General features: G+C 39.5%; 46 protein-coding genes, 1 tRNA gene and 1 riboswitch (1 of these 48 running past the window's edge). Of the genes, 38 read left to right on the top strand and 9 right to left on the bottom strand.

All coding sequences use genetic code 11. The features are described from left to right. Positions 1-99 precede the first annotated feature (99 nt). The 7 genes from HMPREF9455_RS21980 to dusB all read left to right on the top strand — a co-directional run bounded on the left by HMPREF9455_RS21980 (position 100) and on the right by dusB (position 6,274). The gene (locus tag HMPREF9455_RS21980) at positions 100-444 is read left to right on the top strand and encodes a transposase (protein WP_044215310.1); all 345 of its coding nucleotides are present in this window, start codon (positions 100-102) and stop codon (positions 442-444) included. Between the two features lie 655 nt (positions 445-1,099). After that, positions 1,100-1,837 (top strand): polyprenol monophosphomannose synthase, encoded by a 738-nt coding sequence (locus HMPREF9455_RS19290; RefSeq protein ID WP_006801438.1) that lies wholly within the window; start codon positions 1,100-1,102, stop codon positions 1,835-1,837. A gap of 133 nt (positions 1,838-1,970) precedes the next feature. Further along, a complete protein-coding gene (locus tag HMPREF9455_RS19295; protein WP_006801439.1) occupies positions 1,971-2,597 on the top strand; it encodes a fumarylacetoacetate hydrolase family protein in 627 nt (208 codons plus the stop codon). Between the two features lie 134 nt (positions 2,598-2,731). Continuing rightward, a complete protein-coding gene (gene porV, locus HMPREF9455_RS19300) occupies positions 2,732-3,895 on the top strand; it encodes a type IX secretion system outer membrane channel protein PorV (RefSeq protein ID WP_006801440.1) in 1,164 nt (387 codons plus the stop codon). Between the two features lie 136 nt (positions 3,896-4,031). Next, complete coding sequence (gene ispF / locus HMPREF9455_RS19305) at positions 4,032-4,511, top strand: 2-C-methyl-D-erythritol 2,4-cyclodiphosphate synthase (protein ID WP_006801441.1); 480 nt, start codon at positions 4,032-4,034, stop codon at positions 4,509-4,511. Positions 4,512-4,530: 19 nt separating this feature from the next. Continuing rightward, positions 4,531-5,208 carry a tRNA (5-methylaminomethyl-2-thiouridine)(34)-methyltransferase MnmC2 gene (mnmC2, locus tag HMPREF9455_RS19310; RefSeq protein WP_006801442.1) on the top strand — a complete coding sequence of 226 codons (678 nt, stop codon included), beginning with the start codon at positions 4,531-4,533 and terminating at the stop codon, positions 5,206-5,208. Between the two features lie 73 nt (positions 5,209-5,281). Then, positions 5,282-6,274, top strand: coding sequence for a tRNA dihydrouridine synthase DusB (gene dusB, locus HMPREF9455_RS19315; RefSeq protein ID WP_006801443.1), 993 nt, complete (start codon positions 5,282-5,284; stop codon positions 6,272-6,274). On the opposite strand, the gene HMPREF9455_RS19320 is transcribed toward dusB, so the two are convergent. Both HMPREF9455_RS19320 and HMPREF9455_RS19325 read right to left on the bottom strand, forming a co-directional pair. Next, the gene (locus HMPREF9455_RS19320) at positions 6,264-7,199 is read right to left on the bottom strand and encodes a helix-turn-helix transcriptional regulator (RefSeq protein ID WP_006801444.1); all 936 of its coding nucleotides are present in this window, start codon (positions 7,197-7,199) and stop codon (positions 6,264-6,266) included. The two genes, dusB and HMPREF9455_RS19320, sit on opposite strands and share 11 nt — an antisense overlap. Before the next feature lie 90 nt (positions 7,200-7,289). Next, the gene (locus HMPREF9455_RS19325) at positions 7,290-7,709 is read right to left on the bottom strand and encodes a VOC family protein (protein ID WP_006801445.1); all 420 of its coding nucleotides are present in this window, start codon (positions 7,707-7,709) and stop codon (positions 7,290-7,292) included. A 186-nt stretch (positions 7,710-7,895) separates the two neighbouring features. On the opposite strand from HMPREF9455_RS19325, the gene cysS reads away from it, so the two are divergent. The 11 genes from cysS to HMPREF9455_RS19380 all read left to right on the top strand — a co-directional run bounded on the left by cysS (position 7,896) and on the right by HMPREF9455_RS19380 (position 20,975). Then, on the top strand, positions 7,896-9,365 hold the full coding sequence (cysS, locus tag HMPREF9455_RS19330) for a cysteine--tRNA ligase (RefSeq protein WP_006801446.1): 1,470 nt from the start codon (positions 7,896-7,898) through the stop codon (positions 9,363-9,365). 1 nt (position 9,366) lies between these two features. After that, positions 9,367-10,548: a glycerophosphodiester phosphodiesterase gene (locus HMPREF9455_RS19335; protein WP_006801447.1), complete on the top strand. Its 1,182-nt coding sequence runs from the start codon at positions 9,367-9,369 to the stop codon at positions 10,546-10,548. A 64-nt stretch (positions 10,549-10,612) separates the two neighbouring features. Continuing rightward, positions 10,613-11,374, top strand: coding sequence for a peroxide stress protein YaaA (yaaA, locus tag HMPREF9455_RS19340; protein ID WP_006801448.1), 762 nt, complete (start codon positions 10,613-10,615; stop codon positions 11,372-11,374). A 127-nt stretch (positions 11,375-11,501) separates the two neighbouring features. Further along, on the top strand, positions 11,502-12,248 hold the full coding sequence (gpmA, locus tag HMPREF9455_RS19345; RefSeq protein ID WP_006801449.1) for a 2,3-diphosphoglycerate-dependent phosphoglycerate mutase: 747 nt from the start codon (positions 11,502-11,504) through the stop codon (positions 12,246-12,248). Positions 12,249-12,427: 179 nt separating this feature from the next. Then, complete coding sequence (locus HMPREF9455_RS19350) at positions 12,428-13,009, top strand: 50S ribosomal protein L25/general stress protein Ctc (RefSeq protein WP_006801450.1); 582 nt, start codon at positions 12,428-12,430, stop codon at positions 13,007-13,009. A gap of 27 nt (positions 13,010-13,036) precedes the next feature. Next, positions 13,037-13,600 (top strand): aminoacyl-tRNA hydrolase, encoded by a 564-nt coding sequence (gene pth, locus HMPREF9455_RS19355; protein ID WP_006801451.1) that lies wholly within the window; start codon positions 13,037-13,039, stop codon positions 13,598-13,600. A gap of 3 nt (positions 13,601-13,603) precedes the next feature. Beyond that, entirely contained in the window at positions 13,604-14,029 is a 426-nt protein-coding gene (locus tag HMPREF9455_RS19360) for an RNA-binding S4 domain-containing protein (protein ID WP_006801452.1), read from the top strand. 102 nt (positions 14,030-14,131) lie between these two features. Continuing rightward, positions 14,132-14,332: riboswitch (cobalamin riboswitch) on the top strand. A 183-nt stretch (positions 14,333-14,515) separates the two neighbouring features. Continuing rightward, positions 14,516-14,737 (top strand): cysteine-rich CWC family protein, encoded by a 222-nt coding sequence (locus HMPREF9455_RS19365; RefSeq protein ID WP_006801453.1) that lies wholly within the window; start codon positions 14,516-14,518, stop codon positions 14,735-14,737. 259 nt (positions 14,738-14,996) lie between these two features. Further along, complete coding sequence (locus HMPREF9455_RS19370) at positions 14,997-16,727, top strand: phosphoenolpyruvate carboxykinase (ATP) (protein WP_006801454.1); 1,731 nt, start codon at positions 14,997-14,999, stop codon at positions 16,725-16,727. A gap of 248 nt (positions 16,728-16,975) precedes the next feature. After that, positions 16,976-19,615, top strand: a complete 2,640-nt coding sequence (ppc, locus tag HMPREF9455_RS19375; protein WP_006801455.1) for a phosphoenolpyruvate carboxylase — start codon at positions 16,976-16,978, stop codon at positions 19,613-19,615. 139 nt (positions 19,616-19,754) lie between these two features. Next, positions 19,755-20,975: a 3-phosphoshikimate 1-carboxyvinyltransferase gene (locus HMPREF9455_RS19380; protein ID WP_006801456.1), complete on the top strand. Its 1,221-nt coding sequence runs from the start codon at positions 19,755-19,757 to the stop codon at positions 20,973-20,975. A gap of 8 nt (positions 20,976-20,983) precedes the next feature. Here HMPREF9455_RS19380 and era read toward each other — a convergent pair whose 3' ends face one another. Next, positions 20,984-21,865: a GTPase Era gene (era, locus tag HMPREF9455_RS19385; RefSeq protein ID WP_006801457.1), complete on the bottom strand. Its 882-nt coding sequence runs from the start codon at positions 21,863-21,865 to the stop codon at positions 20,984-20,986. 102 nt (positions 21,866-21,967) lie between these two features. On the opposite strand from era, the gene HMPREF9455_RS19390 reads away from it, so the two are divergent. Beyond that, positions 21,968-22,867 carry a PfkB family carbohydrate kinase gene (locus HMPREF9455_RS19390; protein ID WP_006801458.1) on the top strand — a complete coding sequence of 300 codons (900 nt, stop codon included), beginning with the start codon at positions 21,968-21,970 and terminating at the stop codon, positions 22,865-22,867. Positions 22,868-23,525: 658 nt separating this feature from the next. Here HMPREF9455_RS19390 and HMPREF9455_RS19400 read toward each other — a convergent pair. Then, a complete protein-coding gene (locus tag HMPREF9455_RS19400) occupies positions 23,526-24,737 on the bottom strand; it encodes an MFS transporter (RefSeq protein ID WP_006801459.1) in 1,212 nt (403 codons plus the stop codon). Between the two features lie 735 nt (positions 24,738-25,472). Here HMPREF9455_RS19400 and HMPREF9455_RS19405 point away from each other — a divergent pair. Continuing rightward, on the top strand, positions 25,473-26,852 hold the full coding sequence (locus tag HMPREF9455_RS19405) for a C1 family peptidase (RefSeq protein WP_006801460.1): 1,380 nt from the start codon (positions 25,473-25,475) through the stop codon (positions 26,850-26,852). A 303-nt stretch (positions 26,853-27,155) separates the two neighbouring features. On the opposite strand, the gene prmA is transcribed toward HMPREF9455_RS19405, so the two are convergent. Further along, on the bottom strand, positions 27,156-27,998 hold the full coding sequence (gene prmA, locus HMPREF9455_RS19410) for a 50S ribosomal protein L11 methyltransferase (RefSeq protein WP_006801461.1): 843 nt from the start codon (positions 27,996-27,998) through the stop codon (positions 27,156-27,158). Between the two features lie 188 nt (positions 27,999-28,186). Between prmA and HMPREF9455_RS19415 the strand changes: the two genes are divergently transcribed. Next, entirely contained in the window at positions 28,187-29,011 is an 825-nt protein-coding gene (locus tag HMPREF9455_RS19415; protein ID WP_006801462.1) for a hypothetical protein, read from the top strand. Positions 29,012-29,160: 149 nt separating this feature from the next. Then, positions 29,161-29,853, top strand: coding sequence for a DUF554 domain-containing protein (locus HMPREF9455_RS19420; protein ID WP_006801463.1), 693 nt, complete (start codon positions 29,161-29,163; stop codon positions 29,851-29,853). 60 nt (positions 29,854-29,913) lie between these two features. On the opposite strand, the gene HMPREF9455_RS19425 is transcribed toward HMPREF9455_RS19420, so the two are convergent. After that, a tRNA-His gene (locus HMPREF9455_RS19425) sits at positions 29,914-29,989 on the bottom strand. Positions 29,990-30,220: 231 nt separating this feature from the next. Between HMPREF9455_RS19425 and HMPREF9455_RS19430 the strand changes: the two genes are divergently transcribed. The 13 genes from HMPREF9455_RS19430 to HMPREF9455_RS19490 all read left to right on the top strand — a co-directional run bounded on the left by HMPREF9455_RS19430 (position 30,221) and on the right by HMPREF9455_RS19490 (position 43,658). Then, positions 30,221-31,495 (top strand): dicarboxylate/amino acid:cation symporter, encoded by a 1,275-nt coding sequence (locus HMPREF9455_RS19430; protein ID WP_006801464.1) that lies wholly within the window; start codon positions 30,221-30,223, stop codon positions 31,493-31,495. Positions 31,496-31,537: 42 nt separating this feature from the next. Then, positions 31,538-33,379, top strand: a complete 1,842-nt coding sequence (locus HMPREF9455_RS19435) for a gamma-glutamyl-gamma-aminobutyrate hydrolase family protein (protein WP_044216846.1) — start codon at positions 31,538-31,540, stop codon at positions 33,377-33,379. Between the two features lie 127 nt (positions 33,380-33,506). Beyond that, complete coding sequence (locus HMPREF9455_RS19440) at positions 33,507-34,301, top strand: thymidylate synthase (protein ID WP_006801466.1); 795 nt, start codon at positions 33,507-33,509, stop codon at positions 34,299-34,301. Positions 34,302-34,392: 91 nt separating this feature from the next. After that, a complete protein-coding gene (locus HMPREF9455_RS19445; RefSeq protein WP_006801467.1) occupies positions 34,393-36,120 on the top strand; it encodes an LIC_10190 family membrane protein in 1,728 nt (575 codons plus the stop codon). A gap of 244 nt (positions 36,121-36,364) precedes the next feature. Continuing rightward, positions 36,365-36,820 carry a 50S ribosomal protein L13 gene (gene rplM / locus HMPREF9455_RS19450; protein WP_006801468.1) on the top strand — a complete coding sequence of 152 codons (456 nt, stop codon included), beginning with the start codon at positions 36,365-36,367 and terminating at the stop codon, positions 36,818-36,820. Positions 36,821-36,826: 6 nt separating this feature from the next. Beyond that, positions 36,827-37,213, top strand: a complete 387-nt coding sequence (gene rpsI / locus HMPREF9455_RS19455) for a 30S ribosomal protein S9 (protein WP_006801469.1) — start codon at positions 36,827-36,829, stop codon at positions 37,211-37,213. A gap of 190 nt (positions 37,214-37,403) precedes the next feature. Next, positions 37,404-38,258 carry a 30S ribosomal protein S2 gene (rpsB, locus tag HMPREF9455_RS19460; protein ID WP_006801470.1) on the top strand — a complete coding sequence of 285 codons (855 nt, stop codon included), beginning with the start codon at positions 37,404-37,406 and terminating at the stop codon, positions 38,256-38,258. 109 nt (positions 38,259-38,367) lie between these two features. Then, a complete protein-coding gene (tsf, locus tag HMPREF9455_RS19465) occupies positions 38,368-39,192 on the top strand; it encodes a translation elongation factor Ts (protein ID WP_006801471.1) in 825 nt (274 codons plus the stop codon). A 106-nt stretch (positions 39,193-39,298) separates the two neighbouring features. Further along, positions 39,299-40,114: a hypothetical protein gene (locus HMPREF9455_RS19470; RefSeq protein ID WP_006801472.1), complete on the top strand. Its 816-nt coding sequence runs from the start codon at positions 39,299-39,301 to the stop codon at positions 40,112-40,114. Between the two features lie 439 nt (positions 40,115-40,553). Next, positions 40,554-41,252 (top strand): DNA alkylation repair protein, encoded by a 699-nt coding sequence (locus HMPREF9455_RS19475; protein WP_006801473.1) that lies wholly within the window; start codon positions 40,554-40,556, stop codon positions 41,250-41,252. After that, positions 41,249-42,472, top strand: a complete 1,224-nt coding sequence (locus tag HMPREF9455_RS19480; protein WP_006801474.1) for a M16 family metallopeptidase — start codon at positions 41,249-41,251, stop codon at positions 42,470-42,472. Before HMPREF9455_RS19475 ends, HMPREF9455_RS19480 begins: the two co-directional genes overlap by 4 nt. Before the next feature lie 32 nt (positions 42,473-42,504). Then, positions 42,505-43,209 carry a porin family protein gene (locus HMPREF9455_RS19485; RefSeq protein ID WP_044216837.1) on the top strand — a complete coding sequence of 235 codons (705 nt, stop codon included), beginning with the start codon at positions 42,505-42,507 and terminating at the stop codon, positions 43,207-43,209. Positions 43,210-43,352: 143 nt separating this feature from the next. Next, positions 43,353-43,658 (top strand): hypothetical protein, encoded by a 306-nt coding sequence (locus tag HMPREF9455_RS19490; protein ID WP_006801476.1) that lies wholly within the window; start codon positions 43,353-43,355, stop codon positions 43,656-43,658. 45 nt (positions 43,659-43,703) lie between these two features. On the opposite strand, the gene HMPREF9455_RS19495 is transcribed toward HMPREF9455_RS19490, so the two are convergent. The 3 genes from HMPREF9455_RS19495 to HMPREF9455_RS19505 all read right to left on the bottom strand — a co-directional run bounded on the left by HMPREF9455_RS19495 (position 43,704) and on the right by HMPREF9455_RS19505 (position 48,664). Continuing rightward, complete coding sequence (locus tag HMPREF9455_RS19495; protein ID WP_006801477.1) at positions 43,704-45,485, bottom strand: L,D-transpeptidase family protein; 1,782 nt, start codon at positions 45,483-45,485, stop codon at positions 43,704-43,706. Between the two features lie 303 nt (positions 45,486-45,788). Beyond that, positions 45,789-47,882 carry a M3 family metallopeptidase gene (locus HMPREF9455_RS19500; protein ID WP_006801478.1) on the bottom strand — a complete coding sequence of 698 codons (2,094 nt, stop codon included), beginning with the start codon at positions 47,880-47,882 and terminating at the stop codon, positions 45,789-45,791. Between the two features lie 143 nt (positions 47,883-48,025). Next, complete coding sequence (locus tag HMPREF9455_RS19505; RefSeq protein WP_006801479.1) at positions 48,026-48,664, bottom strand: nitroreductase family protein; 639 nt, start codon at positions 48,662-48,664, stop codon at positions 48,026-48,028. A 266-nt stretch (positions 48,665-48,930) separates the two neighbouring features. On the opposite strand from HMPREF9455_RS19505, the gene ruvA reads away from it, so the two are divergent. From ruvA to HMPREF9455_RS19520, 3 genes are all read left to right on the top strand, one after another. Beyond that, the gene (ruvA, locus tag HMPREF9455_RS19510; protein ID WP_006801480.1) at positions 48,931-49,512 is read left to right on the top strand and encodes a Holliday junction branch migration protein RuvA; all 582 of its coding nucleotides are present in this window, start codon (positions 48,931-48,933) and stop codon (positions 49,510-49,512) included. Positions 49,513-49,586: 74 nt separating this feature from the next. After that, positions 49,587-57,080 (top strand): T9SS outer membrane translocon Sov/SprA, encoded by a 7,494-nt coding sequence (gene sov, locus HMPREF9455_RS19515; protein ID WP_044216839.1) that lies wholly within the window; start codon positions 49,587-49,589, stop codon positions 57,078-57,080. 158 nt (positions 57,081-57,238) lie between these two features. Then, positions 57,239-57,671, top strand: the 5' end (the start) of a protein-coding gene (locus HMPREF9455_RS19520) for a sensor histidine kinase (protein WP_006801483.1). The gene runs 1,148 nt beyond the window's last position; only the first 433 of its 1,581 coding nucleotides appear in the window; the start codon lies at positions 57,239-57,241; the stop codon falls past the right edge of the window.

Here is a 57,671-nt window from a genome sequence, read left to right on the forward strand (position 1 = left end):
TTATTATCTTTACATCCAGAATCGCTCAAAAAGGATATCCCGATAAATTACGATCTGTTGTATATTATAGCAAGGAGTTGAAAACTTACTTTTTCTTTTTTGACAAACAATCTGGATATAACAGCTGAAGAAGTTGCCACTCTATACAAATATCGTTGGAATATAGAAATCTTTTTCAAATGGATAAAACAACATTTGAGAATAAAGGAGTTTTATGGGACTTCTGAAAATGCCGTCAAAATTCAAATATTTTCTGCTATAATAACCTATTGTCTTGTTACAATCATGAAACATGAATTAAAAATAAAAGTGTCCACTTATGAAATATTACGAATACTTAGTTTATCATTATTTGAAAGAATGCCAATAGAAAATCTTTTTAATAATAATGATACGCAGATAAACTATCAAAATGATACTCAATTATGTCTTAATTTTTTTTAGTGGACACTAGTGTATGCAATACGCCCCTACAGGCCTTCGATAGAAGTTGAACAATTTGATGCGTTTGCCCTAATACGAGGTACGAGTTGTTAACTGTTTACTGAAATAAGTGTTACCTTTGTACTTTTTAACCATACATAGTTAACGAATCTAAAAATGACAAGTGAAAAATAGAGAAAAACTGTCAGATATGTCAGGTTTTAACTAAATGTAATTAATAAATGTGAATGTTATAATGGGGGTGGACTTTGCGGCTAAGCCTCTTTGCGTGGGAATACGGCTAATAGTAAATCCTCTGGTGCGATAGGCTATGCTAATAGCTATTAGCTAAAAGCTGAAATATGTGTAACCTTTGTTACTTTTTAACAGTTACTCCACTCTATGCACAATTCGAGAAAAAACATTGTTGACTGATGGCTGCTAACAGGCAAGCCAATTATTAATTGTTCATTTTTAATTATTAATTGTTTTCCGTTACTTCTGTTACTTTTTGACTATGCATGGTTAATAAATGTGAAAATATTATATGCGAGACTAACTCTATGGTTTGATGCACAAAACGGACAACTCTTTTTACTATTTTTAGTCATTATTTTTTATTTATCCATTCTTAAAATGCTACATTTGTGGCTTTAATTAAAGGAACGAAAAGTATATGTCCAATTCCGTAGTTATAATACCCACTTACAATGAGAAAGAGAATATAGAGGCTATAATCAGAACTGTATTTGATTTGCCCCGCATGTTCGATATTCTTGTTATAGATGACGCTTCACCTGATGGTACAGCAGATATTGTGAAAAAACTTCAATCCGAGTTCCCGGAACGGCTGAATATAATACAACGGGCAGGTAAATTGGGACTGGGTACTGCATATATTGCAGGATTCCGCTGGGCATTGGAACGTTCATATGAATATGTATTCGAAATGGATGCAGATTTTTCGCACAATCCGAACGACTTGTTACGCCTGTATGATGCATGTGCTAACGAAGGTGCTGATTTGTCGGTAGGTTCGCGTTACTATAGCGGGGTGAATGTTGTGAACTGGCCGATGGGACGGGTACTGATGTCTTATTTTGCCTCTAAGTATGTGCGCTTTATTACGGGAATGAAAGTACATGATGCGACAGCCGGATTCGTATGTTATAAGCGGAATGTATTGGAAGTTATTGACTTGGATAATATACGTTTCAAGGGATATGCATTTCAGGTAGAGATGAAGTATACGGCTTATTGTCTGGGGTTTGATATAAAAGAAGTATCTATCGTATTTGTTAACCGGATGCTGGGAACTTCCAAGATGAATTCTGGTATTTTTGCAGAAGGAGTTTTCGGTGTATTGACTATGAGATTCAGGCAATTATTCGGAGGAATAAAGAAGAAACAATAAATCTTGTGTATCTTTGCCGTTTAAGGTCTCAGACCTATTTATTACTTTTGTATCTGCAACTACGATAGTTAGTTATAACTAAATAATATTATATTACATACTTGTTTTGCTTATTTTCTTTAAGATGATATAAATGAAAATTATCTGTGTAGGTCTTAATTATCAGACACATAATAAGGAGATGGGTCGTGCGTTGTCTGATAAAGACGATGATCCTGTTCTCTTTATGAAACCCGATACAGCTTTGCTATCAGGTGATAAGAACCGTTTTTATATACCCGATTTTTCATCGGATATTCATTACGAAACCGAGTTGGTAGTCCGTATCGATAAAATGGGTAAGAATATTGCAGAACGTTTCGCTTATCGCTATTACAATGAAATAACATTGGGGATAGATTTTACTGCACGTGATATACAAGCCGGATTAAAACAAAGAAGCCAGCCCTGGGAAATATCGAAGGCTTTTGACAATTCCGCGGCAGTAGGCCGTTTTGTTCCAAAGGAAAAATATGGGAAGAATATTCAGGAGCTCGACTTTATGCTTAAAATAGATGATAAAGTTGCCCAGTCGGGAAATACGGATGAGATGCTTCATTCAGTAGATAAGATTATCGCTTTTGCAAGCCGTTTCTTTACATTAAAGACCGGTGACCTTATATTTACCGGTACGCCCGCAGGAGTGGGAAAAGTTGAAATAGGGAATAATCTGCGAGGCATTCTGGAGGGAGATGAACTATTGGAATTACATATTTGTTAGAATAGTATGTTAAAATTTGAAATAAAAATAATAAAATCGATAAAAGACAGTTATTAATATAACTGAAGAATGTACAAACTATAAAACTTCCTTAACCAAATTAATTTAATTACGTAAAATAAATAGTGGAATAAATGAAGAATTTCTTAAAAAAAGTCTTGCTGGTAAATGCTTTTGCACTCACTGCATTTAGCATGGTTGCTCAGGAAGATATCAATCCGATTTTGACTGCAATGCCGTCTTTATCTATCGCTCCTGACGCCCGTGGTGGTGGTATGGGAGATGCCGGAGTCGCTACTGCTCCCGATGTGTATTCACAACACTGGAATCCTGCAAAATATGCGTTTTCACCAAGTAAGGCGGGATTCGGATTATCATATACACCCTGGTTGAGAAAAATCATCAATGATATAGCGCTGGTTTACGGTGTGGGATATTATAAACTGGGTAATGAGAATAATCAGGCGTTGAGCGCCTCGGTACGTTACTTTTCTGTAGGTAATGTCAATATTGCCAATGATGCGGGTTGGACGGGACAAACACTGAGCCCTCACGAACTGGCTGTCGATTTAGGCTATTCTCGTAAACTGACAGAAACATTTTCCGGATCGGTAACAGTGCGTTATATACGTGCCGACTATTCGGGCGCGGATGAAGAAACAACTCCGGGTAATGCATGGGCCGCAGACGTAGCAGGTTATAACGAATCGTATATAAATATAGGACAATCGGAAAGCCTACTTAGCTTCGGCTTTAATATATCCAATATCGGTACTAAGATAGCGACAACAGGTGGCGACAGGGACCAGTTCCTGCCTACAAACCTGCGCTTGGGAGCGTCTTTGATGTATCCGATGAACGATGTAAGTACATTGTCTTTCAGTATGGATATTAATAAATTGCTGGTGCCTACACCTCCTGTACAAGAAGAAGATGAAAGTATCAACGATTATAGGAAACGTATAGAAGACTATCAGAATATCAGCCCTATATCCGGCATTTTTAAATCGTTTGGAGATGCTCCGGGTGGATTTTCGGAAGAGATGAAAGAGATAATGTGGTCGCTGGGTGCTGAGTATGACTATGATAATAAATTCCGCCTTCGTACCGGTTATTTCCACGAAAACAAAATGAAGGGTAATCGCCAGTATATGTCGTTCGGGGCAGGGTTCAAGCTGACAGCTTTCCAGTTGGATGTCGCTTACATGCTTGCTACTGCTCAACAAAACCCGTTGGACCAAACGCTTCGTTTCTCTTTGGCATTCGACATCGACGGAATGAGAAACTTATTCAGATAAAACTTAATTAGCATATCAGTAAATTGGCTCCGCCGAACGTTGTTTCGGAAATTGGCAAATCGCGCAAGCGGCTGGTAATACAAATAGTTATTGAATTTACTAATATGCTAATGTGCTAATTCTCAAATTAAATATAATGAAAATACGTGTGGGATTTGGTTATGATGTGCATCGTCTGGCTGATAATCGTGAATTATGGCTCGGAGGTGTGAAGATCGACCATACTCAGGGACTTATGGGACACTCTGATGCTGATGTCCTGATACATGCAATATGTGATGCTTTGTTAGGTGCGGCAAATCTGCGCGATATAGGTTTTCACTTTCCCGATACTGCGGGAGAATATAAAGATATAGACAGTAAGATATTACTGGCTAAAACTTTGGAGGTGCTAACGGAGAACGGATACAGGATAGGTAATATAGATGCCACTATCTGTGCCGAACGCCCTAAAATAAACCCGCATATACCTCAGATGCAAAAGGTGATGGCAGAGATACTCGAAATCTCTGAAGAAGATATTTCTATTAAGGCTACCACATCCGAAAAAATGGGATTTGTAGGCCGTGAAGAAGGCTTTGCCGCATATGCCGTGGCTTTAATAGAAAATAAGTGATAGTTAAACACAGTGTAAAATGAGTGTGAAACCTGTAATAGAGTTAACTGCTGACGGGTCTCACACTCTTTTTATGCCCGGACTGAATGAACATTATCATTCGGTAAACGGGGCTATACAAGAATCTACACATGTCTTTATAGAAGCCGGATTTAAGCATTGCAGTAAAGAGACAATACATATATTCGAAGTCGGTTTCGGTACGGGACTGAATGCTTTCCTTACATTACTCGAAAGTAGAAAGACAGGACGTATTATCTACTATACAAGCATAGAGGCTTATCCTTTATCCGATAATATTATTAAAGATTTGAATTATCCTGAAAAGTATTTATCTATAGAGCAGGATATGTATTATAAGTTGCATAGTGCCGAATGGGAAAAAGAATCGGAAATAACCGGTAATTTTTTTCTTACAAAAATAAAAGCGGACTTTACAAATTTCGATTTCTCGAAAATAAAAGGAAATGTAGATATTATCTACTTTGATGCCTTCGCCCCCGATAAACAGTCCGATATGTGGACGCAGGAAATCTTTGATAAATTGTATGCTATATCAGGCAATGGATGTATACTAGTCACTTATTGTGCCAAAGGAATAGTGCGCCGGATGATGCAGCAGGCCGGCTATACAACGGAACGGTTACCCGGGCCTCCGGGAAAACGGGAGATGCTGCGGGCGACGAAGAATAGTTAAGTGCTTCTATGATTTTTTACTTCTGATAAAAGTTATCTATATTTGCACTTCCAAAATTTAGAGTGAAAATTTAATGAAAATAGGCAATATAAACTTTTCTGAAAACCCGGTGTTTCTTGCTCCTATGGAGGATGTTACTGATATGGGTTTCAGATTGATGTGTAAACGTTTTGGCGCGGATATGGTATATACCGAATTTGTATCCAGCGACGCTCTTATACGTCATGTAAACAAAACACAGGCAAAACTGACCATCAGCGAAGAAGAACGTCCCGTGGCTATCCAGATATACGGGCGTGAAGTGGATGCGATGGTAGAGGCTGCGAAAATATGTGAAGAAGCCAGTCCCGACATCTTGGACATAAACTTCGGTTGTCCAGTGAAGAAAGTGGCAGGGAAAGGTGCGGGGTCAGGCATGATGCGCACACCCGAACTGATGGTGGAGATTACTGCTGCCGTTGTGAAAGCTGTAAATATTCCCGTGACAGTGAAAACCCGTCTGGGATGGGATAATGATTCGAAAATAATTGTAGAACTGGCCGAGCAACTACAGGATACAGGTATACAGGCATTAACATTGCATGGGCGTACTCGTGCCCAGATGTATTCAGGAGAAGCTGATTGGTCACTGATTGGCGCCGTAAAGAATAATCCACGCATGCATATCCCGATTATTGGTAATGGGGATGTGACTACTCCCGAAATCTGTAAACGACGTTTTGACGAAACAGGTGTGGATGCTGTAATGATTGGGCGGGGGAGTATCGGTGGTCCCTGGATATTTGAAGAGGTGAAGCATTATCTGGCTACAGGAGAACTTATGCCAAAGAAGGAGTTTACATGGTATCTCGATGTTCTTAAAGATTTGGTGAGTAGGAATATAGCCCATTCCGGCGAAAGAGGCGGGATCATACATAGCCGCCGTCATCTGGCGGGAAGCCCGGTGTTTAAAGGTATCCCTGATTTTAAGAAGGTACGTGTATCTATGCTTCGTACCGAATCTGTGGATGATTTATTTGCTATAATCGACAACCTACCGGAGCAATTTGGCTTAGCTACAAATTAGCATTGGATAACATCTCTTTAACCTTAGTCCTGAACTCCACTGGGTATACGATTCTGGCGATATCGATATAAGATAGGTACCAACGGGCAAACCTGTCGAAAGAGAAGGTCATGAAATGTAACTCGACTTTTCCATTTAGTTCTTTTTCGGTGATGAGTCCTTGATAATACCTGTTTTCATCGATAAGAAGCATGTCTTTTTCGTTGACTTCAATGACGATTTTTTGCAGGTGTTCGCGGTCTCCAAGTGTTTTAAGGAAAGAGTCGAGCGGAGGGTGATCCAAATCAAAGCCTTCATTCGTTTGAGTGATATTTTGAATACGACTGATACGGAAAGTCCGGTAATCTTTTACAGCATTGCAGTATGCGATTAAGTACCAGTTAGACATGGAGAAGAATATGCCAACCGGGTCTACCGTCCTGTCATTCGTTTCGTTTCTGTTATAGGAATAGTAATTAATCTGTACTTTCTTCCTTTTGGCTGCTCCGTCTATTAGTTCGTGCAGGATGTTTTGAGTGCTGTCTGAATCTTTAAGGTGATAATTGAGTGTGCCAATTTTATTGTTGAAGTCTTCTATTGTCTTTATCTCGGCTAGTCGCATTACGGCTTTGATCTTCTCAATACCTGATTTGTAGCTGGATTTAAAACCCTTATCCGTAAACTTGTCAATTAGTTTTTCGGTCGCAATAAAAGAGAAGGCCTCTTCCTGAGTAAACATCAGAGGAGGGAGTTTAAAGCCGTCCACTAACGAATAGCCTGTGCGCGAATCGCCTGCTAATGGGATTCCGGAATCTTCCAAAGCCCGTAAATCTCTGTAGACTGTACGGGAACTGATATTGAAACGATCTGTGATTTGCTTTATCTTTACTATAGATGATGATTGAAGCATTATCAGTATTGCCGATAATCTGTCTATACGGTTCATTTGTTTCCTGTTTGGGATTACTTTTGCAAAAGTAAGATAAGATTGGCAGAACAACAGGGTTTTCTGCCAATCTTATTCAAGGATATGTCTTTAGGCTGAATAATTATCATCAGACATCATGATAATCCAATAGATGCCATATTTGTCTATAATCTCACCTATGGCTTCAGTGAAGAATGTCTTTTCCAGCGGACTTACGATTGTACCGTCTTTAGATAGCAGATTGAATACCCGGTGTAAATCGTCCGGATTGTAGAAGGATAATACCAGCTTGTTGTTGTTGCCGTTTTTCACGATTTCTCCGGAGTTGGCATCTTCTCCGGCTAATTCGAAATGCTGCGTATTGAGCACCATGTGAGAGATTTTCTCTTTGTCGGTTTCGGCTGACTGAAAGGTTTTGTCTTCCTTTTTACGGAAAGTGAATACTATTTCGCCGTTCAGGGCTTCTTTATAGAGGTTGAACGCTTCTTCACATGTTCCCGGATAAACCAGATGTACTTTTAATTTCATACTTTTTTGTTTTTAATTTATCTATACTGATATCAGGAGTAAAAGTAGGGGGTGGTAGTGACAACCCTATGTCGCACTTTTTAGAAAAATCAAAAAGTGTTGATTCTCTTACAATATCCCGCTGCCCTGTATTTTATACAAAACAAATTTTGTATTTTTGTACCTCTGAAAATTTAGAAGTAGATTATGGAACAAAAACTATCGGTTTACAACACACTGACCCGTACAAAAGAAGTATTCGAACCGCTTCATGCACCTCACGTGGGGATGTATGTGTGTGGTCCTACAGTATATAGTGACGCCCATTTGGGACATGCCCGTCATGGCGTTACATTCGATTTGCTATTCAGATATTTGCAGCATATCGGCTATAAGGTGCGCTATGTGAGAAATATTACAGATGTAGGCCATCTGGAAAATGAAGAAGGAAGCGGAGAGGATAAAATTTCAAAAAAAGCGCGTCTGGAACAGTTGGAACCGATGGAGGTAGTTCAGTATTACAGTAACCGCTACCACAAGGTAATGGATGATCTGAATACATTACCGCCATCTATAGAGCCTCATGCGTCAGGACACATTATAGAGCAGATAGAATCCATAAAAGAGATATTGAAGAACGGTTACGCATACGAAAGTAACGGTTCTGTTTACTTCGATGTAGAAAAGTATAACAAGGATTACGATTACGGTATTTTATCTCATAGAAACATAGAGGAAATGCTGAATACAACCCGTGAACTTGACGGGCAGGATGAGAAACACAGTAAAGTGGACTTTGCCCTGTGGAAGAAAGCAGCACCGGAACATATTATGCGCTGGCCTTCTCCTTGGAGTGATGGTTTCCCGGGATGGCACCTTGAATGTTCAACTATGAGTATTAAATATCTGGGGAAGGAATTCGATATACACGGTGGCGGTCTTGATCTGATGTTTCCCCACCATGAATGTGAAATTGCCCAAAATACAGCAATGGAAAAGCATCAGGTGGTGAAATACTGGATGCACAATAATATGATAACCATTGCGGGACAGAAAATGGCGCGCTCGTTAGGTAATTTTATTACGCTCGAGCAATTATTTGCCGGTAACCACGATTTGTTGGAAAAGGCATATAGTCCGATGACGGTACGGTTCTTTATCCTGCAGGCGCATTATCGCAGTACAGTAGACTTTAGTAATGAAGCATTGCAGGCTGCAGAGAAAAGTCTCGAGCGTCTTTTGGATTCATACGGCAGGCTGGATAAAGTAGCTATTTCGGATACATCTTCAGTAGACGTAAAAAGCATTCGTCAGAAATGTTATGATGCAATGAACGACGATATGAATTCAGCGGTAGTTATAGCTCACTTATGCGAAGCCAGTACAACAATAAATTCGGCTATAGCAGGGAATATAAAACTGACAAAAGAAGATATTACCGAATTAAAGGATGTATTCGATATATTCCTGTTCTCTGTGTTGGGGATCCGCAATGAGGCATCTTTAACAAATAATAACGAAGCATTCGGTAAAGCTGTGGACTTGCTGCTCGATATTCGTCAAAAAGCAAAGGAAAACAAAGATTGGGCAACATCCGACCAGATCAGAAATGAACTGGCTAAGGCAGGATTTGAAATAAAAGACGGTAAAGATGGTGCGGAATGGAAACTGAAATAATATGAAAATCAGACTGCTTATCATATCTCTGATATCTGTCGTATTGGTTGCTTGTGGAAATAACAGCAGCAGGAACGCGGGAGAAGTTTCCGGGCCAAAAATCAATTCGCCGGAAATTGCTATTGTAATGCATAGAGGTCTGTGTCTTGAAGAAAAGCTGGCTCCGGAAAATAGTTTGGATGCATTGTCTTTTGCCGGGCGGGTAGGTGCCAGATATGTAGAGATTGATGTGTTTTTGACAAAAGACGATGAGATTATTCTATTTCATGATAATACAATAAATAGGCTATGTCGTAATAAAAATGATTATTCAGTAGTTAATGAACAAGTAGAATGTAGGAATTTAACTTTGGCCGAATTAAGAAATAACTATGTTTTAGCGGCACAAGATCCTTCGATGCGGCGTCCGGTGCCTACCTTGCGGGAAGGTCTTTTGATTTGCAGGCAAGAGGGTATACATCCCTATATTGAACTTAAAGAGGGTATCTTTAAAGACAAAACAGTAAAAAAGGCATATGATCTGGCTGTACAAATATTAGGACGCGGTAATTTTAGTTTTACAAGTCCGGAAAAGTCAGTTGTAGAGTATTTAAGAGGACTCGATGCTCAACTTTCTTTGTATTGTGACCATTTGGAAGATATTGATTTCTTTCGGGAATATAATGTTAATTATTACCCTCATTTCCTGGCTATTAAACAGGGGTGTCTTGATGCAGTTCATAAAGCAGGATTATCTGCTACTACCTGGACTATATGGAATTCTTGTTTCGACTCTATATCAACCAAAGGATTTGATGCTATATTGGTTGAGGATGTTGCTCCTAACTTTGATCCCGGATATGCGATATTCAGGGATAATACAAATGGAAAATTTGAAAATTATGAAGTCGGGGGTATCATAAATGATGGTATTGTGTCATTAAGAAATGGACAGGAAATGAAATTGAAAGAAGTGGTTCCGGATACTCTATATCTGGGGGCTCTTTACTTTACAATCGAAGCAAAAGGTAAATTTGAGATAGAAACAGACCGGTTTAAAACAGAGCGAGATAATAAAAGCGATGATTTTCAAATATATAAGTTTCAATACATATTTCATAAAGATAAACCATTGTTTAAGATTAAAGCATTAGATGAAAATCTGGAGATTAAGTCTGTTTGGCTGGCAATTTGTGAATACTAAGCCTTTATGAACTATCTTATGTTCTACTCTGTTCATTAGGAACACACATAATTTATATTGCAATATGATTATAACAATGTCTCCGGCAAAACTACAGGATTTTGAATCCCGGGTTCCCGTAAGAGAAGCTACTACACCGCTTTATGTCAAAGAGGCGAAAGAATTGTATAAGTCGATGGAAGGTATATCCGCGCAGGAGATAGCTTCTTTGATGAGTATCAACCCTCAGCTGGCACATAATGTATATCAGTATATTCATTCATTCCCTCTGGCTAAGACACCACAAAGGCAGGCTGTATTTGCATACAATGGCATTGCTTATCAGGGGCTGGATGCAGAAACTTTTTCAGATCAGGATTTTAATTTTGCGCAGAAGCACCTGATACATATATCCGGTTTGTACGGTGTCCTTCGTCCTCTCGATTTGATAAAACCGTACCGTTTAGAAATGCAAATTCCGCTGGCAAACAATAGAGGAAAAGACTTATACGCTTTCTGGTCGGAAACTATCAGCAAATATCTTGCAAAGCAGATGAAGGCAGATGACAATGTATGGATCAATCTGGCTTCGAAAGAATATGCAAAAGCAGTAAACCGTAAGCTTTTACCCAAAGGACATAAGGTAATAACTCCTATTTTTAAGCAGCAGACGGATAAAGGTTATAAGCAGATTGTGGTATATGCAAAGAAAGCACGGGGGATGATGACCCGCTTTATTATTCAGCATCAGATTAAAGATGTAGAATATCTGAAGGGATTCGATACCGAAGGATATGTTTTTGCCCCGCAACTATCGGATGATAATGAATGGGTATTTGTAAGGTAAATGCATATCGGGATTTCAAGATGGCAAGAATTAGAAAGAATATTGAAATCTTTAAATTTTTAAATCTTGAAACTTCTTGTTAACTTTGCGTTGCGAGAAAAATCACAAATTTAAATAGTAAATAAAGATGAAAAAAGTAGTATTGATTCGCCACGGGGAAAGCGTTTGGAACAAAGAAAACCGCTTTACGGGATGGACTAACGTAGACTTGTCGGAACAAGGAGTGCAGGAAGCAACTAAAGCCGGACAATTATTGAAGAAAGAAGGTTTTCAGTTTACCCTGGCCTATACTTCATATCTGAAAAGAGCCGTTAAGACATTGAATAACATCCTTGACCAAATGGATCTGGACTGGATTCCTGTTGAAAAAACATGGCGTTTGAATGAGAAACATTACGGTATGCTTCAAGGCCTGAACAAAGCTGAGACTGCTGAAAAATATGGTGATGAGCAAGTACTGGTTTGGAGACGCAGCTATGACGTTCCGCCTGCTCCACTGGAATCGACAGACCCGCGCTCAGCTTCACAAGACCCACGTTATGCAAGCGTACCTAAAGCATATATTCCTGAAACAGAAGCATTGAAAGAAACAGTAGAGCGTATTCTTCCTTATTGGCTGGAAGTTATCTACCCTTCATTGATGTGCCATGATGAAATTATCGTTGCTGCTCACGGAAACAGCCTTCGTGGTATTATCAAATATCTGAAAGGTATTTCTGATGAAGATATAGTAAGCCTGAACCTGCCTACAGCAGTTCCTTACGTTTTCGAATTCGATGATGATCTGAATCTTGTAAAAGATTATTTCCTTGGCGATCCTGAAGAAATAAAAAAGCTGATGGATGCAGTTGCCAATCAGGGAAAGAAGAAGTAAATATTAAGGATTTACATATAAAGGGCATATATTCTCAAAAATATATGCTCTTTCTTTTTGAGTAAGTTAGGATAATAAAAAGAAAACCACTATCTTTGCCCCGCTTTTATAAGCCCGTACGTGTGATGGGAATGAGGAAGCAAATCCTTGATTTGAGTAACACATTTTAAAATTAAAAGATGAAAACATTTGAACTAAAAGGCGAAGCCAGAACAGACCTTGGCAAAAAAGCAACTAAGGCTTTTCGTAAAGAAGACAAAATTCCTGCAGTTATCTATGGTGGAGAAAAAGCTGACAAAGCTATACATTTCATCGTAACAAACAGCGAAGTACGTAAATTGATTTATACTCCGGAAATTTTCCTTGTAGACCTTACAGTAGGAAAAGACAATTATAAAGCGATTTTGAAAGATATTCAGGTACACCCTGTTACAGATGAGATTCTGCACCTTGATTTCCTTCACGTATTCGAAAATAAACCGATTACAATTGATGTACCGGTAGTACTAGACGGACTGGCTGAAGGTGTTAAGGCAGGGGGTAAATTATCTCTTGACCTGCGTAAGCTGAAAGTAAGAGCTCTTTACGATAAAGTACCGGAAAAAGTACATGTTGATGTTTCAGGCCTTGCATTGGGTAAATCTATTCAGGTTGGAGAACTTCATTTCGAAGGACTTGAATTGCTTAATGCGAAAAATGGTGTTGTTTGCCGTGTTCAATTGACTCGTGCAGCCAGAGGTCTTGCGGCTAAAAACGGCTAATAGCGGATAACTATAGAAAGATAACGAATGAAATATTTGATTGTCGGACTGGGCAATATTGGTCGAGAATACGAATATACCCGCCACAACATAGGATTCAGAGTATTGGACGCTTTAGCTAAAGCGTCCAATATTGTTTTTGCAGACAGGCGTTACGGCTTTGTGGCGGAGATGAAAGTGAAAGGACGCACACTTATCCTGCTAAAACCATCGACATACATGAACCTCAGTGGTAATGCCGTGCGCTATTGGATGAATCAGGAGAAAGTTCCTATTGAAAACGTATTGGTCATAGTAGATGATCTGGCTTTGCCGTTCGGTTCTTTGCGTCTCAAAGGAAAAGGCAGTGATGCCGGACATAATGGTTTGAAGCATATACAGTCGATTTTGAGCACACAGGAATATGCACGCTTACGTTTTGGTATCGGGAACGATTTCCCAAGGGGAGGACAAGTTGATTATGTTCTGGAGGACTTTTCGGATGAAGAGGAGAAAGAGCTTCCGGCTAAAATGGAAACTTGCGGAGAAATAATAAAGAGTTTTTGTCTGGCAGGGATACAAAACACAATGAATCAGTATAACAATAAGTAAGATATGGCTAAAGAAGTAAAGAACGAAGTGCGAATCGATAAATGGCTCTGGGCTGTGCGTCTGTTCAAAACGCGCTCTATTGCCATAGAGGCCTGCAAAAAAGGGCGTATAACGATCAAAGGCGTAACTGTAAAGCCATCGCGGATGATAAAGGCCGGAGATGTAATAGAGGTTCGTCGTCCGCCTGTGACATATTCATTCGAAGTATTGGCTCTTTCTGAAAACAGGATGGGTGCAAAGCTCGTGCCTGAATTTATGCGTGATGTAACTCATCCTTCACAACTTGAAATTTTGGAGATGTCCAAGATGACCGGATTTGTAGATCGAGCCCGTGGAACGGGGCGTCCTACAAAAAAAGATCGCCGCGAGTTGGAGCAGTTTACAGACGATTATTCTTTCTTCGATGATTGGGATCTGGAAGAAGAATAGAGATCACTAATTGAATATATGGAAACATGTTGTCATGAATACGATAACGTGTTTTTTTTGATAACTTTCTTTCAAAACACATTGCAATTCTATTTTATTCTATATCTTTGTTTTTGTATTGGTGTTACAAGTCCGCATTTGCCGGATAGTAATGAAAAGGGAATCAGGTGTAAATCCTGAACAGTCGCGCTGCTGTAAACTCATGTAAGCGTTTATACAAATCCTCAAGCCACTGTTGTGAAAAACGGGAAGGTCGTATAAACGGGAGTAAGTCAGAAGACCTGCCAAAGCATATATTTTCATCTTTCGCGGAAAAAGATAGGAAAACAAGAGATTTATCTCACTATTTAAGTATTTGTATTTCAAGAAATGATTGTGTTTAATATCAATCTTATGTCCATTCTATCTGTGTGGTGACATAAGTTTATATTGCAGGCACTTTCTGCTCTGGTTATCATTATATTACAAATTTTAAAAACAAAAACAATGAAAAAGATATGTAAAAGGTGCTCGGCATCATTTAGTTGCAGGGAGGACAGGATAGAGCTATGTAGTTGCCGTAAAGTAAGTCTTGTTATAGGAGTCCGTGATTATATAAAAGATAATTACCGCGACTGCTTGTGTCCTAAATGTTTACAAGAAACCAACAGTTCCTTCTATGCATTCGATGTAAATCCTAAATTTTTGACTAAGAACAAAAATGAATGATTTATAAAGAACTATATTACAGTAAAATAGCAAAAACTTGTTTTAATTTTACAATTTATTATAAATTTAGTCATTAATTCGTTTAATTGTATAGGTAAGTTTCCTTAAATTTGAAGCTAGAAAGCATCTCAAACCTGATTATGTTCAGGTTGGAGTAATCAGTTTGTGATCTTCTGTTCGCTTTAGTCATGTAACAGAAGATTATAAACTGAAAATTGTGCGGATAATCAAAAATTATAAATAATAAACAATATCAGACATGCTACAAGAATTCACTCTAGGCGAAGGTAAAGCAATACTCAACTTCACTCTGAAATTTTGCGACACGCGACAGAAAATACTTAACAGTTATGGATTCCATAGAGTTATAGAAGTCTTTATTCAGAAATTGAAGAAAGAAGAAGTTATTATTTACGAATACTATATCAAAGAATTTAAAACTGATGAGGAGTTTGAAAAAACGCTGATAGAGGCATTTAAATTGCTTACAGTATGCAATACTGATGAAGTGCAGAATGTGCATGGAAAATATGCTATCTTCTTCAATGATAAAGACTTGTTTATTGAACTGATAGAATTACTTTATAGTTTTTGGCGCAGATTAGAGCGTTATACTATTGTTCATAACAGCTCTATCGGAAGCGGTTTGCAGAGTGTTCGCTTTATGCAGGCAAATGAATTATTCAATGAGCTTATTCTCTCTATATACCGTCGTATCGAAGAAACGGTGATCGGTTATCAATATCGTGTATACCGTCAGCTGACAGCAGGTGCGAATGCAGCCCTTACACTGAGCGATATCAACTGGAACTGCCCGGTGGAATACAATGGATTGGCTCCTATACCGTTCATTACGGCAGTGATGTTCAATCCTCCATTTATTTCATACACAAAGAGAAATACACGTGACGGTATTTTCCATGAACATAACATAAACCCGATTGAGAATATAGTTCTTAACGAAGACGACTGGTTCCTGTTCCCTGCCAAAGTTGGGAATATGCTCACATTTGTCTATTTCCATAAAGATTTCATGGTTCATGGATTTGCGCTGGCAAACCTCTTCGAACTGGCAAAAGAGAGCGAATATATCGGTAAAAAACCGGATATTATCTATGTTTTCGGTTACCCTGACGGACATGAAGAAAAACGTACATTCTACTACAAAGATAAAAAGAACGATATCCTTATCGGTTATGCGAACCATTGTGACGATATAGACTACTTCGGATACATGAAGAAGATGTTACTTACACTTCACAATGTGAAGCAAATGGAAAAGAATCGTTTGCCGATACATGGTGCGATGGTAAATATCGCACTGAAAAACGGAAAAGAGTCGAATATCATTATCATGGGAGATAGCGGTGCCGGAAAATCAGAAAGCCTCGAGGCCTTCCGTACACTGAACGAGAAATATATCCGTCATATGCGTATCATATTCGATGATATGGGATATTTGAAAAAAGAAGCAGACGGCACTATAAAAGGTTATGGGACAGAGATCGGGGCATTTGTCCGTATCGATGACCTCGATCCTATGTACGCTTTTGAGCAATTGGAAAGAGGAATTTATACCAATCCTGATAAGGTTAACGCCCGAATCACTATACCGGCAGCCACATACGATGTTATTATGAAAGGATATAAAGTAGATTATTTCCTTTATGCGAATAATTACACAGAGTCGGATACGAAGATTCAATTCTTTACCGACCTGGATGAAGCGATCAAAGTATTCGAAGCCGGAGCCCGTAAAGCAAAAGGTACTACAACCGAAAAAGGTTTGGTGACATCTTATTTTGCCAATCCATTCGGACCTGTTCAGGAGCAGAAACTTGCCGGTAAACTAATCAAAGAGTACTTTACCGATATGGATAAAAACGGAGTTAAGATAGGAGAGATTTATACTTCACTAGCCATAGAAGGTCATAGTAAAGACGGACCTCGTGAAGCTGCAGAGGAATTGTTCACACTGATTAATGAATAAGATATTCTTATCCCTTTCCCTTCAAGAGGGAAGGGGATATCTTTAATATTCTTTAATACTACATTTCGCCCAAAAATTAGACTGTATGTAAAACATTAGAGATATTCTGATGTTTATAGATAAACACTAAATGGATACTAAAGGTCGCAGACCTTTTTACTTACTGTTTTAAGTATATGGCAACGAATCATTGTTATATCTTTAATCCAGAACATTAAATACTTCATTTAAATAATAAATAGTAGACTATGAGTAATTTGCAGCAATCTTTGATGCATAACAATATCAAACTGCTTGGTGATATGCTGGGTAAGACAATCGGCGAAGCTAAGGGAAAGGATATGGTAGATCTGATAGAAACAGTTCGCAGACTATCTAAAGCCTCGCATTCAGGAGATATTGAAGCACATAAATCGCTGGTGAAGACACTCCAGAATCTGAAAGATGAAGAGTTTCTTCCCGTAGCACGTTCGTTTAATCAGTTCCTGAATTTAACGAATACAGCTGAGCAGTATAATAGTGTATCGCCTCATGCTCAGGGAGCCGAAAATCCGGTTAATTTTCCAGATATATATAAAAAACTGAAAGATGCCAATCTTAGTGATGAAGTGATAATAAAAGCAATAGAGAATATCTCCATTGATCTGGTATTGACTGCGCATCCGACAGAGATAAACAGGCGTTCGCTTATCAATAACCTGAATCAGGTAGATCATTGTCTTGCATTGCTGGACCACGATGATTTGGCTAATTACCAAAAGGTACAGATTTTGCGAAGGCTGAAGCAACTTATCGCCCAATATTGGTATACAGACGAAATTCGTCAAAAACGTCCGACTCCCAACGAAGAGGCCAAATGGGGATATGAAGTAGTGGAAAACAGCCTGTGGAAAGCTGTTCCTGCATATATCCGTGAACTCGACGAACAGATAAGGAATACGATACCGTATCGGCTACCGGTTGATGCCCGTCCGATACACTTCTCATCGTGGATGGGAGGCGACCGCGATGGTAATCCGAATGTAACGGCAAAAATAACTCACGAAGTATTGTTGGACAGCCGTAAAAGAGCCGCAAAACTGTTTCTTGAAGATGTTGAAGTTCTGGTAAAAGAACTTTCAATGGCTACATGCACTACTGAATTCAGAGATTATATCAAAGATTATGAAATTCAGGAGCCATACCGTGAATTAATGAAACGGTTGCGTACCAGACTAAAAAATACTGTTGCTTATCTGGATGCCCGTATCGAAGGTAAAAATCCCGAACGCACAGAGGATATACTTATTCATAACGAACAATTATGGGAACCGCTTTATGAGTGCTATAAATCACTCGTAGCCTGTAAAATGGAAATAATAGCCGACGATAAACTGCTCGATACTATGCGGCGTGTACGTTGTTTCGGCTTAACATTGACCCAACTGGATATTCGTCAGGAGAGTACAATACATACAGAAGCCTTGTCTGAAATAACACGCTACCTTGGATTGGGAGACTACGAGACTTGGTCGGAGGAAGACAAACAGGCATTCCTTATAAAAGAACTTAATTCGAAACGTCCGCTCATCCCTCGTAACTGGGAGCCTAGTCCTCAAACTAAAGAAGTTCTTGAAACCTGTAGGGTGATAGCGGAAAGCCCGGTTGGGTCTATCCCTACCTATGTCATCTCAATGACAAGAACACCATCAGATATTCTGGCTGTGTATTTGTTGCTCAAAGAAGCGGATTGTCCGTTTACTTTACCTGTAACTCCATTGTTTGAAACCCTGAATGACTTGAATAATGCCAATGGAATTATGCAACAATTGTTTGCTATCAATTGGTATAAAGGTATTATCAAGAATAAACAAATGATCATGATCGGTTATTCCGACTCAGCTAAAGATGCAGGTTCACTTGCTGCCGGATGGGCACAATACAGTGCGCAGGAAGCTTTGATCAAAACCTGTCAGGATGCTGGAATAGCTCTTACATTATTTCATGGTCGTGGCGGTACGGTCGGCCGTGGCGGAGGCCCTGCTAAGGTTGCTCTTTTCTCACAGCCTCCCGGCTCGTTGAAAGACGGACTCCGTGTAACGGAACAAGGCGAAATGATCAGATTTAAGCTAGGTTTACCTGATTTGGCTATCAAGACACTATCGTTATATACCGATGCTATACTGGAGGCTAACCTTCTTCCACCTCCCGCCCCTAAACAGGAGTGGAGGGACCTGATGGATGAACTTTCCGATATTTCATGCAATAGTTATCAGGGGCTGGTTCGCAGAGAGCCTGATTTTATCCCGTATTTCTATCAGGCTACACCTGAGGCGGAACTGGCTCGCTTACCATTGGGTTCACGCCCGGCAAAGCGCCGTCCGAATGGAGGTGTGGAAAGCCTTCGTGCAATACCATGGATATTCGGTTGGACTCAAAACCGCCTGATGCTTCCGGCGTGGCTGGGTGCAGGGGAAGCCTTACAGCAGGTGATAGACAATGGTAAAATGGATACGCTGAAAGCTATGTATAAAGACTGGCCGTTCTTCGGAACCCGTATCAGTATGCTCGAAATGGTATTTGCCAAAGCCGACCTGCGTATGTCGCAGTATTATGATGAAAGGCTTGTGGAAGATAAGTTGCAGATACTGGGGAAAAAACTGAGGAGCCAGCTCGAAAGCGATATGAATACAATATTGAGGATATCGCAGGATGACCATCTGATGGAAAGCCTGCCCGATGTTGCAGAGAATATCGCAATGCGTAATATTTATACAAATCCGCTGAATCTTCTTCAGGTGGAATTGTTGCACCGGACGAGAAAAGACGAGGAGCATTCGTCGGAACTGGAATTGGCTCTGATGATTACAATCTCGGGTATTGCTGCCGGTATGCGTAATACAGGATGATAATAACCAGTGATAATAAATAATCTGAATACTCATAAAAGTCAAAAATGTTGTTATTCGTAGTAAATTCTTAATCTATGTTTAAGACTTTGATTTTTATGAGTTTTTGTTTAAATTCGTATGAAGATTAAATCACGATATGCAATATAAAATCACGGCACCAAATGCCTTAAATTCGATAATACCACTTCCTGCTTCAAAAAGCATCAGTAACAGGGCTCTTATATTAAATGCGTTGAGCCTTAGCGCCTCAGAAATAGCTAATCTTTCTGATTGTGATGATACCAATGTGATGGTCGAGGCCTTCACCTCAGGTAGTAACCTGATAGACGTGAAAGCGGCCGGAACCTCCATGCGCTTTCTGACAGCCTTCCTTGCTATTACTCCCGGTGAATGGATTATAACGGGAACAGAACGCATGAAGGAACGCCCGATCCATCTTTTGGTAGACGCCTTAGTTTCTTTAGGTGCCCGCATCCAATATATAGGGAATGTGGGGTATCCGCCGCTGAAGATTAAGGGTACAGCACTGGATGGTGGTGAAATCTACTTATCAGGGGATGTTAGCTCCCAATTTATATCGGCTTTGCTGATGATAGCACCTTCGATGAGTAAGGGGTTGATAATACATCTGGAAGGGAATATTATATCTGTACCATATATTAAGCTGACATTAGGTATGATGGCCCAGTTCGGGGTGAAGACCCATTGGGACGGCCGTACAATCAAGATATATCCAGAAGAATATCGGGCAACACACTATACTGTAGAATCGGACTGGTCTGCAGCTTCGTATTGGTACGAAATAGCTGCTCTTGTCGATGATGCCCGTATAGAGTTGAAGGGTCTGTTTAAAAACAGTATGCAAGGAGACTCTAAAGTTGCCGAGTTGTTTCTTGATCTGGGTGTAGCAACCGAATATACCAAAGATGGTGTGATACTGACCAAGACCGGCAAGGTGACGAAAAAGATGTTCCATAATTTTGTGAATGAGCCGGATCTGGCTCAGACTTTTGCCGTTACATGCTGTATGATGGGTATTCCATTTATGTTCACAGGCTTGCAGACGCTCAAGATAAAGGAGACCGACCGGATAGAGGCTTTGAAGAATGAAATGAAGAAACTAGGTTACCTGTTATACGATAGCGATGATAGTATCCTGGAATGGAACGGTGAAAGGTGTGAACCGGAGGCTGATCCGGTAATAAAAACTTATGAAGACCACCGTATGGCGATGGCCTTTGCTCCGGCAGCCATAAAACTGGATCATATCAATGTTGCGCACCCTAAAGTGGTGACAAAGTCTTATCCGCGCTTTTGGGACGACCTCAAGTCGGTAGGGTTTTCAATTGAAGAGTAAGAATAAAATCAATCCAGACGATATCCGTATTGGCGGAGTAGGTTATCCCTGCTTCGCCAATCTTTTTCTACCTTGACGTATATTTCAAGGAATATCTTTTTATTGAAGAAGCGCTCCATGTCTTTGCGGGCCATTGTGGCCACTTTCTTCAGCGCTGCACCCTTATGGCCTATGATAATACCTTTCTGAGTGTCACGTTCGGCAATTATCAAAGCCCTTATGTTGATAATTTCTTTTTCGTCTTTAAATTCCTCAACGATGACTTCCACTGCATAAGGGACTTCCTTCTGATAATAAAGGAGGATTTTTTCACGGATGATCTCCGTTACAAAGAAGCGGGCAGGGCGGTCGGTCAGCGCATCTTTTTCGAAGTAAGGAGGAGATTCGGGGATTAAATCCAATATCCTTTTTTTTACAGTATCTACATTGAATTTATTCAGGGCAGATATCGGATATATTTCAGCTTTTGGCAACAGCTCTTTCCATTGAGCCACCAGTTTTTCCAATTCTTGCTGATTGGTCTGGTCTATTTTATTGATCAACAGCAGAACGGGTGCATCTACGTTTTGTACTTTTTGCAGAAATTCTTCGTTCTTATCTGTTTTTTCTATAACATCCGTCATATAGAGCAGTACATCGGCATCACTCAGCGCCGATACGGAGAAGTTAAGCATCGACTCCTGTAATTTATAGTTAGGACGTAGCACCCCGGGAGTATCTGAATATACAATCTGATAGTCGTCTGTATTTACGATACCTAATATACGATGGCGCGTAGTTTGCGCTTTCGAGGTGATGATGGAAACTTTTTCTCCCACAAGCAGGTTCATCAATGTCGATTTTCCTACATTTGGGTTGCCTACTATATTTACAAATCCGGATTTATGCATCTGATACTATTCATTTATTTGAGCACAAAAGTAGTAAATAAAGATTTATAATACCGAATTCGTAACAATTTTACTACTTTTGCATTTCAAATAAACAGAATAATGCATAAACATGATCTTTGCTGTGTCGGGCACATCACTTTGGATAAAGTGGTGACACCTAAAAAAACAGTACATATGCCCGGAGGCACAGCTTTCTATTTTTCTCATGCCATCCGTCATTTCGATGATATAGACTATTCATTGGTTACATCTCTGGCCGAGTCTGAAATGAGTGTCGTAGATGATCTGCGATCCAAAAATGTAGATGTACACGTTATCCCGAGCCAACATTCCGTATATTTTGAGAATATATACGAAGAAAATCAGAATAACCGCACGCAGCGGGTTTTGGCAAAGGCTGACCCTTTTTCTGTAGACGGTTTTGAAAATTTAGATGCCAAAATATTCTTATTAGGTGCATTGCTCGCAGATGATTTTTCGCTCGAACTGGTCGAGTACCTTTCCCGAAAAGGGCTTATAGCAGTCGATTCACAAGGGTATTTGCGCGAGGTAAGGGAGCAGAATGTATATCCGATAGACTGGAAGGATAAGCTGGAAACACTGAAATATGTCCATATACTAAAAGTGAATGATCTGGAGATGGAAGTTCTCACAGGGATGAAGGACATAAAGCAAGCATCACAGCAATTATACGACTGGGGAGTAAAGGAAGTGCTGGTTACTCTCGGCAGCTTAGGTTCCGTAATATATGACGGAAAGGAATTCTATAAGATACCTGCTTATAAACCGGCAGAAGTAGTTGACGCAACAGGTTGTGGCGATACTTATGTTACAGGTTATCTGTATAAGCGGGCCAAAGGCGCAAGTATTGAAGAAGCAGGAAAATTTGCCGCTGCAATGGCGACTATCAAAATAGAGAACTCAGGTCCGTTTAACGGTACGAAAGAAGATGTGGAAAATAGGATAAGGACAGCAGAGCAGATAATTCCTGTTGTTTAATTATGATTTATAAGTTATAAATCGTTTAATTCGGATTCATTCATAATTTATTAATTGATATGAATCGGTGATTGATTTTTAACGTTCAATTGTTTTCTGCTACACTTCGTTCCGCCAGAATGTTCATTTTGGCATTGCCCAAAACGAACCAAAAGGCTAGCGCTTCGTTCCTCGGCGACCCAACACCGCAGCTTCGGTGGAGCAAAATAATACGGAATCATCTTTAGCTGAATTATCAGCGGGGTATCGCCCCGTTTGATTCTACGCCGCCTGCAATGGATTGGGTGCCTGCCTGCGTCACTAATGCGCAGGGGCGGACGCCATAGTGAGGGCAAAGCCCTTAAAGCAAATATGCATCAGCCTTGTCATGCGTCAGCCGACGCCATTTGCTTTATGGATGGGGTACCCATAGGGCGAAAAAGGCTAAAAAACGGAAACGTGTTTGAGCTTATCGACCGATTCGTATTATGGTCTATTCAGAGCGAGTTTTTTCGTTTAGCCTTTGAGTCCGTTATGGGTCGGCCTTTAAAGCGGGCGTCAAAGCATTTTTGGTTCCTTTTGGGGCTTTGGCCAAAAGGAACACAAGCAATCTCTGATTGTGCGTAGCAGAAAACAATTGAACGTTAAAAATCAACCACTGATTCGCTTAACTCACAACTTATTTCCTCAACGTTTTGCTCAATGCTGCAATAACAACAATACATCCGCCTAATAACCCTACGGCAAGATAAGCCCACTCCATCCCATGACTGTCGGATATGGCACCTACTAATAGCGGGGCAACCAACGGCCCTACAAAGCTGATACTCGACATAATGGTAAGGGCTGTTCCAACCGGAGTCTTAGCCTTATCCCCGACAATACTGTATAAGGTAGGTACTACGCAGGATATTCCCAGTCCGATAAGCATAAAGCCGATCGAATTGATTATAACTTTTATAATAAGAGTATCGGCAGTATGAATAAACAGGGAAGACGTAACGAAGCCTATCAGTATAAGCGCTCCGGCAATCTGTAGCACTGTTTTCTTTTGCCAGATACGGTATGCAAAATTAGTAAGCATACGTCCCGAAAACATCATAATCATAAATACAAGGAAACCTACCTGTAGAGATTCAGGTGCTTTTATAACCGATTGGAAATACACATCGCTCCATTCGAACATCGTATTTTCTACGATGAGAGCAAGCAACCACACCAGACCTAATTGTATAAGCAATGTTTCAGGCATACGGAAGCCTTTCGGTTTGATCTGCGGTTCCGGTTTCTTTTCTGCCTGTGCAGCTATTGGTGATGCTTCCTGCAGGTATTTATAATTGATAAGTATAGCGATAAGCGCGGCTACTGTAATTATCGCAAAATGGACGAAAGTCCCTATTTTCAGGTTAATCATACCATAACCTATCAATGCGCCGATACATGCGGCCAGACTCCAGCTTGCGTGAAATGTGGCAATGATTGGTTTTCCGTAGATTCGCTCTACTTCAATGGCCTGTGTATTGAGTGATATGTCGGTCATATTCCAAAAAATACCAAATAGGAACATGGTTATTCCCAATCCGGTAATATTAGGCATTAAGCTAACTAAAAACAGAGAGAGTGTAAAGCCTGTAATGCTTATCAGGACGGTTTTCTTACTGCCGATGCGAGGCAAGAAGAATCCGACCAATGGTATAGCTACGAATTTACCTATCGGAATGAGGAACATTAGCAACCCATAGTGCAGATAACTTTCTACACTGAAATCTTTCTTAATGTCCGGTAAGCGGCTTGCCCAACTGGCAAAGCATAATCCCTGAGCTATAAAAAGAGCCATTACGGCATAACGTATTCTTTGTTTGGAGTGAGAGGCCGGCTGTATTTCAGTCATTTTCCTGATGATTTTTTGATTAAAACGATGCAAAGATAAATTCTTTAGAGAAGAATCTTCATATGTAAGGCAATTATTTATGCATATACAGGAAGTTTGAGGTATAATTTGTATTTGGGTTTATCTATGTATATATAGATGATAGCTCTTTGAAATATTGATAGGTCCCCTGAATCCCCCAAGGGGGACTTACAGAGAGGGGAAAAGGTAATAGATAGAAAATAGTGGAATAAGTGTAACCTTTGTTACCTTTTAATAAGTAGTAAGTATTGAGTAATAAGTTGAAAGTTATATGAGATACGAGTAGACAAGATATAAGTTGTTGACTGATGACTGTTAACTGATATAAGTGTAACCTTTGTTACCTTTTAACAAGTAATAAGTGATAAGGACTAAGTTGAAAGACCTGCATTTCTGTTAACTGCTAACTGTTTACTGTAAATAGTGTTACTTCTGTTACTTTTTAACAGTATAATGTAAATATAGGTTAAAGTGATAAGGGGTTTACGTGATATGTGGTTAATTCATAATTGAAAAAGAGGGAGAAAAGTGTCACCTTTTCGATTTATGTAACATTGTAAGACTGTTATCCCGCCGTATTTCTTATTTTTGTATAATAAAAACTATTAATTGATCTGTCTTACCTTGAAAACCGCTATATCTTAGCAGAGGAAGTACATCCTTATGACTTAATATGTGGGTTTCGGTGCAATGATTTAATAAAACTATTCATATATGAAAAAGATTCTGTTAACAGGAGCCTTGTTATGTTCTTCGATAATTCTGTCAGCGCAAAGCATTACAGAAAAAGAACTGCAGGAAATACAATCGAGCTTTAAACAAGATGCTCCAACAAAAGCGATTCAGAACATTCTGACAACAAATGCCAATATCACGGCAAATGTCCTGAATCACAGCTTGCAAGGGAAAATCGATCACTACTTCCGGTACAGAGTGAATGTAAAAGGCATTACGGATCAAAAAAGTTCGGGACGCTGCTGGATGTTTACATCGATGAATGTACTGCGTCCGTCTATTATGGAGAAATACAATATCAGCGAATTTGATTTCTCTCACAATTATCTGTACTTCTGGGATATTTTTGAGAAGGCCAACCTGTTTCTCGAAAATATTATAGGTACGAGTAAAGACCCGTTTGGAGACAGGGCAGTGGAATATCTGTTCAAATCTCCTGTTGGTGACGGTGGTGTTTGGAATCTGTATTATAATGCCGGTAAGAAATATGGAGTTGTGCCTCAGGATGTAATGCCGGAAACTGCACATTCGAACAATACAAGGCAGATGCTTGGTTTGCTGAATGAGAGACTACGCTCCGGCGGATATAATCTGAGGGAACAGGCGGCTTCAGGTAAAAAAATACAAGATCTAAGGTCGGAGAAAACAGTTATACTAAAAGATGTGTACCGCGTTCTTGCTTTATGTCTTGGTGAACCGCCCACAGAATTTACATGGAGATATAAGGATAAAAACGGTATTATAAAGGAATTGCGTAATTATACCCCGAAACAGTTTTATGAAGCTATCACGCCGGAAGATTATTCACCTGACAACTATATAATGGTGATGAACGATCCTACGCGTGAGTATTACCAACTATATGAAATCCAGAATTACAAGAATACGATAGAAGGTATCAACTGGATATATCTGAACCTGCCGAATGAAGATATAAAGAAAGCTGCTCTGGCTTCCATAAAGAATAACGAGGCCATGTATGCTTCTTGTGATGTAGGTAAGCAGATTAATCGGGAATCGGGGATACTGGATCCGAATATGTATGATTATCAGTCTTTATTGGGTGTAAATTTGTCGATGGATAAGAAAGCGCGTATCTTGACACGGCAGAGCGGATCGAGTCATGCCATGACATTAATCGGTTGCGACACAGATGTGAGTGATACACCTGTAAAATGGGAATTCGAAAATAGCTGGGGAGCAGCTTCGGGCAATAAAGGTTATCTGACTTTTACAGATAAATGGTTTAGTGAATATATGTTCCGTCTGGTCGTACATAAGAAATATCTGGATGCTAAAGCGGTCGATTGTCTTAAACAGAAGCCTGTGCAATTGCCAATGTGGGATTATATGAATTAAGCTGGCACGTATTTTGTTATTATGTAGAGTATACGGGGCGAATTATGTGTTGATAAATAAAATTAACTAAAATTAGGTAGGTGTTAAAAGGGTTTAAAAAAGATTGGTTTTCGGCTTCGATATGTTAGCATTATTTATAAAAAATATGTTTTATAATATGTTTTTTTATTTGGTACGGTTTAATTTATGTCGTTCCTTTGTATCGATAACCAAACAATCTTTATTTACCTTAAAGCCTAATACCTAATTTAACTCACACATAAGAGGAGGTTTCGAATCAGAAGCCTCCTCTTATGTCTTTTATTAAGACAATTTAGTAAACTTTACTGCCACCCAGTTGTCTTTTTCGGTATTGTATTCAAATATTAACTCATTTTTACTACTCTCTTCTTTTATGGCCGGAATATCTTCTACATAAAAACCACTCATGTATAGTGTTCCACCATTATTTAAGACTGAAGCATAAGAATGGATATCATTCAGTAAGATATTTCGGTTGATATTGGCCAGGATGATATCGAATTTCTCACTACCTAATAGTTCGGCTCCGCCTATCTTTACATCCACATTGTTAACATTATTCAAGTTGAGATTCTCAATAGCGTTATCATACGCCCATTGATCTATATCTATTGCGGTTATTGGATTCGCTCCACGCATGGAGGCAAGGATAGCAAGGATAGCAGTACCCGTGCCCATATCGAGAACCGATTTACCGTTGAAATCGTCTTTCAGTATTTCGCGTATCATCAGTTCGGTGGTTTGGTGGTGTCCCGTTCCGAAGGCCATTTTAGGATCGATGTATATATTGTAGTCGTATATTGCAGGAACATTGTGGAATGTGCTTTGGATAATACATTTGTCGTCGATAATCAGTGGCTGGAAATAATTCTTCTCCCATTCTTCGTTCCAGTTTTGGTCTTCTATACTTTTGTATGTATAGAGAATTTCGGCTTCTACAGGGAGTGAGTTTAGAGACTTATCAAGCTCCTCGATATTGAACAGGCTGCTCTGGATGTATGCTGTTGTGCCGAGTTCGTCTTCAACGAAGCTTTCAAATCCTATTTCTGCGATTGTAGCTGACAGTACACTATTGACGATCTCATCATTGGGTGTACATATAAATTTTACTTCAATATAATTCATAATAATAATTAGTTTTGTGCAAAAGTACATTTTTATTCTTACTTCCCGTTTTTAAGATATGCTATATCTGTGTCATAAATAATTTAACATTCTACTATGTATGCTGCTTAACTTTTTTTATACCTTTGGGGCTTGAAGAGTAGATAGCCTAACACTTTATTAACTAAACCTAACAATTTAAAAAGAACATGAGACTACTATTATTGACTATCATCGCATTATGCGTATTACCTTTGCACGCTCAAGAGACTACAACGACATCACTTGCCGATTCTATCGCAGTAGTTCCGGTAACGATTCAAGTACCAGAGAAAAAGTCTGAGAATACATTTCTCTCCCACCTTAGTGTCGGCTTAAGAGCTTCAACCATGGGGGTCGGTTTGCAGGCGGCAACACCAATAAACGATTATTTCAAATTACGTGCAGGAATTGATTTTATCGGATTTAAGACAAGTACATTTGATATTAGTTTAGATGACCCGGACGGTGTTTTTGATGAGGCTTTTGGCTATACTCCGGATTATAAAATGAAAGGAGAATTGAACTTTACCAATGGAAATGTATTAGTGGATTTTCATCCTACAAAAGGGATATTTCATCTTACAGCAGGTGTTTTTATAGGAGCAAATAAGCTTAAAGCAAGCGGTTTCCTGGCTGATAATAATGGAAATCCGGCTCAACTAAAAGAGGGGGTAACAGAATGGCCTTATCTTGACTTCGACGGCCACAGGTTAACTCTGGACGATGCAAATCTGGATGCAACTCTTCAACTGGGAAAAACAATCAAACCTTATTTCGGACTGGGGGTTGGCCGTGCTATAGCGAACAAGCGTGTCGCTTTCAAATTTGAACTGGGTATGATTTATCAGGGGGATTACAGCCTTAAGCAAAATGGGAAGAAATTAGATGTGGTGAATAATGCATCTGAAAGTTTTGAAGATATAGATGACTATACTAAATGGCTGAAATGGTGGCCTATGCTCAATTTTCAGTTGTCATACAAAATATTCTGATTTGAGATAACATGATTCGAAAAGAGCTATTCATATTGAGTAGCTCTTTTTGATTTCTGTAAACGAATTGGACTTATGGAGAATAAAATGTCGATATATTTTCTATTTTTGTAGAAAATCAAATCTATTTAAGCATAATTACTATATCTATGGTAGGAACACTCGTCAATGCTGGGGCGATTATAGGAGGAAGTCTTATTGGCTTGATAGTTCATTCCAGACTATCTCCCAAAATGACAGGTATTGTATTTCAGGGTATCGGGCTGGTTACTCTTGCAATCGGCATATCCATGTCGTTGCGTATAGAAAGCGTGATTATCGTAGTGGTGAGTATTGTACTGGGTTCCATAACCGGACAGGGTATCGATATCGATAAACATTTGCGGCGCCTTTCCAATTATCTGGAATCCAAAAGTTCGGGAACGAAAAAAGGCAATGTGGCAACAAATCAATTTACAGAGGGATTTATTATAGCCTCTATGTTGTTTTGTGTCGGTTCTATGGCCATATTGGGAGCAATTGAAGATGGTATGGGAAAGTCCCCGGATTTGTTGTTGACCAAGTCTGTTATGGATGGAATTTCGTCCATAGCTTTGGCTTCCACATTTGGTATCTGCATTTTGTTTTCATCCGTTCCCGTCTTAATTTATCAGGGAGGATTGACTCTGTTCGCAGCTTTTATCATGCGCTATATGAGTGATGATATGACGGCGAATATGACCGGGGTAGGAGGAATCCTGTTGATAGGACTGGGAATCAGTATCCTTAAAATAAAAGATATCAATGTGACGAATATGCTTCCGGCCTTGGTCCTTGTGGTGATATTATCATACTTCTTTTGATTATAGCATGGCTATAAAAATAAAAAGAAACTGCTTGATAAACAGTTTCTTTTCTTCTTAGGGTGAAAGACGGGTCTCGAACCCGCGACCTTCGGAACCACAATCCGACGCTCTAACCAACTGAGCTACAATCACCATTTTTGCGTTCGCGGTGCAAATATATGTATTTTTATTATAATAACAAGGCTTACGGGAGAAAAAATATAAAGCTTTTTGTAGATATACAGCGAAAATTAAGACTATCAACAGGATAGTTGTTTCCTGTAGAATATCATTTTTTTCAAAACAGCAAATATTTATAGATAACAAATGTAGTTTCTCCGATTGAAAGTGTAATTTTGCAGACTTATACAATTTGTTTGTTTCGATGAATGTTTTAAGAAATTATGTATATACTATTCTTCTCCTTTGTGGAATATTGATAGGAGGGATATGTGGTATCATCTTTGGGGAAGGTGCATCTGTCGTTAAGCCGGTAGGGGATATTTTTCTTAACCTGATGTTTGTGCTGATAGTACCATTGGTGTTTTTCAGTGTATCGTCGTCTATCTGCAATATGAAGCAATCGAATATGGTAGGGAAGGTTGTCGGTAATATTGCCCTCGTATTCCTGCTGACGTCTGTTGTAGCGGCGATAGTGGCATATGTGTTTACTTTGTTCTACAACCCGCTGGGTGGTATTAACCAGTCGGATGTGTTGACAGGGCTTCCCGAACAAACAATCAGGCAACTGACATCTGCTGAAATATTTGTAAATACGTTTACGGTCTCCGATTTTCAGCAACTGTTTACCAAATCAAATTTACTGCCCCTTATCATATTTTCCGCATTCTTTGGGCTTGCTACTGCTCTTTCGAAGAGTAAGGGGAAGGTCGTCGCAGAGCTGCTTAATGCCGCCAATAGTATAATATTGAAAATGATGAGTATTATCATGATGGCCGCGCCTTTAGGCCTTGGCTGTTATTTCGCGGATACAGTAGGGAAGCTGGGAGGACAGATACTGAATGGATATTTACATGTATTCCTGCTTTATCTGATACTTACCGCCATCTCTTTTTTTGTGCTGAATTCGGTTTATGTTTTCATAGCCGGAGGGAAAAAGGGCTTTATAGCTTTCTGGCGCAATATGCCGACACCGTCTCTGATGGCGATCGCCACTTCTTCGAGTGCGGCTTGTATCCCCGTCAATATCGAGGCATCGAAAAGAATGGGAGTTCCGGAGAATATTGCAGAAACAGTTATTCCTTTGGGTACAAATATACATAAGGATGGTTCGGTAATGGCTGGGGTTCTTAAAGTTATATTCCTGTTCACTATATTCGGGCAGGAACTTACATCCTCCTCCAACATGTTTATGATTATCGGAGTGGCATTGCTGGTGGGAGCGGTAATGGGAGCGATACCGAGCGGAGGTATGACGGGAGAGTTGCTTATCTGTTCAGTTTTTGGATTCTCCCCTCAGCTTGCGGGAACGCTGATGATAATAAGTACAATTGTGGATATTCCGGCTACACTGCTCAATTCTACGGGAAATGTAGTATGTGCGGTATTGGTTACCCGGCTGACAGATGGTAAAGACTGGGTAAAGAAACAATTGGTAGCGCCTCCTGACCTCCCCGAAAGGGAGGGAATAAAAAGATGATAATAAGTAATGGAAACGGTTAATGCTTTTAATAATAAAGAGATGAAAAAAATAGTATCTATCATATTTTCTATCTGCTTATCGGTAAGCGGAAGTATATACAGCCAGAAAACAGTTGCTCTGAGCCTGCCGGAATTATATAAAACCATAGATTCGGAATTTGTTGATTTACGCTCCGGGCCGGCACCGTTAATAGGTTTGTCAGCAGGCCGGACAGATAAAGGCAGCTCCGTAGTGCAAGCGACATATATCAACGCCATACTAAAGGCGGGAGGTAAGCCTGTAATTATTCCTGTAATAACAGATGGCATAATTTTGAGGGATATCGTAAAAGACCTCGATGGGCTGGTGATGACCGGAGGAGAAGATATTAATCCCCCATATTACAAGGAAACAGCAATCCCGGATATGAACGATATAGATTCCCTCCGTGATATCTACGATTTGGTATTACTGAAACTGGCTACCGACCGGAATGTTCCTATACTTGGAATTTGCCGGGGAATGCAACTGATAAATGTAGCTTTCGGAGGAACACTCTATCAGGATATTCCTACGCAGTTAAAAGACAAGAGTATCAATCATAAGCAAACAGAGCCGAGAGAACAGGGGACGCATACGATAGCTATAGAAAAAGATTCTAAACTAGCACAAGTATTGGGTGTTGATGAGTTCCTGGTAAATACTTTTCATCATCAGGCAGTAAAAGACCTTGCTCCGAATTTCCGTGCCGTAGCAACTGCGCAGGACGGCGTTGTAGAAGCTATAGAAGCATATCCCAACCGTTCAGTTATAGGGGTACAATGGCATCCCGAAGGACATGTTTATGGCGGGGATACGACAATGCTTAAAATATTCAGGCTTATTGTGAACGAAGCCAATACTTTCCGTAAGGCAAAAGAACTGCATAAGCATATTTTGTCGGTTGATACGCATTGCGATACCCCAACCGAATTCAAAAAAGCAGGATTTGATATAGGAAAAAGGGAACAAAATCAGGTGAATATCCCTAAAATGGAAGAGGGGATGCTGGATGCTATTTTCTTCGCTGCATATATAGCACAAGGGTCTCGTGATAAAGAGTCGACACAGAAAGCAGTGGATAAGATAGAAAACTATATAAAAGAAACGCATCAACAGGTAGAAAGAAACAAGGATATCTGCGGCATAGCCTATACAGCCGACGATCTTATACGTCTTAAAAATGAAGGTAAAAAGGCTGTATTCATCGGTATCGAAAACGGATATGGCATAGGCAAGGATATCTCCAATATTGCCCGTTTCCAAAAAATGGGAGTGAATTATATAACCCTTTGCCATACCAAAGACAATGATATATGCGATACGTCGAGTGATACAAAACATGAATGGAACGGCCTTAGTCCTTATGGGAAAGAGGTAGTTAAGGAAATGAACCGGCTGGGGGTTATGGTGGATGTTTCGCACGTGGGAGAAAAAACATTCTGGGATGTAATAGAGCTATCTACCAAACCTGTCATTGCATCGCATTCGTCTGTGCAGGCGCTGTGTTATCACGACCGCAACCTGACCGACAAGCAGATGCAGGCAATTGCAAAAAACGGGGGGGTAGTACAGATATGTCTCGTAGACCTGTTTATCAATAAAGATAAAAGCAAAGCCAGCCTGACAGATGCTATAGACCATATTGATTATGCGGTGAAAGTAGCGGGCATCGACCATGTGGGTATTGCGTCCGATTTTGATGGTGGCGGAGGGCTGATAGGATGTCAGGGTAATAATGACATGATAAATATCACGGTGAAATTATTGGAGAGGGGTTATTCGGATAAAGATATAGAAAAGATATGGGGCGGTAATTTCCTTCGGGTAATGTCGGAGGTGCAAAAGGGCGCGAAGATATAAGCGATACAAACAGGATTGAGTCCTGGATTTAGAAATATTACAAAAGCATAACACGAGCCATTGTTTTTTTTGAGCGAAATATATCTTACTTTTGTATAATTTTCAAAGCAAAACAAAATATCCCAATATGAAACAATATCACGATTTACTAAAACGTGTTCTGGCAGAGGGTACACATAAAAGTGACCGCACCGGTACAGGTACGATCAGTGTATTCGGACATCAGAGCCGTTACAATCTGGCAGACGGTTTCCCCGTACTCACTACCAAAAAATTACATCTCAAATCTATCATATACGAACTACTCTGGTTTCTGGCAGGGGATACCAACGCGAAATATCTGCAGGATCACGGAGTACGTATATGGAACGAATGGGCTGATGAAAATGGCGATCTGGGGCATATTTACGGTTATCAGTGGCGTTCCTGGCCCGATTATAACGGAGGTTTTATAGATCAGATTTCCAATGTGGTGGATACAATCAAAAACAATCCGGATTCGCGCCGTATTATTGTCAGTGCATGGAATGTGGCCGACCTGCCGAATATGAATCTTCCTCCGTGCCATGCTTTCTTCCAGTTCTATGTGGCTGACGGGAAGTTGAGTCTGCAACTGTATCAGCGTAGTGCCGACATATTTCTCGGTGTACCTTTCAATATAGCGTCATATGCTCTTTTGTTGCAGATGATGGCGCAGGTAACAGGTCTCGAAGCCGGCGATTTTGTACATACATTAGGGGATGCGCACATATATACAAATCATCTGGAGCAGGTGAACTTGCAGTTGACACGCGATTTCCGTCCGTTGCCACGTATGATAATAAACCCTGAAGTAAAAAGTATTTTCGATTTTAAATTCGAGGATTTCAGCTTGGAAGGCTATGATCCGCATCCGCATATAAAAGGGGAAGTGGCAATATAATAATTAGCAAATTCGGGAATTAGCAAATTTGAAAATGATTTTCTATTAATTTGCTAATTTGCTAATTTGCTAATCAGCTAATTGAAAAATAATGCTTGCAAACTTTATAACATGGACAATCATATTCTTTATCCTCTTTAGTTTTGGGGATATGCTGCTCGCGTTATATAATAGGATTTGCAAACGTGATGAAGAGTACAACCCTGTAGATAAACTGCTGCTTGGGTTGTGTTTTCTTATTATGCCCTTGTCGGTGTGGTCGTTGTGGCTACCATCCAATCAGGTATTTTTATTTATTGTCTTTCTGGTTTCGCTAAACTATTGGGCTATCTGCCCCAGAAGGTTGTTTTATACCTATGATTATATTGTAAAGTCAACGAAAGGAGTTTTTTCGCCTTTTCAATCGGTACTTATAATCCTATTCCTACTGTTCTCTCTCTATTTCTTTACGTGGCAACAGGATGTGTATGATTCAGCATTTTACCATTTTCAAAATATCAGGTGGAATGAAGAATATGCAGTTGTGCCCGGAGTCGCAAATTTGGACGACAGGTTTGGCTTCAACTCAAATTACTTCCTGCTAAGTGCTATTTTTTCGTTTCGTTTTTTATTGGGTGAGGCTATCTATCCGTTGCAACCGCTAGTGGTAACAGTCGTCGGCTGCTGGGTTTTATACGAACTGTTTATTTCTAAGTATGAGGTAAAGCGTGTAATTATCTTGCTTTCATATATTCTGCTCTTTTGGGTTTCTATTTACTTTCTGGGGAATACTTCTACGGATATATTACCTAATTTCATCGTGTTTTATATCATTGCCCGGATTGTATTATACCCTAAGCTGCTGAAAACGAATTGCCTGATCGGTATTGTGCTTCCTGTCTTTTTGTTCACATGTAAATTATCGTTTTTCCCTCTCGGACTCGTAAGTATTTATTTGCTGTATAATCTTTTCAGAGAGAAAAAATATAAGGTTATTTCATTTGTTGTTGTTGTTGCCGGGCTTTTCATATTGATTCCGTGGCTGATAAGGAATGTTGTGATCTCCGGTTATCTTATCTATCCGTTCTATCAGATCGATTTATTCTCTTTCGACTGGAAAGTTCCACGCGAAGTGGCTATAAGAGAAAAGGATTATATATTCGATATAGGTTATTATTTTTTCAGGATTGCACTGCGTTATCCGGGGGAGAGTACCCGGGATCCGTTATTTGTCAATATACTTACCGATATAATATATTTGCTCACCCTTTGTTCTTTTATATTCGCATCTCATCTGATGCTAAAAAAGGGAAAAGAAATAAAAAAACAGATATATTTACTGTATATTGTTTTCTTTGCCTCTGTTGCGGTCTGGGTTTTTGGCGGGCCTGATATACGATTTGTACCTGGGATATTGTGTGCCGTAATGTTTACGGGGGGAATACTTTTATTTAGAGATGGCAAATTATATTTACCACGAATAAGCAAAGTGCTGCTTTGCGCTTTTATTCTCAGTATTGCTTTATGGACAACCAATTGTTATTACAGCTTTTATCCGCAAATCAAAGAATATGATATTCATCCGTTTTCGCATGCAATGTTCAAACCTTATTCCATCACCGACCAGCAAAAAGCGCGAGGTGTAGATATTACAGACGAATTTTCGCCATATGCCATTAATAATGAACAAACCATATGGGTAAGTGAAGGCCTGCCTCATGATATGATACTTCCCGCCAGTATTGCGAGCCACTATGCTAAATTTATACCTCTGCAATGCATTGAGGCCAGAGGGTATAAGATACAGGATGGGTACAGGGTGAAAGAGGAATGCCGATGATGATTTTATCCCAATCTTCTCATTTATTGGTATATCTGCATATTAACTCATTTACGTATCAAAAAATTCCCCGTTTATTTTTGTTAATTCACTGATAATTTGTAATTTTGCGAGCCGATTATTACGAAATAAAACGTAAAAAATTGATTAACAAACGATTATCGCTTGTCATATCTTAGCTCGATAAGCGGATGAGCGTTTTGTGAGTCAAAAAAAGTCATTAACCAAATTAATTTTTAAGTAAGTGGATACTTTAAGTTATAAGACCATTTCAGCGAATAAGGCAACCGTACAAAAAGAATGGGTTGTGATTGACGCAAACGGGCAGACACTTGGACGCATGGCATCCAAAGTGGCAAAACTTCTGAGAGGGAAGTATAAACCAAGTTTTACTCCGCATGTAGACTGTGGTGATAATGTGATTATTATCAATGCAGCAAAAGTGGTGTTGACTGGTAACAAATGGAACGACCGTGTTTATCTTAGATATACAGGCTATCCGGGTGGACAAAGAGAAGCTACTCCTGCCGTATTGATGGAAAAAGGAGCCGACCGCTTGGTGCATAAGGTAGTAAAAGGTATGTTGCCTAAGAATCGTCTTGGCGCAGCTCTTTTGAAAAACCTTTATGTATATGCAGGTACTGAGCATAACCATGAAGCTCAACAGCCAAAAACAATAGATATTAACGCTCTTAAATAATTATTAATGGAAGTAGTAAATGCAATAGGAAGACGTAAAGCTGCTATAGCTCGCGTATTCGTAAGCGAAGGAACCGGAAAAATAGTGATCAACAAACGTGAACTAGACAATTACTTCCCTTCAACTATTCTTCAGTATGTTGTAAAACAACCGCTAAATAAACTTGCAGTTGCTGAAAAATACGACATCAAGATCAACCTGAACGGTGGTGGATACAAAGGACAGGCAGAAGCTGCACGCCTTGGTATCGCCCGTGCTTTGGTGAAGATCAATCCTGAAGATAAGTCTGCTCTTAGAGCTGAAGGATTTATGACTCGCGACCCACGTGTTGTAGAACGTAAAAAACCGGGACAACCAAAAGCAAGAAAAAGATTTCAGTTCTCAAAACGTTAATTTGGATATTATTTTACCCAATTACGCTTTCACGGCTACGGCCGCTTAAAAGTTACAAGTTGGTTAATATATGATGAGTCGGCCTCATCTCTTAAATTACGTTTAGTATCTAAATTGCCGGGACTTCTGAAAATGAGCTACCCGACAATTCGCTAACAGAAAAAGAAAGTAAACGATCAAAAAACTAAAAATGGCAAAATTAGAATTCGACCAATTATTAGACGCTGGTGTACACTTCGGTCACTTGAAGAGAAAGTGGAACCCGGCAATGGCTCCTTATATTTTTATGGAGCGCAATGGTATCCACATCATTGACCTATATAAAACAATAGCTAAGACCGAAGATGCTGCTGCTGCTATGAAGCAGATCGCTAAATCGGGCAAAAAAATATTGTTTGTTGCTACAAAGAAACAAGCAAAACAAGTTGTTACAGACCTGGCCCTGTCAATAAATATGCCTTATGTGGTAGAACGTTGGCCGGGAGGTATGTTGACTAACTTCCCTACAATCCGTAAGGCTGTGAAGAAGATGTCGACTATCGACAAAATGGTGAAAGACGGAACTTTCGATACTCTATCGAAAAGAGAAAGACTTCAGGTTACACGTCAGCGTGCTAAACTTGAAAAAACATTAGGTTCTATCCAGGATCTTACACGTCTTCCATCTGCACTATTCGTAGTGGATGTGATGAAAGAACACATCGCCGTAAGAGAAGCAAACCGTCTCGGAATACCTGTATTTGCAATGGTAGATACAAACTCTAATCCGGATGATATCGACTTCGTAATCCCGGCAAATGATGATGCTGCCAAATCTATCGAACTTATCCTTGGAAGCCTTTGCGATGCAATCAAAGAAGGTCTTGAGGAAAGAAAGATCGAAAAAGCGGATAGCGCAGCTGCAGAAGCTCAGGATGAAGAAGGTGCTCCAAGAAGAGAGCGCAAAGCGAAAGTCGGCGCAAAGAAACCTGTGGTTGAAAAAGAAGACCAGGAGGCTATCAATGCGGCTGTAGCAAGTAAATTTGCTAAAGGAGACGAAGAGTAAATAAAGTTTAATAGACTAAGAATTAGCCTCTAAGAGCATTCTTAGAGACTATTTCTTGGTCTTTTCTTTTCTAAGTATAATTATAAACCAAAAATAAAAGGAGAAAAACATGGCAATTTCTATGGCAGATATCCAACACTTGCGTAAAATGACAGGTGCAGGTATGATGGATTGTAAAAATGCTTTGACTGAAGCAGAAGGAGATTTTGATAAAGCAATCGAAATAATTCGTAAAAAAGGACAGGCTTTTGCTGCAAAACGTGAAGACCGCGATGCAACAGAAGGTTGTGTGTTGGCTGCAACAAACGGCGATTTCGCTGCAATAGTAGCAGTAAACTGCGAAACTGACTTTGTGGCAATGAACGGCGATTTCGTAGGTATGACTAAGTCGATACTTGATGCTGCATTGTCTAACAAACCTGCTGATATAGATACACTGAAAGGTATTAAGGTCGGAGACCGTACTATTGCAGAGCTTGTAACTGACAGAATGGGTGTTACAGGTGAAAAAATGGAACTGAACGTGTATAAGCAAATCACTGCTCCTACAGTAGTAGCATATGTTCACCCGGGTAATAAGCTGGCAGCTGTCGTTGGTTTCAACAAACCGAATGTTGATGAGCAGGTAGCTAAAGATATAGCTATGCAAATCGCTGCTATGAGTCCTGTTGCTCTGGTACCGGAAGAAGTTTCGGAAGAAATAAAAGAAAGAGAACTTAAGATTGCCCGAGAAAAAGCTGTTGAAGCAGGCAAACCTGAAAACTTAATTGACAGGATCGCTGAAGGCGCATTGCAGAAATTCTACAAAGAATTTACACTTCTTCAACAGGAATTTGTGAAAAACCCTAAGCAAACAATAGCTCAGTATCTTGCGCAACATGATAAAGAGCTTGCTGTTACAGGTTTCCAACGTTTTACGTTGAATGCTGAGTAATCAGATTTAAGATATTCGATATAGAGAAGTGCAATCAGAGATGGTTGCACTTTTTTGTTTGGCTTTTATTCTTATTTTTGTTTGTTGATAACCAAGTGTGAATACTATGAGATACCTAAAGCAAATTTTACTGTTAGTTCTGATAATTGCTACTATGGCCGGTTGCGAAACGGTCGCCAATATGTTTACCTATAAAACCACTACTGTAGCATTTGTGGAAAATCTTTTGAATGAGAAATATGATGAGGCTGTTGATCAGATGGCTGTAGATAAGGATGACTTTGGAGGGGCTGATCTGGATACATTAAAACTTAGATTGGCTGATTTTCGACATCATATCGTGAAACAATTTGGTACGGAGTTAGATTACACCTTTATGAAAGCTGAGAAAGTGAGATCGACCATAACATCTGATAATACGCCTGCCGGTACAACTGATGCTTACATTCAATTTTCAAATAATGATTACTTCGGAGTTTTTAAAGTTTCTTTCGATGATGAGTCAGGAAAGATTAAGTTTATAAATGTACTCGATATAAAAAAGATTATACCGTCTATGTTTTCGTTTTGGTTGATAGGGTTGATTGCAATCCTTATACCGGCCTTTAATATATATGTGATTGTACAGATAAAGCGGAGTGATCTGAAAAAGAAATGGATAAAATACATTGCGGTTATTTGCCTGAATGTACCTACAATAGCATATTCGGCCATTCATGGTTTTTCATTTCAGTTATTGCAGTTCCAATTGCTTTTCGGGTTTGGTTTTAGTCTTATGGGATATCTGAATTGCGTATGGACAATAGGTATACCTATAGGCGGATTGTTTTGGCTATGGCGGCTGAATGAGCGCAAAAGGCTGATGTATGAACCAGATACGGCATATACGGAGGATATAGAAAGGAAACTTCCGTCCGAATAGAATTCTTTATATAAAAGTTTATCTATGTATATAGTTGATAGCCTTTTGTTGTTAGCTGATAGTTCTTTGAAAAAGTGATTAGCAAATGAATGAAAAAGTGTAACCTTTGTTACTTTTTAACATACCTTCGAATTAACAATAGGCGAATGTTTATTCGCCCCTACAAAAGAGAATAAAACTGTTACTTTTGTTACCTTCTAACAAGTAATAAGTTTTGAGTAATGAGTTTTAGGTTGAAGAACTGTATTTCTGTTAACTGATTACTGTTGACTGTTAACTGAAAAATGTGTTGCTTCTGTTACTTTTTAACTATATATGGTTAATAAATGTGGATAGTAAATTGTGTAAATCATCTCCTGATGATAATAAATATTGTTAACTACGAAGCGTCTGCTTTTAACTGAAAAAACTGTTACCTTTGTTACCTTTTTTAGATACAATGACTGCAAAAGATATACAAAAAGAACTCGAATCATACTCCACGCAGGAGAAAAAAGAATTTTTGCCTTACTTTTTCAAGACAGGAAAAGGGCAGTACGGCGAGGGTGACAGGTTTATCGGGGTTGTAGTGCCTGATACCCGCAAAGTGGCGAAAAAATACAAGGATATTCCATTCCCGGAAGTTACCAAGCTATTGGAGAGTGAATATCATGAATGCCGTCTTTGTGCATTGCTTATTCTTGTAGAACGCTTTAAGAAGGCCAAAGAAACAGAACGTAAAGAAATCTGTGATTATTACCTGTCGAAAACTCGATATATCAACAATTGGGACTTGGTAGACCTGAGTGCAAAAGATATAGTAGGGGAATATCTTGTGGACAAAGACCGCTCGGTGCTTTATATCCTGGCAGAGAGTACATTGCTTTGGGATCAGCGTATTTCTATTCTGGCTACTTTCGCTTTTATAAGACGTGGTGATCTGGATGATATATTCGCTTTATCTGAAAAATTACTGTGCCACAAGCATGATCTGATGCATAAAGCTATTGGCTGGATGCTGCGTGAAGCCGGTAAAAAGGATAAAGATAAGTTGTGTTCATTTCTCGATCGTTTTCATAAGGAAATGCCGCGGACAATGTTACGCTATTCTATAGAGAAGTTCCAGCCTGAAGAACGGGCACATTATATGAAGAAATGATCAATTACCATTCGCATACATTATCTAACGGTCTTCGCATTGTACATAAACCAATGGAAGGAAATGTCTCTTATTGCGGCTTTATCGTGAATGCCGGGACACGTGATGAAACCCCAGAAGAGTATGGCATGGCTCATTTTGTGGAGCATATGTTGTTTAAGGGGACAAAGAAACGCCGTTCTCATCACATAATCAATCGTATGGAGCATGTAGGGGGAGAGCTGAATGCTTATACGAATAAAGAAGAGACGGTTGTTTATGCCATATTTTTGGAGCAGCATTTCGAACGGGCGTTTGAACTGTTATCCGATATGACTTTCCATTCCCGGTTTCCTCAACAGGAGATAGATAAGGAAGTCGAAGTCATTATAGATGAAATACATTCTTATGAGGATAATCCTTCGGAACTGATATTTGACGAGTTTGAGAATCTTGTTTTCAATGGTTCCCAGATAGGTCACAACATTTTGGGAGAACCCGATACGCTGTTAAACTTTGATACGCAGAAAGCTAGAGCCTTTGTTGACCGGTTTTATGTACCGTCCAATACCGTTTTCTTCTCGTTAGGAAATACAAACTTTAAGAAAGTTGTGTATCTTGCCGAAAAGTATCTGTCTGATCTTCCCGGTGCTGTATGTCCGAATGGACGTTTGATACCTGCCGAAATAAAGCTGGAAAAAAGGATTGAAAATAAGGAGACATCTCAGGTGCATGCTTTGATAGGCTGTCGTTCGTATTCGATGTTTGATCCCAATAAGAAAGTCTTAAATCTGTTGAATAATATGTTGGGAGGGCCGGGTATGAATAGCCGCCTGAATATTTCGCTTCGAGAGAAAAAAGGGTATGTATACAGCGTCGATTCTACTGCGACGGCTTATACCGATACCGGTATTTTATCTATTTACTTCGGATGCGACAAGCGTAATGCTGATAAATGTATAGATCTGGTACACAAAGAACTGGAGAGGATAAAGAATGATAAATTGAGTACATCACAATTGTCGATAGCTAAAAAACAACTGATAGGACAGATCGGTGTAATGAGTGATAATCATGAAAATATGGCACTGTCGCTTGGAAAGAGTTTTTTTCATCACAATCATTATAATACCCTTGAAGAAACATTTCGTAAGATTGAATCTATAACAGCAGAACAGATACAAGCTGTGGCAAATGAAATTTTTGAGGAAAATAGACTCTTTAGTTTATTATATAATTAATTCTTTTAACTTTGTGGAACGATATAAGCTTTATGAAAACAGTATCTAGAATATTTTTACTTGTCGGTTTGTTAGTTTTGGTATCTTCCATAGCGAATGCTCAGACTATAAGAAAACGTTTGACCACAGATCTCCTGTTCGGTTTCAACTTTGCTACAATGGATATCAAAGGAGCAAACATGTATAAAGAGCCTAAGGTTGGTTTTACGATAGGTGCTAATGTAAACTTTAAAATACTGCATAATATTCAGCTACAATCAGGTCTCTATGTAACAAAGAGGGGACTTAAACAGCATATCCAGAGAAGTGAGTATAATACAGCTATGGATGTTGAATATTATGGCGATACTCTTCGTAATACAGCAGCAGACTATTTGCAGATTCCATTAGGCCTTGGATATGAGGTGTATCTGACAAAACATTTTGCAATAAATTTCAATGCCGGAGGCTACGTTGCGTACGGCTTTAAAGGTAAGAACCGGGGGGAGGCCTATGCTACAACTATAAAGGATGGTGTTGTACAAGGTACACAAATTACAATACCCTCATATGAAGAAGAAACATTTGCTTTGAGAAAATGGAATCGATGGGATTACGGAGTCTTGGGACGGGTAGGATTGATATATGATATATGGACGATAAACCTGACCTATGAATATGGTTTTCATAATGTTGCCGATGATGGACGGGACTTGAAAAACCGTAATATGTCGGTGGCACTAGGATTTCGCTTCTAAAAATATAGATAGTGTGACTATCCCGGAGGAACTGATATTCAGTTCTTTCTTTGTTTCTATCAGGTTCCTATGATGCTGCAAATCAGAACTTTTATCTGTTCATTTTGTTTTATATTTACAGAATAATCAATAATAAGTACGATATGGAAGATTTGGTAAAGAGACTTCAGGTTGAAGTCGGACTCACAGAGGAGGAGGCAATTAAGTCTATATCAGTAGTAAAAGACTATATGGATAAAGAAGGTCTTGATATAGATTGGGAGAAATTCTTTAAAGGTAAGAGTGAAGATTTTATAGAGAAGGCCAGAGAGTTATTCACAAATGTCTCGAAGCAAACTCAGAGCTATACGGATAAAATAGTGGATAAAGTAGATAGCTTTGCAGATAAAGCAAAGAAAAGCGCTCATGACCTGAGCCAGAGAGCTGCAGACTTTTTTGATGAAAAGTGATCCAGGCCTTTAATAAAAGGCTGAAATAAGGTAAGAGGAGAGAATCTATTTATCCTCCTTTTTCTTTTCTGCGGTTTGATTGGGATTCAGAGCGTCCAATATTAGCTTATCGTATTCATAGATATCATCGGCGTAATACAGTGCCTCGTCGTCAGGATACATAAATGCAGTATAATAATCAATGAATAAGGATATCTTATTGTCCTTATCGATATTGATAATATCGGGTAGTTTCTTTAGTTTCTGCTCTTTAAGCAACTTCTTACCTTCATCAGATACCGGAGGCTTATTTATGCTATGGTAAAGCTGGTCTTTATAAACCTCAGTTATAGGTGAAGCGCAGAAAAATGCAAGGTCGAAAGGCTTCTGTACTCTCACGCAGCCATGACTAACGGCCCTGTTTTTTCTGTTGAATGCGAGTTTACTGGGAGTATCGTGAAGATATACAGAGAATGCATTGTTGAACATGAACTTCACCAGGCCAAGTGAGTTTCCTCCTCCCGGATCTTGTTTGATAGTATAAGAAAACTTACTGGGGTTGACATCTTCCCAATCGATTGACGATACATCTACTTCCTTACCGCCCTTGTATAGTTTCATGTTATGTCGTTTGATGTAAGTAGGATCTTTTTTCTGCAATACAGCTACTTCTTTTTGAGCAATACTTGCCGGTACATTCCATATGGGATTGAGGTTCATATAGCTAATATCGCTTTGGAGAAGAGGGGTTTTATTCCTTACCGAACCAACGCATACTCTGGATATCAGAGGCAGGCTGTCATTCTTAGTATTATTGGCAACTAACATGGCAGCAGCCACATTTACCTCTATATGTTTATAATGTTTTGCTTTAGCCCGTTTCCAGCGATACCTTTCCATATTTGCCCGTATCTTAGCAAGGTAATATTCAAAAGGTCTGTTTAGTGCGCTTATAGTTAGTTTACCAACTTCTGCTTCTTCCGGATATGAATTCCTTCGTCTGAAAGTATTTATTGCAGCAAGCAACTCTTCATCCAGCTTTATGTGGAGACTGTCACTACTTATCGAATCTGGTTTATATTCTCCGGTCAACATAAGCCTGCCTGCAATGTCTTTAATGTGTTTACTCTTATCACCGAGTTTATAGGTAACATCACCTGAAGTTATCTCTTTAAAGCCTGTTTCTTGTATGGTTCTTAAAAGCTTATACTCTTCTCTCAACCTTAGATAGATATCCTCTGACGGCTGTGAATTGAGTACAGCCGAAATGGGATCCTTTTTTATCTCAGCATATAGATTATTATAGAATAAAGAATCGGGAGCAGAGGTAACGATATCATAATCTTTCTTGTACAGGTTTTTGGGATCGGTAAAGCCGTATTTCATCCCTGTAATATACTTTATGGCAGACCTGGTCGATGTCTCTTCCAAAGCGATCATTATCTTATACACTGTATCCAGATTATTAACAAAGGTGCCAGAGTCTATTGCATCTGCCATCATTTTTATTCTTGACGAAGAAAATAATTCGGGAGACAATCCATGCTCTTCAACCTGATTCAAAATATCAATAAACGTATATAATCTTTTTGTATCGAGTGTGTCATGTATCCATACGGGATTGAACTCTGTAGTAGTATATATTGATTTTAATACGGAATCATTAGTCGTATGGGCTTTTAGTGACTCTTGTAATATGCGGAGATCAAACTCCGGATAGTTTCTTGCAAATTTGGATTGGAGAACCTCTTTTTTGTCAGATTCGCTGACTTTTGTATGTTCTTTCTTTTTACAGCTAACTATAAAAAATGAGAATATAAGGAAAGAGAACCAAAGGAAATACTTCATGAAGGCTGATGATGTGTCAAGTGTGTAATTCGTTCTATTATTTCGACACAAAAGTAATAAAACTTTATAAAATGACAATATACAAAATAGGCTTAACAAAGTAAAGTTGTAATCAAATCTTGAAATATTTATCTATAAGTAAACAATCAGAAAATAAGGGTTGTTGATAAGGAGTTCTTTGAAAAATTTATATGATACCATTTACAGTAAATAGTAGTTCTTTTTTATAAAAATCCACATCAGCCGGATAAAAGCAAAAAGGCTATTCCGTGTTGAAATAGCCTTTTATAAAAACAAAAATTATTATTTTTTCACACCGTTGCGAATCAACAATGCATCCACAGACGGTTCTTGTCCCCTGAATTTGACATACAGGCTCATCGGCTCTTCTGTATTTCCTTTTTCGAGGATATTTCTACGGAACGATTCTGCTGTTTCTTTGTTGAAAATTCCGGTCTCTTTGAACAAGGCGAAAGCATCTGCATCAAGTACCTCAGCCCATTTGTATCCATAGTATCCGGCTGCGTATCCGCCCGAGAATATATGTCCGAATGAAGGGGACATAGCGCTGCCATCTACCAGAGGCAGAAGAGCGGTCTTAGCCATCGCTTTACGTTCGAAGTCGATCACATCGCCTGTATATGGCTGTGTAAGCGTGTGCCAGGCCATATCCAGATATCCGAACGATAGTTGACGATAGCACAGATAACCGGCATTGTAGTTGGCTGCGTCCACAAGTTTTTTTACCAGTTCGGCCGGTATTTTCTCACCTGTTTTGTAATGTACGGCAAACTTATCCAGATATTCTTTTTCTGTCAGCCAGTTTTCCATTATCTGAGAAGGCAGTTCTACAAAATCGTGCAAGACATTGGTTCCGGATAAAGATTCGTAAGTGCATTTTGTTAGCATACCGTGCAATGCGTGTCCGAACTCATGCAGGAATGTTTCTACTTCATCAAAAGTAAGCAGCGCGGGGTCTGTACCGGCAGGGCGGGTAAAGTTCATTACAATAAGCACCTGCGGACGGGAATCTTTATCTTTTTCTATGTATTGGCCTTTAAATTCTGTCATCCATGCACCCTGTCTTTTTCCTTCACGAGGATGGAAATCTGTATAAAGCACGGAAAGGAAGTTGCCTTTTTCGTCCAATACATCAAACGCTTCTACTTCAGGATGGTAAACAGGAATTTTTGTATTCTTTCTGAAAGTGATGCCATACAAATCGGTAGCCAGGCCGAATACGCCTTTCTTTACATTTTCCAGTTCGAAGTATGGACGTACCAGTTCGTCACTGACACTATATTTGGCATCTTTCAGTTTTTCGGAATAGTATGACCAGTCCCAAGGCTGAAGATCTATATCTTTATTTTCCATGCCTACAGCGAAACCTTCGACCATTTTCACATCTTCGCGGGCAGCTTTGGTATAGGCATCGAACAGATTATCGAGCAGCTCATATACATGCTTCTTATCCTTAGCCATTTTGTTGCGCAATACATAAGTTGCATAATCGGAATAACCCAGTAGATTGGCGATTTCCATACGGGTTTTGGCGATTTCTTTTACATTTTCCTGATTGTCGAATTCACCGCCTGCAGCACATTGAGTAGTATATGCCTTATATAGCTTTTCCCGGAGATCGCGGCGTGAAGAGTATTTCATAAATGCAATATAGCTTGGCGCTGATAAGTCAAATAACCATCCTTCTTTATTCTTAGACTTGGCTTTAGCTTCAGCAGCATCTATCGCTATTTTAGGAAGTCCGGCTAGGTCTGATTTATCGGTCAGTAACATTTCGAATTTGTTGTTCTCTTTCAATGCATTTTGTCCGTAAGTAAGCGTTAACTGGCTCAATTTAGAAGATAATTCCTTATAGGTGTCCCTGTCTTTACCGGTGAGCGTAGCCCCTCTGTTTTCGAATCCCTGATATGTCTTTTCCACCAGACGGATCTGCTCAGGATTAAGATTGGATTCGAATCGTTTGTCATATACAGCTTTCACTTTCTGAAACAGCCCTTCGTTTAGATTGATTTCATTCGAGTGTGCCGAAAGCTTCGGTTGTACCCGTTGGGCTATTTGCAGCATTTCGTCATTGCTTTCCGCACTCAGCAGATTGAAGAACACTGATGTAACACGGGACAGAAGTTTCCCTGATTCCTCCAGTGGTACTATTGTATTCTCAAAAGTAGGGACAGCCCTGATCATTATTATCTTGTTTATCTCCATAGTATGGTCTTTGATACCTTTCTCTATGGCAGGTTCGTAATGTTCATTTTTTATTTTATCGAACGGAGGTGTATCGTAAGGCGTTTTATACGCCGAAAAGAACGGGTTTTGAGCTTGAATTGTTGTCATCGCTATTATTAATAATAAAATAGATAATATGAGTTTTTTCATATAAATCAGGGGTTTTAAAGTTAAAAAGTAATAGATGGAATTAAATGATATATCTTCGGTACAATTTAAACTGTGACTAAATTGGTCTGTGACTCTAGCCTTGTTGTAAACTGTTATCTCTTATAGATTGTTCACAGCATGAATTATCTCCATTGAGTAACTTCATCTACAGAGAAACGTACTGTATCTTTACCTTCTTCCGCAGCTTTCCCTATAGATAAAAGCAATATGGGAATATATCGTTTCGGATCAAGTTCGAGGGCTTCGGTCAACTCTTTACGCAAAAATCCACCTATAGGATTGGTGTCATATCCGTAATTTTTAGCGGCAAGCATCAGTTGCATTGTCACAAAGCCACAATCGAGCAGGATGGAATTTCTTAGCCTTTCTTCTGTATAACCTGCACCATAACCAGTCATGATCTCCAGCATTTTGTCTTTATGTTCCTGTGTCATTAAGTCATATTCCACATTGGCCGACAGTATTTTATCGGCAGAGGAATAATTGTCCATGTCGCCATAGATGGCTATTATAGCAGATGAGGTCTCCCATTGCAGCTGGTTAAACATCATATATGGCTTTATCAATTCTTTGCCTTCTTTGCTGTCGAAGATGAAAAAACGCCAGGGTTGCAAATTGAATGACGAGGGCGCAGTCATTGCATCTTGCAGGATATCGGACATTTCCTCTTTACTGATTTTTATCGACGGATTATATTTTCTGATTGAAGTGCGTTCTGTAAACAGATTGTTGGCCTGATTCTTAACTTTCTTTAATTGCATAGTTCTCTTTTCGAATTAATAGACTAAGACAAAGGTATAAAAACTAATCTAAAAACTTTATCTTTGCCCATTAAATAAGATAATTGCGGGGATTGAAGGGCTTGAAAAAGTTCTCTTGCAGGATATACTTTTTTTTAAGTTTTTTCGTTATTAATTAAATTAAGTTACAGATATGATTTAATGTTATGTTTTCTAATCATAACTGATGATTGTAGCTTTACTTATCAAAACAATAAATAGGTCAGCGACCTTAATATAATAGAGTTATGATTGACTATATAAAAGGTGAAATCACGGAATTAACCCCGGCCTCAGTCACCCTTGAAACCTATGGCGTAGGATATTTTATAAGTATATCGTTGAATACATATTCAAACCTGACAGGTAAGAAAAGTGCACAACTTTTTATTTACGAAGCTATAAGAGAAGATGCTCACCAGTTATTCGGTTTCTTTGACAAACAGGAACGAGAGCTTTTTATGTTATTAATAAGCGTTTCGGGTATCGGAGCCAGTACCGGGCGTATGATATTGTCTTCGATGAACACACAGGAACTCGCGAACGTTATTGCTTCTGGGAATTCTGATATGTTGAAAACCGTTAAAGGAATTGGTCTGAAGACGGCACAACGTGTGATAGTAGATCTGAAGGATAAGATAAAAGTAAGTGGGATAGAGCAGGTTGATATGTTTGCATCGGGACATCCGTCAGGGGAAGAAGCGGTAGCAGCATTAGTTATGCTCGGGTTTACCCAGCAGGCATCTCAAAAAGTTGTGGCTAAAATATTAAAGGATAAGGCTGATAGCACCGTCGAGCAGATTATAAAGACAGCGTTGAAGATGCTCTAAGTATGTAGTGTATTTTAACTTAGCAAGGCAATAGATAGGTTTGCGACCTTATTATCTATTATTTATTTTTAGAGTTGAAAAAATATATAAAATATTTATTTGTAACTACGCTCCTCATAAGTTCTGTGAGTTTGTTTTCCGGTATCATCGGTAAGACAGATTCCTTTTTTGCTTACGCTGACCAACTGCAATCACAGGATACAGTGCCCCGTTATCCGGTAAAGAAAACGCAGATAACTACATATAAGGATCTTAAAGATAATACTCCTGCCGATCTCAAAACTCCGTCTAATATTGAGACGTCGGTAGAATATGACCCCAATACAAAACTGTACATCTTTCGCACCAAAGTAGGAGACCAGGAAATATCAACGCCTTTTTCACTTACCCCTAAAGAATACATGGACTATACGTTGAAGCGTTCTATGTCCAACTATTTTAAGGGAAAGAATGTGGAAACCTACGACAATAAGGATGAAAAAGATGAATTTTCATTGAAGGATATAAAGTTGGATATCGGGCCGGCCGAAAAACTCTTTGGCCCCGGAGGTGTAAAGGTAAGGACACAGGGATATGTGGAGGCTACGATGGGTGTCAAACATACAAGTACGGATAATCCTACTCTGTCGGAACGTAACAGGAGTAAAACAGCCTTTGAGTTTAATGAAGATATACAGATGAATGTAACGGCATCTGTAGGCGATAAGATCAATTTCGATATGAATTATGATACAAAGGCGTTGTTCGATTTTGATTCTAAAAAACTAAAATTGGCATATGAGGGAAAGGAAGATGAGATAATAAAACGTATCGAAGCCGGAAACGTAAGCATGGCAACGACCAACTCCCTCATTAACGGAGGTACATCACTTTTCGGTATCAATACCGAACTACAGTTTGGCAAATTGCGTGTCAATATGGTCGTATCGCAACAAGAGTCCGAATCTCAAACGACAAGTTCGAAGGGTGGTATCCAAACCAATGAGTACGAATTCAAAGCCGACCAATACGATGCCAACAGGCATTTCTTCATATCCAACTATTTTCGTGACAATTATGATAAGGCAATGTCTAAACTGCCTTTTATTCAGTCGCCTGTCAATATCACTAATATTGAAGTATGGGTGACAAATAAGAGGGGAGATTATACGCAATCCCGTAATATAGTCGCATTTGCCGATATAGGTGAACATACAAAAATCAAGAATAATAAATGGACTGCAACCATAGGAAAACCGGACAATCCTGATAATGATGCAAATAATCTATATGCTACCATTAAAGCGGAAAAACCCGGAGCCAGGGATATATCCCAGATCACGGGTCTGTTTAGTGGATATATACAAAGCGGCCTCGATTATGAGAAAATAGAGAGTGCCCGGTTGCTGACTCAGGCTGAATATACTTTTAATCCGCAATTGGGTTATATATCACTTACCTCGGCCCTGCAAGCCGATGAAGTGCTTGCAGTAGCTTATACATACAGAGCTAATGGTAAAGACTATCAGGTGGGTGAACTGGCGACTAACATTGTAGATAAATATGATTCCGGGAATCCAAAATCCGGAGCATTGTTTGTAAAGCTGATAAAGCCCGTCTCTCTTTCTCCTCGTTCCTACACTTGGGATATGATGATGAAGAATGTATATAAGGTAAGTGATAATGCTGTTCAGCAAGACCATTTCAGGTTGAATATATCTTATCAGTCAGACACTATCGGCACGTATATAAATTACATTCCGGAAGGTAATATCAAGAATGAATTGCTGTTGAGAGTCATGAATCTCGACAGGCTCGATTCCCGCAACAATGAAGTAACGAATAAAGAAGGTGCTAAAGGTGACGGTATCTTTGATTTCGTTGAAGGATATACCGTTAAGTCGCAGAACGGACGTGTTTTCTTTCCTGTGGTCGAGCCTTTTGGCTCTCATTTGAGACAGAAGATAGGAAACAATTCCATTGCTGATAAATACGTCTATCAGGAGTTATATGATTCCACGTTGACTGTCGCCCAGCAAATCGCAGAGAAGAATAAATTCAAAATATCAGGTTCGTATCGAGGATCGGGTTCCAGTAATGCCGAGATAGACCTTAATGCCACCAATATACCTCAGGGTTCTGTGAAATTAACCGCAGCCGGAGCTACTTTGGTCGAGGGTGTGGACTATATAGTCGATTATATAGCGGGAAGGGTTACTATTATCAATCAGAATTTGCTGGATTCCAATACACCGATACAAGTTTCTTCCGAGGGGAGAACTTTTAATATGCAACGAAAAACTTTGCTGGGACTTAATCTGAGTTACGATATCTCAAAAAATTTCAATATTGGTGGTACTATTATGCACTACTATGAGAAGCCTCTGACGATGAAAACACAGATTGGAGACGAGTCTGTGAAAAATACTTTGTGGGGGCTGAACACATCCTACAAAACAGAATCGATGTGGCTGACAAATCTTGTAGATAAATTGCCATTTGTAGAAGCGACACAGCCATCTCAGATTTCGTTCAATGCCGAGTTTGCCCAGATGATACCCGGACATTATCAGAGTAAAGAAGCGGGAGGATATTCTTATTTGGATGATTTCGAATCATCGCAATCGCGGATAGATATAAAAAATCCTTATGCATGGACTTTGGCTTCTACTCCTTTTGGTGCTAAAGGTAAGGATAATAAGGTATTATTTGAAGAGGCGAAATTGAGCAACCAGATAGAGTATGGAATGAACCGGGCTATGTTATCATGGTTTATGATAGACAATCTTTTTACCCGTAAAGGCTCATCTCTGACACCTAATCATATAAAAAATGATCAGGACCAATTATCCAACCACTTTGTACGGGAGATCAATATGTATGAGATTTATCCGAATAAGGATGTTCCTTATAATGAATCGGCGACTCTCCCTGCATTGAATCTGTCTTTCTATCCTAATGAGAGAGGTCCTTATAATCTGGATGCAACAAATATAGATTCGGACGGAAAGCTGAGAGATCCGGAAACCCGTTGGGGAGGGATTACCCGCCGTATGGATGTACGTGATTTTGAAGCGTCGAATGTAGAGTATATAGAATTCTGGCTGATGGACCCGTTTGTTTATGACAAGACGGCAAAGGGAGGCGATTTATATATAAATCTGGGTGAAATATCAGAGGATGTTCTTAAAGACGGTAAGAAATTCTTTGAAAACGGACTTCCTGTCAATGATGATCCCGATGCTGTGGAAACTACGGTATGGGGTAAAGTACCAAAACGCCAGTCGACAGTATATGCCTTTGATGATAATGCCGGAAGTGATGCCCGCAGGAAGCAGGATGTGGGACTGAACGGGTTGAGCACAGCAGAAGAATTTATATTTGGTACATATAGTAAATACTTACAGGATTATGACGCCAAACTATCAGCAGCAGCAAGAGAGAAATTAAAGGCTGACCGGTTTTCACCACTGAACGACCCTGCCGGGGATACTTACCATTTTTACCGTGGGGCAGATTATGACCGGGATGAGGTAAGTATACTCGATCGTTATAAATATTATAACAATACCGAAGGAAACTCCCCTGATACCAAGCAGACTTCAGAGAGTTATTCTACCGCCGCCCGGCCTGTACCTGATGTGGAGGACATAGATCAGGATAATACATTGAATGAAACAGAAGCCTATTTTCAGTACAGGATAGAGCTTGATCCTAAAAAAATGAATGTCGGCGAAAATTATATAGCCGATAGCCGCAAAGTGGAAGTTCCGCTTCGTAATGGTACGACTGGAGAAGTGACATGGTATCAGTTTAAAGTACCTGTACGCCAAGGTGAAAAAATAGGGAATATATCGGATTTTAAGAGTATCCGCTTTATGCGCATGTTTATGACCGGTTTCAATCAGACTACATTCTTGCGTTTTGGTACATTGCAATTGGTCCGTGGCGATTGGCGCGCATACGAACAGACCCTAAATAAAAATAATGAGCCATCGGGAAATGGTACTCTCGATATTGCGACAGTAAATATAGAAGAAAATTCGGACCGTAAGCCTGTCGGTTATGTACTTCCTCCGGGGCTCAGCCGTGTTACCGACCCCGATCAGGCACAGATGACAAAGGAGAATGAGCAATCATTGTCTATGCGTATACATGAGCTGAGTGCTGGAGATGCGCGTGCGATTTATAAAAATACATATTATGACCTCAGACGATATAAACGCTTACAAATGTTTACCCATGCAGAAGAACTTATCGATGGGGAGAAATTAGTAAGAGGCGATTTCACGATATTTATCCGTCTGGGCTCCGATTATAAAAATAACTATTACGAATACGAGATACCGTTGGTGATAACTCCGGAAGGTTCAACTGACAGAAATGTAGTATGGCCTAACGAGAACATGTTCGACTTCCCATTGGAATTACTGAAAGATGTAAAATTGCATCGCAACAGGGAGAAACGAAAAGCCGGTTCTACAGTTTCATATACAACACTCTATTACGAGTATGACCCCGATAAGCAAAACAACAGGGTAAGTGTGATTGGTAATCCTTCATTATCCGAGATCAATGTGATAATGGTTGGGGTAAGGAATAACAGCACAGTGGTCAAGTCGGGAGAAGTCTGGATAAATGAGCTTCGCCTTACCGACTTTGATGAGGAAGGCGGATGGGCTGCACAAGGAAATCTGAACGTTGCTCTATCCGACTTAGGGACAATAAATTTATCGGGACGGAAAGAAACTGTTGGATTTGGAGCTTTGGATCAGAAACTGATGGAAAGGCGTTCCGACGATTATCATACATATAGCATCGCTGCTAATATAGAATTAGGTAAATTCTTTCCGGAGAAAGCGAAAGTAAGCCTGCCTTTATATTACTCATATTCTAATCAGACAACTACTCCAAAATACGATCCATTCGATCAGGATGTTACACTTAAAGAGGCATTGAGCATAGTGGAAACCAAGGCCGAAAAAGATTCAATAAAGAGTCTGGCGCAGGAGAAAACCACAACGAAGAGCATCAGTGTGAATAATGTTAAGGTCAATATTCAGAGTAAGACTCCCATGCCATACGATCCGGCAAACTTTAGTTTCGGCTATTCATATAGCCAGAGTGAGACGAAGAATCCAACTACGGTATATGATGTGACTAAAAATTATCGGGCGACATTCAATTATGCATATAGTCCGATGGTGAAGACTTGGGAACCATTCAAAAATGCAAAGAGTAAGTCCGGGGCTGCGAAGTTTGCCCGGTCATTAGGCTTTAATTATCTTCCGTCTCATATCGCCTTTAATTCCAATATTGTACGATACTATACCGAAACAGCCTTGCGTGATATAGAAAGCTACAGGCTTGGCGGGGGAACATCCAGCGAATTTTTATCATGGAGCCAGTCTTTCTTATGGGACAGGGATTTTAATATCGATTGGGATTTTACCCGTAACCTGAAATTCTCTTTTCAATCGGGGACCAGAGCCGAAATAGAAGAACCATACCTGCAAGTGAATAAAAAACTGAACAGGGACGACTATGATACATGGAAAGATGCTGTTATGCGTAGTTTGAAAAGCCTTGGAGACCCGCTATCATACAGGCAAACAGTAAAAGTTACCTATCAGCTTCCGTTCAAGAATATTCCGGCTATGGATTGGGTAACGTCTAATGCCGGTTATACGAGCGGCTATCAGTGGGATCGCGGAGCTAATATAGATAGTGTAGAGATTGGCAATACCATAAGTAATACAATGACACTGGATCTGACAAACAGATTCAGTATGACCGCGCTGTATAATAAATCTTCATTTTTGAAAAGAGTAAATGACCGTTTCGATGCGAAGAGAAGACCGCAATCTCCTAGCCAGCGTGAACGGGAAAAACGTGAGCCCGAAAGGCGTCGCTTTACACAGAATGTATTGCTACAAAGAGATACAACTGCAACAATTACGCATGGACTCAATACAAAAAATATACAGGTAACCGCAAGAAAAGACGGAAAGCCATATACCGTGAAATTTAAAAAGGTAGATGAGAATACAATCCGGATAAATAATAAAGACTCTGCTGATATACAGCTGAGTATTGAGGGAAGATATAGAGAAACCGGAACATCGAAACTGTTACAGGATATAGCAGAATATTCAGCGCGTGGGCTAATGTCGGTGCGCACATTAGGGTTTAATTACTCAAGGCATAACGAAACGTATATTTCAGGTTTCAAACCGGGCATAGGTGATGCATTCGGTCAGAAGGGTTCCGATTACGGAATGGTTCCGGGACTTGGTTTTGCTTTCGGACTAGAGGGCGGTGATGATTTTATACAAAAGTCGATAGACAGGGACTGGCTTGTAGGCAATGTTATGAATGTCTCCCCATCGGTATTTAACACGGCCGAAACATTCGAGTTCAGAGCGCAGATAGAACCGTTTAAGGACTTCAAGATAGAGTTGAATGCCAAACATGAGAATAATAAACGGACTGAAGTTCAGTATACTGTTTTAGAAGATGGTACTCCGAATACCTCGAGAACATTCGGCGGCAACTTTTCTATGACTACTGTGGCTTTGTCTTCAGCTCTTAAAAGCAGCAATGCCGGAAATGATTACTATTCGGCAGCTTTTGAAAAATTCCTTGTAAACAGGTATCGTATAAAAAACAGACTTGAGGCTAAATATAGAAATACTTCTTATCCCGGCGGGGGCTTTATCAGCGAAAATACTCCGGGCCTTATCGGTCAGCCTTATTCGGCTGCCACAGGCGAAGTCGATGTTAATTCCGCAGATGTGCTTATTCCGGCATTTATATCTGCTTATACAGGGCGTAGCGCAAATAATATCGCGCTCACGGCGTTTCCGTCCTTGTTATCTATACTGCCTAACTGGACAGTGGCATATGATGGGCTGACTGGCATCCCGCTTATAAAAGAGAAATTTAAGAATTTACGGCTCAATCACGCATATACCTGTTACTATCAGGTGAGTAATTATAATTCTTTCTCAAATTGGGTACAGGCAGATGACGAACTCGGATATATACGTGATATCCTCAGTGGAAATCCGGTGCCGTCTTCACCATACAATATATCATCGGTCGGTATATCCGAAGTGTTTAATCCTCTATTTGGAGTCGAGGGTACACTGAATAATAATATGACAATCAATACACGTTATAATAATGCACGTACTTTAACCTTAAATATGTCATCTTATCAGATCATAGAATCTCTGCAAAAAGAATTTGTAGTCGGATTCGGATATCGTATCAATGAATTCAACCGTCTCATAGGACTGAGCCAGAAGTCAACAGGGCAGTTCAATAACGATTTGAATATAAAAGCAGATCTGTCGCATAAAACAGTTGAAGCCTTGCTTCGTAAGATTCAGGAAAATTTTACGCAGGCAACAAGTGGCACGACTATTGTAACGTTAAAAATATCTGCGGATTATGCAATGAGCAGGTCTTTGACTTTGAGAGCGTTCTATGATCGTATCCTCAACAGGCCATTAATTTCATCGTCGTCATATTCGACAACAAACAGTAATTTTGGAATAAGCTTAAAATTTATTTTGCTACAATAAAAAATATTTATAAGCTTGCATAGAAAAAATATTTCCTTTATGTTTATTTTTTCAAATGTTAAACAATATCTTTGTGTTAATTGTTAAATAGTAAAATCGAGACCTATAAAATTTATTTAATTAAAGTAAGCAAGTCTTGGTAGAATAGAGAGGCTAAAATGAAAAAATCGACAATATGGATACTCGCCGGAATAATGGCATTTGCGTTCTTTGGCCTATTGTACTTACAAATAACCTACCTTAGAGAATCGATAAGGATAAGGAGTGATCAGTTTAATGAAATTATAAACAGAAGCCTTTTGCAGGTTTCTCGTAGTTTGGAACTCGATCAGACACAGAAGTATCTGAATGAGGCATTTCTCGAGAATCAGAAAAAACAGGCGGCCGCTTATAACAGATCATTATCTTTGCAGAATCAGATGCAGGAAGAAACAGTAACGCATCAGCAAAGAGTGAAGATGACAGCTCCCGATATGGAGATAAACATGGAGTTGAATATGTCGACCACTACTCAAACTCCGAAGAGTCAGATTTTCCAGTCGCCGAGCAAAGGTGGGACGAATGCTATATCGAAAACGATATTCGGTATGC

Origin of the sequence: Dysgonomonas gadei ATCC BAA-286, assembly GCF_000213555.1 — a bacterium.
Taxonomy (GTDB): Bacteria; Bacteroidota; Bacteroidia; order Bacteroidales; family Dysgonomonadaceae; genus Dysgonomonas; species Dysgonomonas gadei.

What these genes read in the sequence shown, in the direction of transcription:
- HMPREF9455_RS19365 (WP_006801453.1), top strand. Translation starts at nt 14,516, where the DNA reads ATGAAAAAGATATGTAAAAGGTGCTCGGCATCATTTAGTTGCAGGGAG.
- HMPREF9455_RS19490 (WP_006801476.1), top strand. Translation starts at nt 43,353, where the DNA reads ATGGAAGATTTGGTAAAGAGACTTCAGGTTGAAGTCGGACTCACAGAG.
- HMPREF9455_RS19295 (WP_006801439.1), top strand. Translation starts at nt 1,971, where the DNA reads ATGAAAATTATCTGTGTAGGTCTTAATTATCAGACACATAATAAGGAG.
- rpsB (WP_006801470.1), top strand. Translation starts at nt 37,404, where the DNA reads ATGGCAAAATTAGAATTCGACCAATTATTAGACGCTGGTGTACACTTC.
- HMPREF9455_RS19335 (WP_006801447.1), top strand. Translation starts at nt 9,367, where the DNA reads ATGAAAATCAGACTGCTTATCATATCTCTGATATCTGTCGTATTGGTT.
- HMPREF9455_RS19405 (WP_006801460.1), top strand. Translation starts at nt 25,473, where the DNA reads ATGAAAAAGATTCTGTTAACAGGAGCCTTGTTATGTTCTTCGATAATT.
- HMPREF9455_RS19400 (WP_006801459.1), bottom strand. Translation starts at nt 24,737, where the DNA reads ATGACTGAAATACAGCCGGCCTCTCACTCCAAACAAAGAATACGTTAT.
- era (WP_006801457.1), bottom strand. Translation starts at nt 21,865, where the DNA reads ATGCATAAATCCGGATTTGTAAATATAGTAGGCAACCCAAATGTAGGA.
- gpmA (WP_006801449.1), top strand. Translation starts at nt 11,502, where the DNA reads ATGAAAAAAGTAGTATTGATTCGCCACGGGGAAAGCGTTTGGAACAAA.
- ispF (WP_006801441.1), top strand. Translation starts at nt 4,032, where the DNA reads ATGAAAATACGTGTGGGATTTGGTTATGATGTGCATCGTCTGGCTGAT.
- HMPREF9455_RS19420 (WP_006801463.1), top strand. Translation starts at nt 29,161, where the DNA reads ATGGTAGGAACACTCGTCAATGCTGGGGCGATTATAGGAGGAAGTCTT.
- HMPREF9455_RS19380 (WP_006801456.1), top strand. Translation starts at nt 19,755, where the DNA reads ATGCAATATAAAATCACGGCACCAAATGCCTTAAATTCGATAATACCA.
- prmA (WP_006801461.1), bottom strand. Translation starts at nt 27,998, where the DNA reads ATGAATTATATTGAAGTAAAATTTATATGTACACCCAATGATGAGATC.
- tsf (WP_006801471.1), top strand. Translation starts at nt 38,368, where the DNA reads ATGGCAATTTCTATGGCAGATATCCAACACTTGCGTAAAATGACAGGT.
- HMPREF9455_RS19500 (WP_006801478.1), bottom strand. Translation starts at nt 47,882, where the DNA reads ATGAAAAAACTCATATTATCTATTTTATTATTAATAATAGCGATGACA.
- ppc (WP_006801455.1), top strand. Translation starts at nt 16,976, where the DNA reads ATGAGTAATTTGCAGCAATCTTTGATGCATAACAATATCAAACTGCTT.
- pth (WP_006801451.1), top strand. Translation starts at nt 13,037, where the DNA reads ATGAAATATTTGATTGTCGGACTGGGCAATATTGGTCGAGAATACGAA.
- HMPREF9455_RS19390 (WP_006801458.1), top strand. Translation starts at nt 21,968, where the DNA reads ATGCATAAACATGATCTTTGCTGTGTCGGGCACATCACTTTGGATAAA.
- HMPREF9455_RS19360 (WP_006801452.1), top strand. Translation starts at nt 13,604, where the DNA reads ATGGCTAAAGAAGTAAAGAACGAAGTGCGAATCGATAAATGGCTCTGG.
- HMPREF9455_RS19430 (WP_006801464.1), top strand. Translation starts at nt 30,221, where the DNA reads ATGAATGTTTTAAGAAATTATGTATATACTATTCTTCTCCTTTGTGGA.
- ruvA (WP_006801480.1), top strand. Translation starts at nt 48,931, where the DNA reads ATGATTGACTATATAAAAGGTGAAATCACGGAATTAACCCCGGCCTCA.
- HMPREF9455_RS19475 (WP_006801473.1), top strand. Translation starts at nt 40,554, where the DNA reads ATGACTGCAAAAGATATACAAAAAGAACTCGAATCATACTCCACGCAG.
- HMPREF9455_RS19495 (WP_006801477.1), bottom strand. Translation starts at nt 45,485, where the DNA reads ATGAAGTATTTCCTTTGGTTCTCTTTCCTTATATTCTCATTTTTTATA.
- porV (WP_006801440.1), top strand. Translation starts at nt 2,732, where the DNA reads ATGAAGAATTTCTTAAAAAAAGTCTTGCTGGTAAATGCTTTTGCACTC.
- rpsI (WP_006801469.1), top strand. Translation starts at nt 36,827, where the DNA reads ATGGAAGTAGTAAATGCAATAGGAAGACGTAAAGCTGCTATAGCTCGC.
- HMPREF9455_RS19435 (WP_044216846.1), top strand. Translation starts at nt 31,538, where the DNA reads ATGAAAAAAATAGTATCTATCATATTTTCTATCTGCTTATCGGTAAGC.
- HMPREF9455_RS19470 (WP_006801472.1), top strand. Translation starts at nt 39,299, where the DNA reads ATGAGATACCTAAAGCAAATTTTACTGTTAGTTCTGATAATTGCTACT.
- dusB (WP_006801443.1), top strand. Translation starts at nt 5,282, where the DNA reads ATGAAAATAGGCAATATAAACTTTTCTGAAAACCCGGTGTTTCTTGCT.
- HMPREF9455_RS19415 (WP_006801462.1), top strand. Translation starts at nt 28,187, where the DNA reads ATGAGACTACTATTATTGACTATCATCGCATTATGCGTATTACCTTTG.
- HMPREF9455_RS19370 (WP_006801454.1), top strand. Translation starts at nt 14,997, where the DNA reads ATGCTACAAGAATTCACTCTAGGCGAAGGTAAAGCAATACTCAACTTC.
- HMPREF9455_RS19505 (WP_006801479.1), bottom strand. Translation starts at nt 48,664, where the DNA reads ATGCAATTAAAGAAAGTTAAGAATCAGGCCAACAATCTGTTTACAGAA.
- HMPREF9455_RS19290 (WP_006801438.1), top strand. Translation starts at nt 1,100, where the DNA reads ATGTCCAATTCCGTAGTTATAATACCCACTTACAATGAGAAAGAGAAT.
- HMPREF9455_RS19320 (WP_006801444.1), bottom strand. Translation starts at nt 7,199, where the DNA reads ATGAACCGTATAGACAGATTATCGGCAATACTGATAATGCTTCAATCA.
- HMPREF9455_RS19445 (WP_006801467.1), top strand. Translation starts at nt 34,393, where the DNA reads ATGCTTGCAAACTTTATAACATGGACAATCATATTCTTTATCCTCTTT.
- HMPREF9455_RS19440 (WP_006801466.1), top strand. Translation starts at nt 33,507, where the DNA reads ATGAAACAATATCACGATTTACTAAAACGTGTTCTGGCAGAGGGTACA.
- HMPREF9455_RS19480 (WP_006801474.1), top strand. Translation starts at nt 41,249, where the DNA reads ATGATCAATTACCATTCGCATACATTATCTAACGGTCTTCGCATTGTA.
- mnmC2 (WP_006801442.1), top strand. Translation starts at nt 4,531, where the DNA reads ATGAGTGTGAAACCTGTAATAGAGTTAACTGCTGACGGGTCTCACACT.
- HMPREF9455_RS19325 (WP_006801445.1), bottom strand. Translation starts at nt 7,709, where the DNA reads ATGAAATTAAAAGTACATCTGGTTTATCCGGGAACATGTGAAGAAGCG.
- HMPREF9455_RS19350 (WP_006801450.1), top strand. Translation starts at nt 12,428, where the DNA reads ATGAAAACATTTGAACTAAAAGGCGAAGCCAGAACAGACCTTGGCAAA.
- yaaA (WP_006801448.1), top strand. Translation starts at nt 10,613, where the DNA reads ATGATTATAACAATGTCTCCGGCAAAACTACAGGATTTTGAATCCCGG.
- cysS (WP_006801446.1), top strand. Translation starts at nt 7,896, where the DNA reads ATGGAACAAAAACTATCGGTTTACAACACACTGACCCGTACAAAAGAA.
- HMPREF9455_RS19485 (WP_044216837.1), top strand. Translation starts at nt 42,505, where the DNA reads ATGAAAACAGTATCTAGAATATTTTTACTTGTCGGTTTGTTAGTTTTG.